The sequence below is a fragment of the Jannaschia rubra genome, assembly GCF_001403735.1.
In the GTDB taxonomy this organism is placed as follows: Bacteria; Pseudomonadota; Alphaproteobacteria; order Rhodobacterales; family Rhodobacteraceae; genus Jannaschia; species Jannaschia rubra.
Window position 1 is genome coordinate 52,847 of sequence record NZ_CXPG01000022.1, and the last position, 50,364, is coordinate 103,210.

Sequence of the window (50,364 nt, forward strand, 5' to 3'; positions counted from 1 at the left end):
AAGGCTTTGAACCATGGAACCATGTCACTCGAAGATCGCGCCGAAGAGGCCCGCGCATCCCCTAGGCCCCGCCCTGCGGCGAACGGGCAGGGGGGCGCTCCTGACGGGCGCCCTGCTGACGCTCGGAGCCTGTGCGGTTCCGCCCGGAACGGAGAGAGCGCCGGAGCAGGGCATCTCGCCCGAAGCAATGGAGCAGATCGCCGCCCTGGCGGCCCCGTATCAGGATCTGAGCACCGTCGAACGGCGACCCGGCGACGGGTGCTACTGGTACCGCCATGTCGGGCCGGTCGAGACGACGATGCTCCCGCTGCGAACGCCCGAGGGAAATCCGATCTGCTCCGGGACGTCGGCCGGATCATGAGGACGCGACGTCGTGGCCGTCCGACCGTCGCCATTCCGGCGGCCCGCTGGGCAGCGGCCCGGCAGGGCGGGATCACAAGACCGTCAGCTGTGCGCCACCGACGGCCCGTCGCCCGCAGGCTTGTAGAGGAAGGCCGTCACCCCGGTCTCGACCCGGTCGTAGAGGTCGTTGATGTGAGGCATGACCATCCTCACGCAGCCCGAGCTGGCGCGGGAGCCGATCGAGCCCGGCGACGGCGTGCCGTGGATGCGCAGATAGGTGTCGCGGCCGCCTTCGAAAAGGTAGAGCGCGCGCGAACCGAGCGCGTTCTCGGGGCCCGGCTCCATCCCGTCCTCGTACTGCGCGTAGGCCTCGGGCTCGCGCCGGATCATGTCCTGCGTGGGCGTCCAATGCGGCCACCGCACCTTGCGGCCGATCCGGTAGGTGCCCGGCTCGTAGAGGCCGTCCCGCCCGATGGCCACGCCGTAGCGCATGGCGGTGCCGCCCTCCTCGATGTGGTAGAGGTAGCGCGCGGTGGCGTCGACGTGGATGTCGCCGGGCACCAGGCCGGGCCGCGCCGCGACCCGCTGCGGCAGGAGGCGCGGGTGCAGGCCCCAGGGATTGGTCGCGGCCGGATCGTAGCCCGGCGGCGTGACCTGCGCATCCCAGGCTGCCTTCTGCGCGTCCGTGGGCCAGCTGCTCGCGAGGGCCGGGCCTGTGGCCGCGGTCGAGAGCAGGGCGGAGGCCGTCGCGATGAAATGGCGTCTGGTCAGCATGGGATCGGCCTTTTTCTTCAAGATTTCGCCTCCGCGCTACACGGTGGTGGCTCGTCTTTCAAACCGGCGGCGGCGGGCCAGGGTTCCGGCGCGGGCCGCCGGGGAGCGTCGGGGCTGGGGAAGTCGGCCCGCGATCTTTACCCGGCCTCGCATGGCCGGGCCGTGAGCGGCGCCGGGCCGTCCATCCCGGCATCGGTGGGGCGGCGATGACCGAACTGTCCCCCGTCATGCTGGGCCTTCTCGGCAGCCTCGCCGCCGGCTCCATGACGGCCGTCGGGGCGGTGCCGGTCCTGTTCGGCCGGCTCCCGTCGCGCGCCACGCGGGACATGGCGCTCGGCTTCGCGGCGGGCGTGATGCTGGCCGCGTCCTTCTTCTCGCTCATCATTCCCGCGCTCGATGCGGCCGAGCCGATGTTCGAGAACGGCGCGATGCCCGCCGCCGTGGTCTGCGTCTCGATCCTGCTGGGCATGGGCGCGGTCGCGCTGATGAACGAGCGCCTGCCGCACGAGCATTTCACCTCGGGGCGCGAGGGTCCCGAGGCCGCCTCGCTCAGGCGCGTCTGGCTCTTCATCATCGCCATCACCATCCACAACTTCCCCGAGGGCCTTGCCGTGGGCGTCGGCTTCGGAGCCGACGGGATGTCGGGCGGCCTGCCGCTCGCCATCGGCATCGGGTTGCAGAACGCCCCCGAGGGGCTGGCGGTGGCCGTCTCGCTGCTGGGCGAAGGGTACTCGAAGGTCCGGGCCTGGGGCATCGCAGCGCTGACCGGCATGGTCGAGCCCCTGGGCGGCCTTCTCGGCGCAGGCGTCGTCACGCTGTCCCAGCCGCTCCTGCCCTGGGGCCTCGCCTTCGCGGCGGGCGCGATGCTCTACGTCATCAGCCACGAGATCATCCCCGAGACGCACCGCAGCGGCCATCAGAACCGCGCGACGCTGGGGCTCGCCGTGGGCCTCGTCATCATGCTGTTCCTCGACGTGTGGCTGGGATGAGCGAGATGGCGATGCGACGTCGGAACCTTGCCCTGGGCGGCGGCGCGCTGCTGGCCGCCCTCATTGCCGATCGGGCGAGCAAGGCGCTGGTCGTCGCGGAGGCCGCGCGTCTCGCGGGCGGCGTGCCGGTCCTGCCCGGATTCGACCTCGTGTTCGGGCGCAACTCCGGCGTGACCTTCGGCCTCTTCGGCGAGGTGCCCTGGTGGGGGCTCGCCCTCGTCGCGGCCGCGATCTGCGCGTGGCTTCTGCGGATCATGGTCGCGGCTCCGACGCGCAGCGAGGCCGTCGCCGCCGGGATGATCGTGGGCGGCGCGCTCGGCAACGTCGTGGACCGCATCCGCTTCGGCGCGGTCACCGACTTCCTCGATTTCCATGCCGGGGCCTGGCACTGGCCGGCCTTCAACCTCGCCGACGTGGCGGTGGTGTGCGGCGCGGCGCTGCTGGTCCTGCGCCCGCTTATGGGCCGCCGCGCCGCATGACGGCCGCCGTCTCGGGCCTCGGCCGCGGCGTGCCGGTCTTGCCGCTGGTCTTCGCGGCGGGCGCCGCGGCGGCCCTCGTCCTGCCGCCCTTCTCGGTGCTGCCGGCCGCGCCGCTGGCCTTCGGGGCGCTGTTCCTTCTGGTGTCGGGGGCGGGGACATGGCGGGCCTTCGCGCTCGGCTGGGTCTTCGGGCTGGGGCATTTCGCCTTCGGGCTGTCCTGGATCGCGGAGAGCTTCGCCGTCGAGGCCGAGCGCTACGGCTGGATGGCCGTTCCCGCCATCTCGGGCCTGAGCGCGCTCCTCGCCCTGTTCCCGGCCTTGGCCTGCGCCGCCTTCGCGCGGCTGCGGATCGACGGCGCGATGGGCGCGGCGGCGTTCGCAGCCTGTTGGATGGCGGCCGAATGGCTGCGCGGCCATGTGCTGACCGGGTTTCCATGGAACCTCGCGGGATACGCCCTGGCGGAGTTCGACCCGCTCCGGCAACCCGCCGCCTGGATCGGCAGCTACGGCCTGGGCTTCGTGGTGATGCTCGTCTCCGCGCTCGCGGCGGTCGCGCTGCGCGCGCAGGGGCGGCGACGAGCGGGCGCGCTGGCCCTCGCCGGGCTTCTCTGTTTCGCGCTCGCGGGCGCCGGATGGCTGCGGCTGGCCGCGGCGCCGGTCGAGGAGACGGGGGTCCGCCTTCGGATCGTGCAGGGCAACGTCGCACAGGCCGACAAGTGGCGTCCCGAGCTGCGCGCGGAGACCTTCGCGCGCTACCTGCGCCTGTCGAGCCGGCCCGGCGCGTTCGACGTGCTGCTCTGGCCGGAGACGGCCTTTCCGGGCTATCTCGACGAGGACGCGGCGGCCGTGGATCGCATCGCGGGGATGCTCGGGCCGGACCGGGTCCTGCTGACGGGAGCGCCCACCCGCGTCGCGGACGGGCAGGGCGCGCGCTACTTCAACGCCGTGCAGGCCTATGATGCCGGCGGCCCGGTCGCCCGATACGCCAAGCACCACCTCGTTCCCTTCGGAGAGTACGTGCCGCGCTGGCTGCCCATCGAGCGCCTGGTGGAGACGCCGGGCGACTTCACGCCGGGGCCGGGGCCGCGCACCCTGGCGCTGCCGGGCCTGCCGCCGGTCGGCGTCGCCATCTGCTACGAGATCGTCTTCCCGGGTGCCGTGGTGGACGACGCCATCCGGCCGGACTGGATCTTCAACGCCACCAATGACGCGTGGTTCGGCACCTCGATCGGTCCCCGCCAGCACCTAGCCTCGGCGCGGATGCGCGCGGTCGAAGAGGGGCTGCCGGTCGTGCGGGCGGCGAACACGGGCATCTCGGCGGTGATCGATGCGGAGGGCCGCATCCGCAACCGTCTGGGGATGGAGCGGAGCGGCATCATCGACGCCGTGCTGCCCGCCTCCCGGCCCGCGACGCTCTACGCGCGGCTCGGCGATCTGGTGCTGCCGCCCCTCGTGTTAATTGGGCTGCTGCTGGCATGGCTGACGGATGGCGGGGCGGCCCGCCTGCGGCGGCGGACTTGAAGAGAAGGCATCGCCAAGCCGTTAGGCGTAGATGTCGATCGGCGTGCCGTCGCGGACCATGGCGTAGACCTCCTCGATCTGGCGATCGGTGACGGCGATGCAGCCCGCCGTCCAGTCGCGCACGTCCGTCGGGTCGATGCCGCGCCTGGGCCCGCCATGGATGAAGATGTCGCCGCCCGGCTCGCGGTCCTGGCCCGCCGCATAGGCGATGTCGGCTTCGTTCGGGTAGGAAATGCCGATGGACAGATGGAACTTGCTGTCGGGGTTGCGGCGGTCGATGACGTAAGACCCTTCCGGGGTGCGGCCGTCGCCCTCGAACCGCTTGTGGCCCACCGGCGCGAAGCCCAGCCCGATCGGATAGGTCCGCAGGACGCCTTCCGTACCCTCCAGGGCCAGCAGCCGTCGGCTCTTGAAGAGCCGCAGCCGCGTCACGGTCGGTCCGTCATAGGACCGGAACTTGCCGGCGCACCCGGAAAGGAGGGCGCCCGCGCCGCCCAGAAGCGCCGCGCGGCGCGTCAATATCGTGGTCATGCCTGCCCCTCGCGCCCCGTGTTCCGGTGGCCGCTGTTGTTGCGTCGAGACTACGGGGCGAGGCGCCGCCGATCAATGCCCGTGCGCCAGCGCCCCCTGCGCCATGCGCGTGGCCACCCGCTCGCCGCCTTCAGGCGGCGGCGCGTCGCCCCCGGCCCGCAGAAGGCGCATCGCATTGGCCACGACCAGGAGCGAAACGCCCACGTCGGCGGCGATGGCGCCCCACATGGAGGCCAGGCCGAACGCCGTCAGCCCGACGAACAGCGCCTTGGTGGCAAGCGCCAGCGCGATGTTCTGACGGATGACGCCCATGGTCCGGCGCGAGTGCCCGACGAGCCAGGGAACCTTGCCGATGTCGTCGGTCATCAGCGCGATGTCCGCCGTCTCGATGGCCGCATCCGAGCCGACGGCGCCCATGGCGATGGCGAAATGCGCCCGCGCCATGGCCGGCGCGTCGTTCACCCCGTCGCCGATCATGGCGACCACGTCATGGCGCGCGACCAGCTCCTCGATGGCCGCGACCTTGTCCTCCGGCAGCAGCTCTGCACGGACCTCGTCGATGCCGACCTCGGCGGCGACCGCACGCGCCGTGCGCTCATTGTCGCCCGTGAGCATGACGATGGTGGTCACGCCCTGCTCGTGGAGCCGCGCCACGATCTCCCTGGCATCGGGACGGATGCGGTCGCGCAGCGCGATGAGCCCCATCAGCCGGTCGCCCGACCCCACGGCCACGAGGGTGCTGCCCGCGCCCTCGATCCGCTCCGCCAGGTCGCGCGGGATCGCGTCCCCGAGCCCCTTCTCGGCGGCGAAGCGGTCGGAGCCCAGCCAGATCGGTCCGCCCCGCCACGTCCCCTCGACGCCGCGGCCGGGGACGGTGCGCGTGTCCTCGGCCGCCGCGCGCGCGATGCCGTCGCGCTCGCCACGGGCCAGGATCGCGCGCGCCAGCGGGTGAGAGGAGCGCGCCTCCAGCCCCACGGCCGCCTCCAGCAGGTCGCGCTCGGAGGCGTCGCCCAAGGGGTGCAGCCCCGCCACCTCCGGCTCGCCCATCGTGATCGTGCCGGTCTTGTCCATGGCCAGCGCGGTCATCCGGGCCGGCGCCTCGACATAGGCCCCGCCCTTGATCAGCACGCCGCTCCGCGCCGAGGAGGCCAGCGCCGCGACGATCGAGACGGGCGTGGAGATGACCAGCGCGCAGGGGCAGGCGATCACCAGTAGCACCAGCGCGTTGTAGATCCAGTAGTCCCAGGCTCCGCCCAGCAGGAGCGGCGGCAGCAGCGCGATCAGCACCGCCAGAGCCATGACGATGGGCGTGTAGATGCGAGCGAAGCGGGTCACCCACTGCTCGACCTCGGCGCGGCGCGAATGGGCGTCGCCCACCATGCGGATGATCTTGGACAGCACCGTGTCCGAGGCGGGCTTGGTCGCGCGCACCGTCAGCGTGCCCTCGCCGTTGATCGTGCCGGCATAGACTTCGTCGCCGGCCTCCTTGGGCACCAGCGCGCTTTCCCCGGTGATCGGCGCCTGGTCGACGGCGCCCGCGCCGTCCGTCACCTCGCCGTCGAGCGGGATGCGGTCGCCACCGCGCACCACGAAGCGCGTCCCGACCGCGACCTCCGCCGCGGGCACGTCCGCCTCCGAGCCGTCGTCCCGGATCACCCGCGCCGTGGGCGGCGCGAGATCCAGCAGCGCGGCGACCGCGTTCCTCGCACGCCCCACGCTCCAACTCTCCAGCGTCAAGGACAGGGCGAAGAAGAAAGCCACCGTCGCCGCCTCGAAATACTCGCCGAGCGCGATGGCCCCCGCGACGGCCACGACCATCAAGAGGTTCATGTCGGGCGCGAGCCGCCGCGCCGCCGACCACGCCTTGGGCGCGACGAGCCAGACGCCGAACACGATGGCGACGAGGAAGGCGACTACCTCGATCAACGGCATGGGCACCTCGCCATGACCCGAGAACAGCCCGACCGCGCCGATGGCGCCGGACTCGAAGACGTGCCAGCCGAAGCCGGCCGCCCAGAAGCCGCCCGATACCGCGGTGAACAGCCGCTGGCGGCGGAAATGCGCGGCCTGGTCGGCCTCCGCGGTTTCCGCGTCCCAGGGCTTGGCGCTCATCCCGGTGGAGCCGACGATCTTGACGATCTGGTCGTCGCGCAGGGGCTTCGCGCCCTCCAGCACGGTCATCCGGCCGTTGAGCACGTCGAAGGCCAGATGCTCGGCGCCGCCCACCTCGGGCCCGACCACGCGGTTGAGGATCGCCACCTCCTCGGCGCAATCGAGGCCGTTGACGCGGAAGCTACGCCCTGCCTCGGGGACCGGCGCGCTCGAGGCCTGCGGAGCTTGCGAGGCCTGCCCGCCGCAGCAGGTGTCGTTTGCCGCTCCTTGCTCGTCTTCGTGCTCTGCGCGCCGTTCCATGAAGGTCTCCTGCCGAACGTCTGGCCAGCAAGATGGGTGCTCTAGCCGCTAGAGGTTCAAGGGGTTTCGTGCACAGGTTTCAACCTTTCTCACGGGTCGCGAACCGATCGGGCGGCGTTCGCGTTCCTAGAAGGACTTGTCACGCGGAGGCCTGCCATGGCGGGGAAGAACGACCGGGACGCGAACCTCAAGCGCGGCATCCGCGTCGAGACCGCCAGCTTAATCTACAACGTGCTGGAAGTCGTCGTATCGGTGACGGCCGGCCTGCTGACTGGCAGCGCGGCGCTGGTGAGCTGGGGTCTGGACAGCACGGTCGAGGCCACTTCGGCGGGCACGCTCATTTGGCGGCTGCGCGGTGAGGCGAAGGGCGGGGACCGCCGCAAAGTGCTGCACCGCAAGAAGGTTGCGCTGGCGGTCGTGGCCTGCGCCTTCTGGATCGTGGTCGCGGCGATCCTCTACGAGGCGGTGAGCGCTTTCCTGTCGCAGGAGGCGCCGGGCTTTAACTGGTGGGGCATCTCGATCCTGTTCGTCTCGCTCGTGGTCAACCCGTTCCTGGCCTGGGGGAAATACCGCTACGGCAAGCGGCTGGAGTCGCCCGCGCTGAAATACGACGCCAAGGACACGATGATCTGCCAGTACCAGACGGTGGTCGTCCTGATCGGTATCGGCCTGACGCAGTGGCAGGGATGGTGGTGGGCCGACCCCGTGGCGGCGCTCCTGATCGTGCCCTACGTCGCCTGGGAAGGGATCGAGGCCACGAAGGACGCCTGGTCGGTCGATCCGGACGATGCCGAGGCCGCGGCGTGAAGCGTGCCGAATGGAGAACGGTCAATCACGGCTGGTAGAAGACCTTGTATCTGCCACGGTGGGACGGTTGCACATCGAGAATTCCACGTAACAAGCGGACGCTCGAAGGATCGCGACCAGCACGGAGAAGTTCCCCCTGGCGAACCTTGGGTCGTGAAAGATCCGCGTCTTCCGTGCAAAATGCAGGCGGACAAGACTCGACCGGCGGCGGGAACGGCATTGGGAATATAGCCCGTCTATGCCCCGCGATAGTTGGAACACGCGTCGACTCCTTCGGCCACCGCGTCGAGAAGCGTGTCCACATCGTCCAGGAGGCTCGCTATGCGCGGATCGCTGAGACGGTAGCGAACGAAGCGGCCATCGCGGTCGCTCGCGACGAGCCCACAGTCCAGCAGGCATCGCAGGTGGTTGGAGACGTTGGGCTGCGACAATCCCGTGCGTCCGACGATCTCGTGAACGACCAACGGCCCTTCGCACAGGGCACCCAGGATCGCCAGGCGGCTTGCGTCCGCAAAGCCGCGGAACAACTTCGTCCGCCGCTCGATGGTAGCGGCCGCGTTGTTGCGGTCGGCGACGATCTGCTCCATATCATTCCTTGCTGATATGTAGTTCCTCGACCTACCTTAGCAGGAGTATCGTGATCATGGCCAACGTCGAAAGCGCCGGATCAACGGCGGACGTTCCACCCTTCCGTTACCGGGTTTCCGGCATGGATTGCGCGAAGGACGCCGCTCAGATCGAGCGGGCGGCGCACTCGGCCGGAGTCGCACCTGACGATGTGAAGGTGTCGGCGGCGACCCACATCATGACACTGAACGCCCCCGAAGCGCGCCTTCCGGACATCGAAAAGGCCGTTGCGGTGACCGGCTACGGCTTCGACCGGATCGAGGGCGATGAAGACATTCCGCCGAATCCTGCGCACCAGGACCCGGCCTACCGCCGCGCCCTCTGGATCGTCGTGATCCTGAACGTTGGATACGGGGTCATCGAAATGATCGGCGGTTTCATTTCCGGATCGCAGGCCGTGAAGGCCGATGCGCTCGATTTCATCGGTGATGGCGCGATCACCTTCCTCGGTCTGCTGGCCATCGGCTGGAGTCTCGCCTGGCGGGCGCGGTCGGCCCTGATCCAAGGCATTTTCCTCGGGCTCCTCGGTCTTGGCGTTCTCGGCACGACCATCGTCCGGGTCTTCGAACAAACGACGCCGGATGCGGCTCTCATGGGCCTGCTCGGCATGATCGCCCTTGTCGTCAACGTCGTCTCCGTTCTGCCGCTTCTGCGGTTCCGCAAGGGCGACGCGAACATGCGGGCAGTCTGGCTCTTCTCGCGCAACGACGCCATCGGCAATGCGGCGGTTGTCGTTGCCGCCGGTCTGGTGGCTTGGCTGGGCAGCGCGTGGCCGGATCTCATCGTCGCTTTCGGTATCGCCGGACTGTTCCTGCATTCGTCATGGGCGATCATCCGCGATGCGCGAACCGATCTGAAGGCGGCGGCATGAACGCTCGCATTCTGGGTGGGCTCTGCGCCGTCGCGGCGTTCGTTATCGATCAGGGCACCAAGGCGCTTGCACTGAACACACCGGCGCTTGAGCGCGGCGTCGAGGTTCTACCCTTTCTCAATCTCGTGCGGGTTCTAAACGATGGGGTCAGCTTCGGTATGCTCGGCGGGGTCGTACCGTGGTGGGGTCTCATCGCGCTTGCTGGCGTGATCGTGGCATGGCTGCTGATCTGGCTGTGGAAGGCTCCGGACAGGCTGACGGGTGCGGCCCTAGGTCTGATCATCGGAGGCGCGCTTGGAAATGTCCTCGACCGGGTGCGCTATCAGGCCGTCCCGGACTTTCTGGATTTCCATTACGGAACATATCACTGGCCGTCCTTCAATCTTGCGGATGTGGCGATTTTCTGCGGTGCGGCCCTGCTGTGCTGGGACAGCTTTCGGTCGGCGAAAAACAAGCCCGAACGTAACCACCGCAAAGAAAGCGCCACGGGGAAATAATCGATGTCCAGCATTCCATCCTCAAAGGGCTTCGACAGCACGCTCGCCCTGCTGCGCAACCCATATGGGTTCATTCCGGACACATGCCGTGACCTTGACGCAGACCTGTTCGAGACCCGCATCCTCTTGCAGAAGACGATCTGCATGACCGGTGCCGCAGCAGCGGAGGTCTTCTATTCCGAGGATGGGCTCGTGCGCGCAGGCTCGATGCCGAAGCGTATCCAGAAAACCCTGCTCGGCGAAAAGGGCATCCAGGGGCTCGATGGCGAGGCCCACCGTCATCGGAAGCGGATGTTCATGTCGCTCATGGCGACCGAGCGAATCGAAGCTCTCGAAAACACGACGCGGGATTTGTTGGACCGCTACGCACGGGACTGGCAAGCGGCGGAGAAGGTCGTTCTCTACGACGAAGTGCGCGAAATCCTCACCAGAGCCGCCTGCGCCTGGTCGGGCGTGCCGCTTCCCGAAGCGGAGGTCCAGACGCGGACGGCGCAGATGACAGCGCTCTTTCAGCACGCCGGGGCGGTCGGCTGGAAGCATTGGGGCGCGCGTCTGGCACGGCATCGCGCAGAGCGTTGGGCGGCCGGGATTATCGAGCAGGTGCGCGACGGAAGCCTTCAGCCGGGACAGGAAAGCGCCGCCCATGTCGTCGCGATGTGGCGGGACCTGGACGGAGAGCCGCTGACCCCCCGGGTGGCCGCCGTGGAGTTGCTGAACGTCCTGCGCCCCACCGTCGCGGTCTCGGTGTTCATCGTTCAGGCCGCGCACGCCCTGCACCGGCAACCTACGTGGCGGCAGAGACTGAAGGACGACGAAAGGCACCTTGAGTCCTTCGTGCAGGAGGTCCGCCGTCTCTATCCGTTCTTTCCCGCGGTCGCGGCACGGGTGAAGCGCGATTTCGAGTGGCGGGGGTATCGTTTTGCGGAAGGCCGAAGAGTCCTGCTCGACCTCCACGGCACGAACACCGACCCTCGTTCATGGAGTGCGCCGGACGAGTTCCGCCCCGAGCGGTTTCAGGAGTGGGATGAGAATCCCTTCGACTTCATTCCGCAGGGAGGTGGCGACCATCTTACGAACCACCGCTGTCCGGGCGAATGGATCGCGATTGGCCTGATGAAGGCGTTCTGCGGATACTTCGTGAGTTCCATCGACTACGACGTGCCGGATCAGGAACTGGAGAGCGGTGCGGGCGATGTGCCTCCCTTGCCCAAAACCGGGTTCGTCATGCGCGGTGTCAAGCGTCGTCAGCAAGCACGATAGCCAACGTTCGACACCGAACCGCCACCGGGAACTTCCGCGTTCCATAGCAACACGAGAAAGGCGACGATCATGACCGACCACCAGCACCTGACCCGCCACTCCGCGTCGACCGGCGCGGGCAGCCCCGACGTCTGGGGCGTCTACGAGGCGGACACGGGCTCGATCCAGTACGTCGCCGCCTGCCCGCAGACCGGGAAGGCCGCCGTCGTCGACGCGGTGCTGAACTTCGACCCCGCTTGCGCCCGCACCTCGACCGAAAGCGCCGAGCGCGTCCTGGCGCTGATCGAGGAACGCGACCTGACGCTGGAGCGCGTCCTCGACACCCACCCGCATGCCGACCACCTGATGGCGTCGCACTGGCTGCGCGAGCGGACCGGCGCCCCCAATGCCATCGGCGAGAAGGTGCAGGACATCGCGGAGCTTTGGCGCGACTTCTACCACGAGCCGGACGGCTTCCACTCGGAGCGCCACTTCGACGCGCTGCTCGCGGACGGCGACACGTTCGAGGTAGGCGGCCTCACGTTCCGCGTCATGCTCTCGCCCGGCCACACGCTGGGCTCAATCACCTATGTCGCGGGCGACTCGGCGTTCGTGCACGATACGCTGATGTATCCCGACATGGGGTCAAGCCGTGCGGACTTCCCGGGTGGCAGCGCGGCCACGCTGTGGGACTCGATCCAGGCGATCCTGGCGCTTCCCGAAAATACGCGCCTGTTCGTCGGTCACGACTACGGAACCGAGGACCGCGGCGAGCCGATGTGGGAGGCGACCGTGGCCGAGCATCTGGCGCAGAACAAGCATGTGAGCCAGGGAACGACGAAGGATGCGTTCGTGAGGACCCGCGAGGAGCGCGATGCAACGCTCTCGCTGCCCGACCGGATGCTGCACGCGTTGCAGGTCAACTTGCGCGGCGGCGCGCTGCCCGCGCCCGAAGGGGACGCCAACAGCTACTTCAAGATCCCCGCCAACCGGTTCTGAACCGGGGCGCAAGCGAGAGGACGACGACATGAGCATGAGCATGAGCATGAAGGATCTGGTGGCCGAGGCACGCGGGCGAATCGCGGCGGTCTCGCCGCACGACGCGCATGAGGGCGGTGGGCTCGTGCTCGACGTGCGCGAGCCGGACGAGCTGAGCGAGAAGGGCCGAGTGCCGGGCGCTCTACATATTCCGCGCGGAATGTTGGAGGCGAACGCCGATCCCGACAGCCCTGTGGCGAATGAGACGCTGACCGCCGAGCGGGACGGCCGGACCGTCGACGTGCTGTGCGCTTCGGGCGCGCGCGCCGCGCTCGCCGCCGCCACCCTCGATCGCATGGGCTACCGCGCCCGCGTGATCGAGGGCGGCCTGGGGGCGTGGTCAAAGGCCGGCCTGCCGGTCGAGGACTGAGCCCGCCGGCGGGCGAACCGACTGCTGCCCGATGCACCGGAGGGAGCTACAGCCGCACTCCCCGCAGCCGCAGCGCGTTGCCGATCACCGAGACCGAGGACAGGCTCATCGCCGCCGCCGCGAAGATGGGCGAGATCAGCAGTCCGAAGAAGGGATACAGCACACCCGCAGCGACCGGCACGCCGGCCGTGTTGTAGATCATCGCGAAGAAGAGGTTCTGCCGGATGTTGCGCATCGTGGCGAGCGACAGGCGCCGCGCGCGCACGATGCCGTTCAGGTCGCCCTTGACCAGGGTGAAGCCGGCGCTCTCGATGGCGACGTCGGCGCCGGTGCCCATGGCGATGCCGACATCGGCCTGGGCCAGCGCCGGCGCGTCGTTCACGCCGTCGCCGGCCATAGCCACCTTGTGGCCCTCGGCTTGCAGGTCTCGAATGATCCGCGCCTTGTCCTCGGGCAGCACGTCGGCGCGCACCTCATCAAGACCCAGGCGACCGGCGACGGCGCGCGCCGTGCGCTCGTTGTCGCCCGTCGCCATTACGATCCGGAAGCCGAGCTCATGCAGCGCCTTGAGCGCGGCCGGCGTCGTTTCCTTGACCGGGTCCGCGACGCTCACGAGACCCGCAATCAGCCCGTCAACCACGACGAACATGACGGTTTCCCCCTCGTCGCGCCGGGCGTTCGCGGTCTCGGCCACGGACGGCGCCTCGACCCCGAGCTCCGCAAGCATCTTCGCGTTGCCCAAGGCGACCGCCTTGCCGTCGACCACGCCTTTCACGCCCATCCCGGTCACGGCTTCGAAGTCCTCGGCCTTGGCGAGCGTGAGGCCGCGCGCCTCGGCGCCGCGCACGATGGCCTCAGCCAGCGGATGCTCCGACCCGCGCTCCAGCGCGGCAGCGAGGCGCAGCAGCTCGTCCCCGGCCATGCCGCCCTCGGGCAGCACTCCCACCAGCTCAGGCTTGCCCATGGTCAGCGTGCCGGTCTTGTCGACGATCAGCGTATCCACCTTGGCAAAGCCTTCTAACGCTTCCGCGTTCTTGATCAGAACGCCCGCCTGCGCGCCGCGCCCCGTGGCGGTCATGATCGACATGGGCGTCGCCAGCCCGAGCGCGCAGGGGCAGGCGATGATGAGGACCGCGATGGCCGAGACCAGAGCGTAGGCCAGCGCCGGCGCCGGCCCCCAGATCGCCCAGGCCCCAAAGGACACGGCCGCAATGGCGATGACGGCGGGCACGAAGTAACCGGCCACCGCATCGGCCAGCTTCTGAATCGGCGCACGCGAGCGTTGCGCGTTCGCCACCATCTCGACGATCTGCGCGAGCATCGTGTCGGACCCGACGCGCCGGGCCTCGACGACCAGCGACCCGGTGCCGTTGATCGTGGCGCCCGTGACCGGGTCGCCCGCGACCTTCTCGACCGGGACGGGCTCGCCCGTCAGCATCGACTCGTCCACCGAGGACCGCCCCTCGACCACCTCGCCGTCGACGGGCACCTTCTCGCCCGGGCGGACGCGCAGCCGGTCGCCCACGGCGATCTCCTCCAGCGGCAGCTCGGCCTCGGTGCCGTCGGGGCGGATCACCCGCGCCGTCTTGGCCGCGAGGTCCAGCAGCGCCCGGATCGCCGAGCCGGTGCGCTCGCGCGCGCGCAGCTCGAGGATCTGGCCCAGCAAGACCAGCGTGACGATCACCGCGCCCGCCTCGAAATAGACGCCGACCTGCCCGCTCATGGGGTCGCGGAAGCCTGCCGGGAACAGGCCCGGCGCGATCACCGCCACCGCGCTGAAGACGTAGGCGGAGACCACCCCCATCGCGATCAGGCTGAACATGTTGAGGTTCCAGCTGCGGAACGACCGCCAGCCGCGCACGATGAACGGCCAGCCGGCATAGAGGATCGCGGGCGTGGCGATGATCAGCTCGAACCAGCGCACCGCGCGCGCGGCGATGAAGCTTTCCACGTGCAGCCCGACCATCGGCCCCATGGCGATGATGACCAGCGGCACCGACAGCATCGCGCCGACCCGGAAGCGGCGGGTGAAGTCCACGAGCTCCGGGTTCGGGCCCTCGTCGCCCGTCGGCACGCCCTTGGGCTCGAGCGCCATGCCGCAGATCGGGCACTCGCCTGGGCCGACCTGCTCGATCTCGGGGTGCATGGGGCAGGTGTAGGTGGTGCCCGCCGGCATCGGCTCGGGCGTCGGCTTGCCCTTCAGCCAGGTCTCGGGCGCGGCGTCGAACTTCTCCTTGCAGCGGGCGGAGCAGAAATAGAGCCGCTCGCCCGCATGCGAGGACAGATGCTCGGCCGCCGCGCGGTTCACCGCCATGCCGCAGACCGGGTCCGTCGCCTCGACGAAATCCTCCGGCGCGGCGGCGAAGCGGTCGCGGCAGCGCTCGGAGCAGAAATGGTAGAGATGGCCATCGTGGTCGTGGCTCGGCACGTCCGCCGAAGGGTCCACCTCCATGCCGCAAACGGGATCCCTGGGGTTTCTTTCGGTGACGTGCGACGTGTCCATGCCTGACCCTCCGGATGACGGATGCTTGCAGAGGTAGTGCTTCCAGTAGATGGAAGGTCAACGGGCTAATTTAACTTCGGAAGACAATTGACCTTCCAGCCGGTGGAACCCCTATCTGGTTGCTCAAGACGGAGCGAGAGGTGTCGCGATCATGAACATCGGAGAGGTGGCCGAACGCAGCGGGGTTCCCTCGAAGACCATCCGCTACTACGAGGAGATCGGTCTCGTCCGGCCCCTGCGAAGCGGGAATGGCTACCGCGATTTCGCGGCGGAGGAGCTGCACAGGCTGGCCTTCCTCGGACGCGCCCGGTCGCTCGGCTTCAGCCTCGAGGAGTGCCGGACGCTCCTGTCGCTCTACGGCGACCACGAGCGCTCCAGTTCCGACGTGAAGGCGATCACGCGCAGTCACCTAGCCCGGATCGACCGGAAGGTGTCGGAGCTGCAGGCGCTCAGCCGGACCTTGCGGGATCTGGTGGCCCGGTGTCATGGCGATGATCGTCCCGACTGTCCGATCATGGAAGATCTCGCCCATGCGGGAACCCGCGGATGCCCGGCTTCGCTCACGGCATCGTGCACAGACTGACTTGGGAACGCCGTCGGACGGCGTATAATTGAACACCATGCGACTGATCGCCAGCCTCATTCTTGCCACCGTCCTCGCCGCGTTCGCGGCAAGCTCGGTCGTGCATGCGGCTGGCTCGGCGGGAATGGCCGCAGAGATGGTCGCCTCCGGCGCCACGGTCGCGGAGATGGCCGATTGCGAGGCCTGCGGCGACGGGGAGTCCGGTGCCAATGGCATCGCGTGCGACTTCGTCTGCGGCGCGGGAGGCTTTGCGGCCGTACCTGCGCCGGCGCAAACCGGGAGCGTCTTCCAGGAGACGAGCGAGGCTTTGGGCCACACCCTGCCGCGCGACTTCCGCGGCCTCACCAGCCCGCCCGCCAAAGAGCCGCCGCGCATCCTCATCTGATCCGACGGCCCGCGCGCATGCGCGGGCTCCGTCCCGTGCCGCCTGCCGAAGCGTCAGCTCGGACAGGCGTCCAAGGCTCGCGCCGGACGTTCCGGCGAACGACCAAGACGATCAGAGAGACTTCACATGACCCGATCTTCCGATCCGGCGCGTCCGCGCCGCTCGACCTTCGCCTTTCCGGTGCGGCGGGAGAACGCCGCCCTGTCCCGCCGAAGCCTCCTTCATTCCGCGGTCGGTGCCCTCGGCCTGCTCGCGCTTCCGTTCGGAGTGCAGGCGGCCGAACCGGCGCCCCTATCGCCGACGGCGCTTGCCTTCGAGGGCGACGCGCTGCTGATCGCGGGCGAGACCTTCACGCGCAGCGGTGACGGTGGCGCCATCCAGACCTCGGATCCTGCGTCGAATGGCGGAGGGGTCCTGGCGCTGGCCACCCATCCCGATCGTCCCGGACGGGTCGTCGTCGGCCTCGCCACGGGCGGCCTCGCCATCTCGCAGGACGGTGGTCGCAGCTGGGAACGGCCGGGCGGGGGGCTGCCCGACGCGCCGGTGGCCGCGGTCGCCGTGGCCGCCGCCGAGCCGGACACCCTTTACGCTTCGGTCCAGGGCGACGGACTCTGGCAGAGCGAAGATGCCGGGCAATCCTGGACCTTCGTGATGGACCGCCCCTGGCTTGCGGAGGCCGAGCGCGATTCGCTGACGCTCGCCTCGGTCGATCTCGCGACCGGCATGGGGGGCATCTGGATCTATGCCGGCACGGAATCAGGCCTGACGCGCGTGCCCGACTGCTTCTGCCGCTGGCAGGACGTCCAGCCCGGCGACGCGATGGACGCCTTGGTGTCCGGCGATGCGCTGCCGCCCGAGGCCCCGTTGCCGGCGGGCGAGCCGATCCGCGCGCTGGCCAGCGCGCCGGCCGCGCCGGAGACGCTCTATGCCGCGCTGCCGTCGGGGATCTGGGCCTCCCGCGACGCCGGTGTCGTCTGGTCGCGCGCGGCGGAGGGGGATGCCGCCGCCGTGGCGGTCCACCCGGTCGATCCGAACCACGTCGTCGCAGCACTCGACGGCGACCTGCGACAGAGCCGCGACGGCGGCGCCACCTGGACCGCATACGCGGCCGAATGATGGAGTTCACCATGAACAAGACCTGCGTTCTCGCCTCGCTCGCGGCCGCCACGATCGCCGGCGGCATCGGCTTCGCCACCCTGTCCGCGGCGGAAGATCCGGGCCAGGCGCCTGCCGCCGCCGTGCAGACGGATCCTGCCAAGCAGGTCACGATCTGGCGCGATCCGGGCTGCGGCTGCTGCGACACCTATGCCGACTACCTCGAACGGCACGGCTATGAGGTGACGCGCATCGACGACCGCGACTTCGACAAGACCTCCGTCTCCGTCGGCGTCCCGCGCGAGGGCCTCGGCTGCCACCTCGCCAAGGTCGACGGCTATTTCGTCAGCGGGCTGGTGCCGGTCGAGATCATCGAGCGGCTCGTGACCGAACGCCCGGAGATCGCCGGCATCACGCTGCCCGGCATGCCCTCGAACGCCCCCGGCATGGCGCACGAGAAGTCCGGGACGCTGAAGACCTACGCGTTCGAAGAGGGCGGGATCGCCGTCTATGCCGATGAGTGAGTGCATGGGCATGATGAACGGGCCGATGATGGGCATGATGATGCTGGGCGGCGGGCTGGTCCTGCTGCTGGTCCTGGCGGTCCTGATCCTGAGCGTGGTCGCGCTGGTGAAATACCTCCGGGGGTCGGCATGAGGGGCGTCGCGATCGGCCTCGCCGGTGCCGGTGCGCTGGCTGTCGTGGCCTGGATGGCGACGGCCCAGCAGCCGGACGGCGCGGTGGAGGGTCTGACCTTCGCGGGCGAGCCGGTGACGGCCGCGGAGGTCGCGCTCGGGCAGGAGATCTACGCGCAGAGCTGCGCGTCCTGCCACGGCGCCGACCTCGAAGGGCAGCCCGACTGGCGGCGCCGGCTGGAGGACGGCCGGATGCCCGCGCCGCCGCATGACGAGACCGGCCATACCTGGCACCACGCGGACGGGCAGCTGTTCACGATCACCAAGCAGGGGGTCGGCGCGGTCGTGCCCGGCTACGAGAGCGACATGCCCGCCTTCGGGGACAGCCTGACGGATGCCGAGATCCGCGCGACGCTGGCCTACATCAAGAGCACCTGGCCCGAGCGCGAGCGCGCCTTCCAGGCTGAGGTGACGGCGAAGGCCGAGGCCGGGCGATGAGCGTCGAGGCCCGACCCGAGCGCCGGCGCCTCTCCTGGATCGCCCTTCTGCCGGTCGGCCTGTTCGCCGCGCTGGCGGGGGCATTCCTTTGGGGGCTCTTCAACAACGACGACCGCTTGCCTTCGGCGCTGGTGGGCCGGGCGGTGCCGGAGTTCGCGTTGCCGCCCATCGAAGGACGGCAGGACGGCCTGTCCTCGGCGGACCTGCGGGGCGAGGTCTCGATCGTCAACGTCTGGGCGTCGTGGTGCGTGCCCTGCCGGGCGGAGAACCCGCTCCTCGTCGAGCTGGCCGAAACGGGCACCGTCCCGATCTTCGGGATCAACTACAAGGACGAACCCGAGGGTGCGCTGGCCTTCCTCGACGAGCTCGGCGATCCCTTCACCCGCATCGGCGCGGACCGGTCGGGCCGCGTCTCCATCGACTGGGGCGTCTACGGCCTGCCCGAGACCTTCGTGATCGATGCCGAGGGCCGCATCGCCTACAAGCATGTCGGCCCCTTCGACCGGCAATCGCTGGAGGAGGACATCCTGCCGGTCGTGCGCCGGTTGCAGGCGGAGGGCGTGTCGTGAGGCGCCGCGGGTTCCTGGCAGGATCGCTCGCGCTCGCGGCGGCGCCCGCGGCGGCCCGGCCGCCGATCCCCCTGCTCGGGGAGCCGCGCGCCCTGCTGTCGCCGCCCTTCGTGGATGGCGACGGCCGGAACCTGACATTGGCGGATTTCAGGGGACGGGTCCTGCTGCTGAACGTCTGGGCCACCTGGTGCGTGCCCTGCCGCGAGGAGATGCCGACGCTCGACGCGCTCCAGGCGCGCCTGGGCGGACAGGACTTCCACGTCCTGCCGCTGTCGATCGACCAAGCCGGGCTCAAACCCGTGCGTCGCTTCTATGCGGAGATCGGCATTCGCCATCTCGACACCTACCTCGCCGAGAGCATCCGCGTCCTGGCCGCCTTCGCCGTGGTCGGCCTGCCCACGACGATCCTGATCGACCGCGAGGGGCGCGAACGCGGTCGCCTCGTCGGTCCCGCAGAATGGGACGGCCCCGGTGCCGTTACCCAGATCCAGTCCCTCATCGACGAAAGGAAGCCATAGGCCATGAACGAGACGACGAACGTGCCCGCGATGCCCGCGACCGCCCCATGGCGGATGCCGTTGGGCCGCCGGGGCCTGATCCTCGCGGCGATGGCGCTGATCGGTGCAGGCCTTTGGCTGAACTGGGGCTGGGTCGCAGCGATTGGCGCGGCGCCCCTGATCCTGAGCCTCGCCCCCTGTGCCGTCATGTGCGGGCTGGGGCTCTGCATGATGGGCGGCTCGAAATCTTGCGCGAGCAAGACCAATCCGGCCGGAGAGCCGGAAGCAACCAAAGACTGAACCCAAACCTGAAGGAGAAGATGATGACCAACACGAGCAAGCTCGGCTTCGCCGCGACCGCCTTGGCGGCGCTCCTGACCACGGCCGCCTTCGCGCAGGAGGCCGGGGACCAGCCATCCGGCCAGATGATGCAGAACCAGGACGGCATGTCCGGTGGCATGATGGGCGGAGACATGTCCGGTATGGAGGGCATGGAGGGCATGATGCCGATGATGGAGATGATGCAGAAGATGGGTCCGATGATGGAGGCCTGCACCGAGATGATGCAGGCCAAGACGGACCAGATGCAGGCGCCGGGCGCCGAGCCGCAGGACGGCTGACGCTCTTCCGCCCGGGCTACGGCCCGGGCGGACCAAACTGGATTCGAGACAATGACCTCAGAACAGACCACCCGCCGGCGCATCCGTCTGGCGCTTTGGACCGGCGCGGCCGCGATCCTGCTCGCCGCCGGCGCCGGCGCGCTGATCCTGCGGCCGGATCCCTTGCCGGCGGCGCCCTTGGCATCGACCATCGGCGAGGCCGACATCCGTTCGGAGTTTTCGCTGACCGATCACACCGGCCGCGCCGTGACCGAGGCCAATTTCGCCGGGCGCTGGCAGCTCGTCTTCTTCGGCTTCACCCACTGTCCCGACATCTGCCCGACGACCCTGGCCTACATGGCCAGCGTCCTTGACCTGCTCGGCCCCCGAGCCGACGCGGTGGCGCCGCTCTTCGTCACGGTCGATCCGGCCCGCGACACCGTTCCCGTGATGGCAGAATACGTCTCCGCCTTCCATCCGCGCCTGATCGGGCTGACAGGCACCGAGGCGCAGGTGGCCGATGCGGCGGCAAGCTTCCGGACCTGGTACGAACGGGCGGAGAACGAGACCGCGCCCGATGGCTACATGATGGCCCATGCCGGCCACATCTACCTGATGCGCCTGGACGGGGGATTCGAGGCGGTCTTCCAGGAACGCGACCAGCCGCCTGAGGCCGTCGCCGAACAGATCCTCACGCATATCCGAGAGCGAGAAGACCGATGAAGCTCCTCATTTTCATGGCGCTCGTTGCCGCGCTTCCATTCGCCGCGCATGCCGAGGTCACAGTCACGGAGGCGTGGGCTCGGGCCAGCATCCTCGCGTCCCGCCCCGGAGCGGCATACCTCACCCTGAAGAGCGATGTGGACGACCGCCTGATCGGCGTGACGACCCCTGTCGCCGACGAGGTCACGCTTCATGCAACGGAGACCAACTCGGCCGGCATCGGCCGAATGGTCCAGATCGAAGCCCTTGATCTTCCCGCCGAAGAGGCGGTGACGCTCACGCCTGGCCGTATGCATCTGATTCTGATGGGGCCTTCGGAAAAGTTTGCCGAGGGTACGACCTTTCCGCTGATCCTGCACTTCGAGACCGCCGGAAAGATTGTGGTCGATGTGCCCGTTCTCGGCGTGGCCGCCGCCGGGCCGGAGGGGCCTGCGAAATGAGGACGTTGTTGCTACTGGCCGTCCTGAGCGTGTCCACACCGGCGCTCGCCGACCACCCGGGCGACCGTCTCGACGAGGCGATGGCCGCCAAGGAGCCCGACTTCGAACAAGCCGAGCGGCATCCGCCCGCGATCAAGCTGCGAACGGTCGATGGCGCGGAGTTCGACCTGCGCGATCTCGAGGACAAGGTCGTCGTTCTAAGCTTCCTGCCCCAGGAGTGCGGGACCCCCTGCGCCGATCAGCAAGCGCTTCTAGCTGAAGTCCAGGAAGCCGTGAACGTCACGCCGATGCGCGAGATGGTTTCCTTCGTGACGGTGGCGTCGTCCGGCAGCCCGGTCGCTCCGGGTCGGGACGACGCCAACTGGCTCGGCCTTACGCCTCGAGAAGAAGGCGCTGTCGCCGAGCTCGGTGCGGAGTGGGCGGAGCTGTCGCGCCGCGGCGAGGAAGGGCCGATGGCCTATGTCCTTGGCCGCGGGGCCCGCAGCGCAGGCATCTTCCATGGCGCCGACTTCGATCGGATCAACATGGTTCTCTACGTCAACGGCCTGACCAACGCTCACCCGCCCGAGCCGGGGCTGTTTGACCGTATCCGGAGGCTGTTTCAGTGACCGACGCAACGTTTCTTGAAAGTGCGCGCCCCGACTGGGTGTCCGTGCTCCGCCGCTACGTCCTGTTCTCGGCCGGTGGCCATCTGCTGTGGGAGACCGCCCATATTCCCCTCTACACGATCTGGGTGGAGGGCACCTGGGGCGAGATCGTCTTCGCGATCGTGCATTGCACGGGCGGCGACCTGCTCATCGCCATGAGCGCCTTGTTTCTGGCGCTGTTCATCGTCGGCAACGCGTCCTGGCCCTTGGCACGCAGGGGCAGGGTCCTCGTCGTCGCGCTCGTCTTCGGCGTCGGCTACACGATCTTCAGCGAATGGCTGAACATCGTCATCCGGGCGGCCTGGGCCTACCGTGACATCATGCCGGTCGTGCCCGTCATCGACGCCGGCCTGACGCCCCTGTTGCAATGGATCGTGGTTCCGATGGCGGCCTACTTCGCCGCGATCGGCACCGCCTCGGAACGGCGCGGCGCGGGGGCAGGGCGGTGACCGATCTCTCCACCCTCGGGCTGGTCGCGGCGCTGCTGGCGGGCGCGATCTCGTTCCTGTCGCCCTGCGTCCTGCCGCTCGTGCCGGGCTACGTCTCCTACGTCGCCGGGCGTACCGTCTCCGGCGGCGCGTCGCCGTCGCGGGGGCGGGCGTTCGGGCTCAGCCTCTGCTTCGTACTCGGCTTTTCCACCATCTTCATCCTGCTCGGCGCTTCCGCCACTGCGCTCGGCCAAGCCCTGCTGCGATGGCGCTTCGAGCTCAACCTGATCGGCGGCGGGATCGTGATCCTGTTCGGCCTGTTCATGATCGGAGCGGCGCGCCTGTCGGCCATGGAACGCGACCTGCGCTTCCACCTCGACCTGCCGGGCGGGCAGCCTGTCGCCTCCTATGTGCTCGGGCTGGCCTTCGGCTTCGGCTGGACGCCCTGCATCGGCCCGATCCTCGGCGCCATCCTCACCGCCAGCGCCATGAGCGCAACGGTTGGAGACGGGGTGGCCCTGCTTGCCGTCTACTCGGCCGGCCTCGGCGTTCCGTTCCTGGTCGTCGCGGCGTTCACGGACAGCGTCACCGGCAGGCTGCGCGGCATCGGCCGCTGGGGCCGGCGCCTGCATCAGGCGGCCGGCGGCGTAATGGTCCTGATGGGCCTCGCGATGATGACGGGCCGCCTGAGCGCCTTGTCGTACTGGATGCTCGACGCCTTCCCGGTGCTCGGGCGGATCGGGTGAACGCATGCTGTCATACGAGAAACACGTCCTTCCCCGGCTCACGCATCTGGCCATGCGCCAGGATCAGTTGCTCCCCTACCGGCGCCGCGCCGTCGCCGGCCTGCACGGGCGCGTGCTCGAGATCGGGATCGGCTCGGGCCTGAACCTCCCGCTCTACCCCGGAGCCGTGGTCGAGGTCGTCGGGGTCGATCCCTCGCCCGAACTTCTTCGTCGGGCCGCGCGAAACTCCCATGGACCGATGCCTGCCACCGAGATGATCGAAGGCTTCGCCGAGGCCCTTCCGCTTGAGGATCGCAGCGTCGACTGTGCCTTGGCCACCTGGACGCTTTGCAGCGTGTCGGAGCCGGAGACGGCGCTGGCCGAGATCCGTCGCGTTCTCAAGCCGGGCGGCGTCTTCAGCTTCGTCGAGCACGGCCTGGCGCCGGAGCCCCGTGTCCGGCAGTGGCAACGCTGGCTGACGCCCGCCTGGCGGCGCTGCGCGGGGAACTGCCATCTCGACCGCCCGACGGCCGATCTTGTCGCGGAGAGCGGATTCCGGCTTGAACGGGTCGACACCGGCTATGCGAACGGTCCGAAGCCGATGGTCTTCATGTACGAAGGAATTGCCCGCGTCGAATGATCCACGCCCGGCTTACGGCTGGCGCGGCCAATCAACGTAGAGACGGACACCCCAGCGGGACCAGCCAGCGACGGCAGGCCATGCCACGGGCCTGCGCCGCGTCCGGTCGACCCGTCCGCCTGAGGGATCACGTCCATACCGCGCGGTGGCAGGCGTCGTTCGCCGGAGGAGGACTGCGTGGACCAGACTTCCTGACCGGCGGGGCCGACCCGGCGGCGCTCACTCGGCGGGCGCGGGCGGGGCTTCGATGCCCATGCGCTCGAGCATGGCGCGCATGGTGGCGATCTCGGCTTCTTGAGTCGCGATCACCGCCTGCGCCAAGGCCTCGACCTCGGCGTCGTCTGTCTCCTCCAGGAGCGCCCGGCTCATGTCCACGGCCGACTGGTGGTGGGGGATCATCATCAGCAGGAAGTCGGCGTCGGCGTCGCCGGTATAGGTCACGGCGCTCATGCCGGACATCATCACGTCCATGGCTTCCATGTAGGCCTGGGTCGCGGTCCCGGCTGGCATGTCCATCCCGGAGTGGTCCATGCCGGGCATGGCGCCGCCGTCAGCTTCCTGAGCCAGGGCCGGGACGGTGCTTGCGGCCAGCGCGGCGCCTGCGAGCAGGGTAATGAGCGTCTTCATGATCGTTCTCCTTAGGTTCTGGTCGGGGATTGGGACGCCTTCGCGGCCGTGCGCTTGGAAGGCGGGATGGATCACATGGCCCAGAGCACCATCCAGACGGCCATGCCGATCATGGTGAGGTTCTCGGTCAGCGACACGAAGCCCAGCGGCACGTTGGACTGGCCGCCCACGCAGGCGCATTTCAGGTCGCGGCGGTCGAGGTAGACCGCCTTGAACACCGACACGGCGCCGATGCCGCCGATGACGAGGGCTATGGGAGCCCATAGCCAGAGGAGCGCCCCGGCGACCATCAGAAGGCCCACCAGCGCCTCGGCCCAGGGGTAGACGTAGGCGTAGCGGGGGACGCGCTGCGCCAGTAGGTCATAGCCCAGAAAGCCGTTGGCGAAGCCCTCCACGTCGCGCAGCTTCTGGAGCGAGAGGAGCGCGGTGGCGAAACCCAGGAAGAGCTGGAGCGTATGGGCCGTGATGAGAGAAGAAGGCCCGCCCCCCATGCTCGTCGCCATGCCCCAAGCCACAGCGAGCGCGAGCGCCGCGGCCATGCCGAAGATCGCGATCACCGGCTTGTAGGTAAGCGCCTTGGGGTCGTGGACGGCCAGCCCGAGATGGCGACGCAGGTCGTCGTGTCCGCCGATCCGCTCGCCGTCGATCCACACCTGAGGCGTGGTCTTGACGCCGTGCTCGGCCTTGAAGGCGTCCGTCTCCGCGCGTGTCCGCAGCGGGTGGTCATCCACCGCAAAGCCGTGACGCTCGAGCAGGTCGAGCGCCTTGAGCCCCGAAGGGCAGACGTGCTCGGGCATGAACATGCGGTGGATGACCGCCTGGCGGGCCTGGCCCCCCAAGGCGTCCCGTGCGGGGCCCGCCGAAAGATCCGTCGTCGTCGTCGCCATGATGCGTCCTCCTGTCTTAGCGGCGCGAGCGGTCGAACAGACCGACCAGCTCGTCGAGCTTCATTTGCGTGGCTTGGGCATCGCCGGCCCGGATGGCTTCGTGCACGCAGGTCGCTGCGTGGTCGCGCAGGATCTCCGCCTCGGCCTTGGCCAGCGCTGCCTTCACCGCCTGGACCTGGTTGAGGATGTCCATGCAATAGCGGCCCTCGGCCACCATGCGCGCGACCCCTTGCACCTGTCCCGCAATGCGGTTCAGGCGGTGCACCTTGGCCTCGCGGCGATCGGCCTTGTCTGCTTGATCCATCAAAATCCCCTGATACCCCCTACGGGTATGTAGCAGCGCGGTTCGCACGGGCAAGATGCTCCTAAAGACGGACACTCGCTCGGACTTCTCGTCGATTGACCACACCGGCCGCGCCGTGACCGAGTCGGACTTTTTCGGGCGCCAGCATGGATACCGGATCGCCCTGAACCGGCTTGGCAGGATTCTCAAAGCGGCACGACTTGACCGGGCCTTGGCTGGCACGGCTGGCCTCCATGCGCAGCGGCGACGGCTGGCTCTGCCCTGCGGTGATCCTTGACCTGCCGCTGCGGCCACTCCGCCCGTGTCGAGACAAAGCGTGACCCGGTTGCGTGCACTGAGGAGCTAAATGTTTTGCGCCGGCCGTGTTCGACGCTGGATCACCATCCATTTGCCGCAAAGGAGCCCATGACGATCCGGACGCGATAATCGAACTACGACAGGACCCTCACTCTGCCTCGCACCCGTAGAAGCCGCGGTAGCCGACGGAGAAACCCTGATCGAGCGCGAAGACGAGTTCGGCGTTGGCGCGCCAGTCGGCCTCGTCACCGAGCGGTCGGACGGTGATCGTGGTGCCAGGCGCCGAGAACTCCACGCCGCCAGCGTCGGCCTCGCCCGAGCCTTCGAGAGTCACGAGGACCCCGTTGAGCTTCATGGCCGCCGCGCCGCCCTCCTGATCGCCCCACAGCACAGGGTCCGTCTCCGGGCTTCGGTTGAACGTGCAGCGGGTGCCCACCTCGAGCACGCGATCGGCCTCCGCCTCGGCCATCGGCGCAAGGTCAAGAGTCGAAATCAGCGTGTTCGTAAGCGCATCCTCGACGCTGCCCGGTTCGGCTGGCGGGTCTTGGTAGATGCTCTCGACCGCGTTGCCGGTTGAGGTTTCTGCGATGAGGTAACGCATCTCCGCTATTTCGCGCCGCTGTGCCGCAATGATTTCGTCGGCGAGCTTGCGGACGCGCGGGTCGCGGATCTGAGCGCGCTCCGATGTCATGATGGCGATCGAGTGGTGCGGGATCATCGCCCGCATGTAGCTCGGCCCGCTGACCGTCACCTGGCTGCGGACGAGCCACAGCGACAGCGCGAAGACGATCACCGAGCCCGCGAAGATCGCAATGTTCAGCCGCTTGTCGGAATACATCCCCAGCATGAACGCCAGCATGATGACCGCCATCGTGGCACCCATCAGGATCGCCATATAGGTGCGCGTCTCCGAGAAGAAGACGTGCTCCCAGGCGTAGGTGTTCAAGTACATCAGGATGAACATCACCACCGTGGAGGTGAGGATCATCAGGCTGAAGCGGATGTAGGACATGTTTCGTTTTCCTGCTTGTCTCGACTACTCTGCGGGGGCTTCGGGCTGCGGTTCCCCGTCCGCTTCGCCGCCGGCAGGCGGTGCCTGCGCCGCGCTTCCGTCGGCGGAACCGGTCAGCGACGCATAGTCGTCGGCAGTGAGCCCCGGTAGAGCGCTGACGAAGGCGGTGAGCGCGACCATCTCCTCGGACGAGTGGTGCCCGCCGAAAGCCGGCATTCCCGACATCTTGATGCCGTTGTCGACGATCCAGTAGATTTCCTCGGGTGTCCATTCGGTGGCGGCCTCGACCAGATGCGGCGGTTCGGGTCGCATGCCCCGCGACCATTCCGCCGGCTCGCCGCCTGGTGTTCCGTGGCAATGGGCGCAGTTTTCCGCGTAAAGCGCTGCGCCTTCGGTAACCAGATCCTCGGAGATATCGTCGGGGAACTCGACCCCGCCCGCCCGGCTGGTCACTGAACGGCGCATCGTGGTCTCAAATGTCCAACGAACCGGATCGGCATGCTGAGCCGACGCCGCGACGTTGTAAATGCCGGTATAGGCCACGGTCAGCCAGATCGCGATGGCGACGAGGAGGGTGCCGAGGACGCCAAGCGCGATGCCGGCTCCGAACTTCTTCGTCATTTGTCTCTCCCGGTGTTCCCACCTATCCGGCTGGTTGCTCCGGCTGCTGGGTTCACTTTGGTCGTGTGCCTATACCCCTAGGGGGGTATTGAACCCGAACGCGTTCGAACTTGGGATGTTCCCGGAAACCTTCGGAAGACATTGGTTGTTTTCGTGTGGTCACGATCTTCCCGCGAAGCTCCAAACTTGTTCTGATCGGACAGCTTGTGGTCCAATCGGGTATGCATCCGTCGTCGACGTTGCGTCCGCGTTACAGGTTCATGAGGATCGATCACCGGGCCAGCTCGACGAGCGGAGTGAGAATGCCGAGCAGCAGGGGCTGGTGGACGAGGTAGATCGGGAGGCTGTGCCGACCGAGCCACACCAGGAATCGGGCGCTACGTCCTTCGAGCGGCCGCACGCGATACGCCCAGCCACGAGCGAGCGCCAGCCGCGTTCCGGCCATGCCGAGCAGTGTCAATCCGAGCCACGGGAAGACGGGAACGAAGTCGTTGCTGAGCGGGGGCGAAGCCGCGAAGCCGGTCCATGCCAGCCATCGCGGATCAAAGGCCGACGAGGTCCACGAGAAGCCGAGAATGTAGATCGCGATGCCGAGCGCCGCGATGAGAGAGACATGCAGGCGCAGCACGAGAACGCCGACGACGCTCGCCAGAGCGATGGCATGCAGGATGCCGAAATAGACGAAGGTCTGCGGGAAGACGACGCGGGTCACGAGCGTGATCGCGAGAGCCGCCGCCGCCAGCACAGCTAGGCGCCGCATGAACGCGCGTCGTTGGAACCCACCCGCCGAGGCGAGGACAAGGCTCACCCCCACCAGCACCATGAAGGTGCCCGCGAGCGAGCGGCCGAATAGCAGCCACCATGGGTGGGTCGCGATCCCGGCCGGGATGACTCCGAGATAGGCGAGGTCCCACACGAGGTGGAACAGTACTACGCCCGCGATCGCGAGCCCTCGCACGACGTCGACGATGTCTAGTCGCGGGATCACGCTCGTTCGGGAACTCGGCTCCCGTGCCGACGATGTGCGCGCGACGGAGGAACGCTTATCGCATCGCTGGTTCATGTCGTGCCGATGTAGCCGGATCTGACGCGTCGCAACTCACCGGGACGCATCTGCTGCACCGACCCCCGCCGCCGCCCAGGCGACTGCGCCTTCACGCTCGTCCGGCGCGAAGCAGCGCAGCTCCGCGCGCGTGAGCAGGTCGCCCGCCTTCGTGACCCACTCGATCCACGGCTCGTCGGCGACGAGCGCGACACGGGCGAAGTCGTCCGCGTGCCGCGTGTCGATCTGCATGTCCGCCCACAGCGCGGACGGACTCGCATAGCCATCGAACGCGCCCATGAGAATGACGAGCGCGGGTCGGTCGTGACGGGCAAGCTGGCGGTCGATCCAGGCATGCATCTCCTCGAAGTCGCGCTCGGACAGTCGGCCGGCACATTCGAGCGCGAGGACTCCTGGAGCCTCGACAGCGATCTCATTCCACATGGTCCTTCTCCTTTTTTCAGCCGTGCCCGTAGAGGTCGGCATCCTCGTGCCTGCGGTCGGCTGGCTCGAACTCCAGCGTCGAGTGCTCGACGTCGAACTCGTCCTTCAGCCGCGATTTGATCGCCGCCTTGATGTCCTCAATCTCGCCCCAACGGTCGCGCGACACGACGACGTGAGTGTCGAGCGCGACGGCATGTTCTTCCATCTGCCAGAAATACGCGTGATGGAGCTCCTCGACGCCGTCGATCCCGGACACGGCGGCGATCACCGCATCGGTATCGATGTCGGGCGGGCTGCCCAGCATCAGCGTGCGGATCGGCCCGCCGATTTCGGTCAGGGCGAGGTAAAGAATGTAGGCTGCGATGCCGATGGTGATGGCCGGGTCCACCCAGTGGAGGTCATAAAGAAGGATCAGCGTACCGCCGACGATCACGGCGACCGAAGCCAACGCGTCCGACAGGTTGTGCAGGAAGAGCGCGCGGATATTCACGGAGCCCTTCTGCATCGAGTAGGTCAAAACCGCCGTAAGGGTGTCCACCGCCAAGGCCACGCCGCCTAGAATTACGACGGTCCAGCCGGCGACCTCCGAGGGCTCGATCCAGCGCATCACCCCCTCGTAGAGCAGGTAGACCCCGATCAGAATGAGCGACGTGTAGTTGATCAGCGCGGCCACGATCTCGACCCGGCCGTAGCCGAAGGTCATTTTCGCATCGGCCGGTCGCCGCGCGATCTTGCGCGCGCCAAAGGCGATCAACAGCGAGGCCATGTCCGAGAAATTGTGGATCGCGTCGGCGATCAGCGCGAGGCTGCCCGACAGGATGCCGCCCACGATCTGCGCGACCGTGAGCAGGCCGTTGGCCCAGATGGCGACGGCGACCCGGCGGTCGCCGGACTCGGGGTCGATATGAGTGTGGCCGTGGTCGTGGGGCATGGCATTCTCCTTACCTTTTCAGGCCGGACCGCGCGCGTGCGTGTGGCCGGGGATGGCCGGCACGCGGCCTGCGCGGATCCGGCGCACGCGGGCGTTCATCCAATGGCGGATCGCGTGCGCGTAGAGGAAGCCGCGCACGAGCCCGAAGCGCTGCCGGTGGGTGGTGTAGAAGGCATCGGGTGCATCGAAGAGGCCGAGATCCTCCTCGATTCCGGTGCGCTGGATGTAGGTGCCGCTCCCGGTCCAGTCGACCGGGGGACACGACAGGCGGTCCGTGCCCGCACCGTAGCCGCAGAGCGCGTCGCCTTGGCCCGCGAACCGCGCCTGCAGCGCCTTCAGGTACGCGTTATCGAGGATGAAGCCCTCAAGGTTTACCCACGCGCCGTCATGCGCGACCTCGATCCAGGAATGCAGGATGCGGTCTGGCGCGATCGGGTAGACGGCCTCGGGCACGACGCCACGCTGGAGCGCCTTGTGGATGGTGAAGCCGTGTAGCCTGCAGCGGATGCCCAGGGCCCGCAGCAGCGCCATGAGCAGCGTGCCCTTGGTGTTGCACTGGTCATAGCCGTCAGCAAGCACGCGACTGGCCGGGATGTCGTCGGCGCGGTTGTAGCCGAACGCGATCTCGTCGCGCACGAAAGCATATGCCGCGCCGATGCGGTCCGTCTCGGACATGGCCCGCCAGCGGCGCGCGTCGATCAGCGCGGCAATGGCCGGGTGGCCGTAGTCCAGAAGCGGAGTCTCTGCGAGCAGCAGGTCGGCGGGGGGCATGGAGCCTCTCCTCGAATCGTCTGTCGAAGAGCGTAACAGCTACAGCGACTATAGCTTCAAGCCCTGTTGATCATGCGCCGCGCGGTGCAGCCAGAATGATCGTCACGCCGATCAGGCAGATTGCCGTACCGATCACGTCCCACCTGTCCGGCCTCTGTCCCTCGGCCAACCACATCCAAAGAACCGACGCAGCGATGTAGACACCGCCATAGGCCGCGAAGGCACGTCCCGCCGTGACAGTCTCGACCTGAGCGAGCAGCCACCCGAAGATGGCGAGCGAAAGGATGCCAGGCAACAACCACAGCGGCGCGGCCCCGAGGCGCCACCACGCCCAGATCGCGAAGCAGCCGGCAATTTCGGCCAGCGCGGCCAACGGATATGCGATCGCTGCGGTCATGTCAGGCGTGGGTTCCGTCGCGGTTTCCTGTCCTATGCATCCAGGTCGTCATGAACCGCTTTATGGTGCTCGCCATGAGCGTCCCGCAGGATTCCGACGCCGCCCCAGGCCGCAATGGCCGCGACCGCAACTCCGACAACAAGGTCAGGCCAATTGCTGCCCAGCCAGGCCACCAATCCGCCTGCGATAAGGATGCCGAGATTGGCCACGAAGTCGTTGAGGCTGAACGTGTTGGCCGCGCGGACATTCACGTCGGGGTTCTGGATACGGCGCAGCAGGACGACGCAGGCGAAGTTCACCGCGGCCGCGATCATCGCCATCACGATCATCACGGGACCGAGAGGATCCGATCCTTCCAGATACCGGCGTCCCGCGTCGAACAGGATTCCGATGGCGAAGAGGATGAGGAGGCCGCCCGAGACGTTCGCGGCGCCGCGCTTCCACCGGCCGGAACGGGACAGGGCGAAGAGGCTCAGGGCGTAGACAAACGCGTCGGACGTGTTGTCGAGACCGTTGGCGATCAGGGCCGAGGAGTCGCCGAACGCGCCGGTGCCGAAGAAACCGACCGCAATGGCGACGTTCAGGGCAAGCACGATCCAGAGGATGCGACGCTGGCGCGCGTCCTGCGGCTTGATGGTCTCGCTCACGTCGGGTCCTCCGGCTCGGAGGGGAACAGACCCGAGATCAAGGCGGTTCCCGCCGCAAGCCTCATCCGCCGATCTCCTCGTGCTCCGTCAGGCATTCCGAATGGTCCCGCAGCACTTCGAGGACCCGGCACTCGGCCACGCTGTCGCCGTCGCAGTCGGCGACCATGCGCTTCAGTTCCTTGCGTAATACCTGAAGCCGCGCGAGGCGTAGCTCGACCTGTCGCAGCTGCCGCCGCGCAATCGCATCGGCCTCGGCGCAAGGCCGGGAGGGGCTGTCGGACAGGTCCAGCAACTCGCGGATCGCGTCGAGCGGGAAGCCGAGCTGGCGGGAATGGCGAATGAAGGCGAGCCGGTCGAGATCGGCCTCATGATAGCGACGCTGCCCACCTGACGACCGCCCCGGCTCGCGCATCAGGCCGATCTGTTCGTAGTACCGGATCGTCTGGACTTTGGTCCCGGTCCTGGCGGAAAGGGTTCCGATCGTGTGCATCGCTGTTGCCTCATCTCTATCGACTGTAGGGTCTAGATGATCGGACATCCTGCGGCGAGGGAGGCTTCACGGTCTCGTGACCCGATGCCGGATTGGGTCAATTCGTCTTGAACCTCTACCTGCTGCAGGTCCTATCTCCCGCCTCATGATGGTTTATACGCATTGCTCCGTCGCATGAGGACGGTCCGAACGGTGGCATGGGTCCTGGTCGGCATCGCCGCGTTCGCGCTCGTCTGGCTGCTGCTCTGGGCAGACTATCGCGCGGCACAGGTTGAAGACGGCAGCTTGGGGTTTCAGGCGGTTTTCGAGTTGACAGATCATCAGGGGATGATCCGCACGCAGGAGGATTTCGCGGGTCGCTGGATGCTGGTCTTCTTCGGCTTCGCGAACTGCCCTGACGTCTGTCCGACGACTTTGGCCGAGATCGCCGCCGTCATGGACGGCCTAGGAGAGGACGCCCCGATGGTCCAGCCGCTCTTCATCTCGGTCGATCCCGAGCGGGACACGCCCGCCGCAATGGCGGATTTCATGCAGGCCTTCGACGCGGGCATCGTCGGACTGACCGGGACGCCGGAGCAGACCGACCGCACCGGGGACAGCTTCCACATCTATTTCGAGAAGGTCGAGCAGGCCGCGGCGCCGGGGGGCTACACGATGAGCCATTCGTCGCAGTTGTTCCTGTTCGGCCCCGACGGTGCCTACGTCAAGTCTTGGACCTACGGCACGCCCGCCGAGGATATTCTTGCGGACTTGAAGCAGAAAATGTCCTCGTGAAGCGGCGCTTGTCTGGAGAGACCGCCCTCGCGGCTGCGTGGACCCTGGCGCTCGTCGCCTCGCTGGCCGTCCTGTTCATCGGCGAGGTGCTGGGACAAATGCCCTGCGTGCTCTGCTGGTATCAGCGCGCCTTCATGTTCCCGCTGGCGATCATCCTCGGGCTTGGGCTGTGGTGGGGGGATGCCCGCGTCGGCCGCTACGGCGTGGTCCTTGGCCTCGGCGGCGGTCTGTTTGCGCTCTGGCACCTGGGGCTCTACGCCGGCTTCATTCCCGAGCCGATCCAGCCCTGCACCGAGACCGGCCCTTCCTGCACTGACGAGAACCAGCTGATCCTCGGCATCCCGATCCCGCTTCTGTCGCTCATGGCCTTCGCGCTCGTCGCGGGCCTGTCGGCACTCTCCCTGAAGGAACCCCGTCCATGAACCGAAAGATCATCCTGTCCGTCCTCTTGCTGGGGCTCGCCGGATTTGCACTGGCCGCATGGTTCGTCACACAACCGGGCCCGGCGGTGCAGACGGCGGCTGTCCCGCCCGCGCAGGCAGAAGCGCTGCTTCGCCCCCATTCGCCGATCCTCGGGCCCGAAGAGGCGCCTGTCACCATCGTCGAGTTCTTCGATCCGGCCTGTGAGGCCTGCCGCGCATTCTATCCCATCGTGAAAAGCATCATGGCCGAGCATGGCGATGCGGTGCGCGTTGCCATCCGCTATACGGCGTTCCACGGTGAGGCCTCCGAGGAGGCGATCCGCGTGCTGGAGGCGGCGCGGATGCAGGGCGTCTACGAGCCGGTGCTGGAGGCGCTCCTGCGCGAGCAGCCCCGCTGGGCGTCGCACGGCGCGCCGAATGCCGGGTCGATCCTCGAGATTGCGGCCGAAGCCGGGCTGGACGCCGAGGCGGCGCGGACGCAGATGCTCGCACCCGACGTGGTGGCGATCCTCAACCAGGACCGCGCCGACGTGGAGACGGTCGGCATCCGCGGAACCCCGACCTTCTTCGTCAACGGCCGGCCTGTGGAGCCGTTCGGCGAGGCGGAATTGCGGGCACTGGTCGCCGAAGAGGTCGCAACCGCCGGAAGCTGACGGCTTCCAAGGAACGGGGAAAACAGTCAGGAGAACAGAATGAGACATGCCGCCCGATCCATGCTTGCGGCCCTGCTGCTGGCGCCTGCGCTCGCGACCGGCGCCTGGGCGGGGTCCGACGATGTCGTCGTCGAGAACGCCTGGTCGCGCGCCTCCATCGGCACGTCCCGGCCGGGCGCGGCCTACATGGAGGTCCGTAACGCGGGCGAAGAGGCCGTCACGCTGACGGGGTTGCAAAGCGACCTCGCAATGGTGTCCGAGATCCATCGGGTCACCACCGACGACCGAGGCGTCAGCTCGATGGCTCCGGCCGGTGCGATCGTCATCGCACCGGGAGAGACGGTCGCGATTGCACCCGGAGTGATGCACGTCATGCTGATGCAGCTTCAGCGCCCGATGCGGGAAGGCGAGAGCTTTCCGCTGACGCTGAACTTCTCGGACGGCGGCGAGGTGCCGGTGCCGGTGCCGGTCCTGGGCATCGCCGCGCGTGGACCTGAGGGTTGATGCGGCGCAGATCAGTTCTCGGCCTGGGCGGCGGCATCGCCGCGCTCGGGCTGACGTTGCTGGCGGGCTGGTGGCAGGTGGATGGCCCCGGTGCGTCCGGGCGTACGGATGAAGCCCGGCCCCTGCCGCTTACGGAGATGGATTTCGCTCTCATCGACCACGAGGGGCAGCCCGTCGGCCCCGAGACGCTGGTCGGTCGGGCGAGCCTGGTGTTCTTCGGCTTCACCTTCTGCCCGGCCGTCTGCCCGACGACGCTGGCCGACGTTTCCGGCTGGCTGGCGGATCTGGGCGAGGATGCCGCTCGCCTGAACGTCGTCTTCGTTACCGTCGACCCCGCACGGGACGATGTGAAGGCGATGGCCGAATATGTCGGCTACTTCGATCCGGCGATCCGCGGCTGGACCGGGCCGGAGGAGCAGATCGCGCGCGCCGTCGAAGGGTTTCGGGCGACATACGAGCGTGTTACGACCGACGACAGCTATACAATGAACCATACATCGAGCGTTTTCCTGTTCGACGCGGAGGGACGCTTCGTGAGCACGGTCGATTATCACGAGCCCAGGGAGTTCGCAGTGCCGAAGATACGGCGCGCAATGGGGCTGGAAACGAAGAGGGCGACATGAGGGCGAGGTACTGGACGGCGGCTTTGGCCGTTATGGGAGGCATTTCGGCGGCAGTGGGTCTTCCGGCCACAGCGATGAAGGAGTTGGTTCCGCCAGAAATGACCGCAGCCGCTGCCAGAACGCCCGAGGCTCCCGCCCTCCCTGTCACAAAGGCGGCGGCGCCGGCCCTCATGCCCCTGCGACAAGGTCCCAAGCCGACACTGCAACAGCCGGCCCTTCTGTTCGCGGCGACCATTGGCGACGCTCCGTTGCCGGCGGTCGATCCTCCGCGCGCCAGCTGGTCGCGCGAGATCGCATCGGGCGAGACGCTCGACGCGGTACTCGCGGAGGCCGGTATCGCCGCCGCTGACCGGGCAGAGGCGGCGCTTGCCCTCGGCGCGGAATACGACCTGCGGCGGCTCCGGCCCGGCCATACAATCAGCGTGGTCTCGGCACCGGACGGCGCGCCGCGCACCATCTCCCTCGATGTGGATGACGGCGTCCGCATCGAGGCGCTGTTCGGCGCCCGGGTGGAGACGCGCGTCACGACGCCCGACCCGGAAATCCTGTCCCTGGCGGGAGAAGCCCGCATCACGAGCTCGCTTTTCGCGGCGCTGGACGACGCCGGAATGCCCGCCCGCTTCGCCGTCGACCTGGCGCAGTTGCTGGGCGGCGCGGTGGACTTCCGCCGGGACCTCGATGGCGACGAGACGCTGCGTTTGATGTGGCGCGAGGCGCGGGTCGAAGGCGAACTCGTGGGCCAGCCGGAACTGGCTTTCGCGGCGCTCGATCTCGGCGACGCGCTCTACGAGATCGCCTGGCCCGAGGACGGCACAGGCCGCGCGACGATCTACCTTGACGGCGAGGTGGAGCGCGTTTTCGCCCAGCCGGTTGACGGCGCGCGTCTCAGTTCGGTTTTTGGGCGCCGGGTCCACCCCGTCTTCGGCAACGTGCGGATGCACACGGGCGTCGATTTCGCCGCGGCGCAGGGCACGCCGGTGCGCGCCACGGCGCCGGGGCGTGTCACATTCATCGGCTGGCGTGGCGGCTATGGGCGCGTCGTCGAAATCTCGCACGGCACTGATACCATGACACGCTACGCGCACCTGAGCGCGGTTCCCGATGGCTTGAGCGAAGGTCAGCGCGTGGCGGCTGGCGACGTGATCGGTTCGGTCGGCGCGACCGGAACGGCTACGGGGCCGAACCTGCATTACGAGGTGCTGGTGGAGGGCCGGCCGACCGATCCGCTTTCCGACGAGAGACTGGCGGAGGCCGCCGAACGAGACGAACAGGATGGCGGCGCGCTGGAGCGGCTTGCGGAGGCGCGCGCGGCGCTCGTGGATGCGCTGGCCATTGCGGCGCCGGATATTTCACACGGGAGGCTATGACCGATGGAACCACAAAAACCGAAGGTGGCAGGGCGGGCAACTTCGCAATCCGGCGCAGCCAGGCAAGCGAACCGTAACGGAAGAGCGGCCCTGCTGGTCGGGACCTTGCTGACGCTTGGAGCCTGCGCGGTTCCGGTCGGCGGAGGGGGGCAGGAGGGACAGGGCATTTCCGAGGATGTCAGGGCGCAACTGGTCGCCATGGCCGCCCCTTATCAGGACCTTCAATCCGTCGAGCTGCGAGCGGAGGATGGATGCTATTGGTACAGCCATGCCGGGCCGGTTGAGACGACGATGTTGCCGCTGCGCACATCCAACGGCAACAAGATCTGCGGTGGGTCTGCCTCGTCAGTCGCGGGCTGACAGGTCGAAGGTGAGAGCGGGTTCTTTCAGGTCCGGTCGCCGATTTCCCGACCGTGGCGGACGGGGGCGGAGCATATTCGCAAGACGCGCGCCGCCAGCTCGGACGAAACCGTCAGCTGTGCGCCATCGACGGGCCGTCTCCCGCGGGCTTGTAGAGGTAGGCCGTCACCCCCGTCTCGACCCGCGCGTAAAGCTCGTTGATGTGGGGCATGACCATCCGTACGCAGCCCGAGCTGGCGCGGCTGCCGATCGAACTCGGGGACGGCGTGCCGTGAATCCGCAGATAGGTGTCGCGGCCTCCCTTGAAGAGATAGAGCGCGCGCGAGCCGAGCGCGTTCTCGGGGCCGGGCTCCATCCCGTCCTCGTATTGCGCATAGGCTTCCGGCTCCCGGCGGATCATCGCCTGCGTCGGCGTCCAGTGCGGCCATTCGACCTTGCGCCCGATCCTGTAGGTGCCGGGCTCGTAGAGGCCATCGCGTCCGATCGCCACGCCGTACCGCATGGCCGTCCCGCCCTGCTCAATGTGGTAGAGATACCGCGCCGTGGCGTCGACGTGGATGTCGCCCGGCACGAGGCCGGGCCGCGCCGCAACCCTCTGCGGCAGCAGGCGCGGGTGCAGACCCCAAGGGTTCGTCATCGCCGGATCGTAACCGGGCGGCGTGACCTGCGCATCCCATGCCGCCTTCTGGGCCGCCGTCGGCCAGCTGCTGGAAAGCGCGGGTCCGGCGACGGTTGCGGAGAACAAGGCGGAAGTCGTTGCGATGAAATGGCGTCTGGTCAGCATTGTGCGGCTTCGCTCCTCGTTGATAGGCTCTTCGCACTACAACAAGCAGCGCCATCTATCAAACCACGCGGGGCAATGCAGGGTTCCGCGGGCTTCCGAGACCGGCACCTGAAGGACTGGCGCGGGCGAGCTGTTGATGGTCTGCGGCGCCCCGAGCGCCGGATCGAAGAACCACCCAATACAGAGAAAATATGACCGGCTTGTCTCCCGTCATGCTCGGCTTCCTCGGCAGCCTCGCCGCCGGCTCCATGACGGCCATCGGGGCGGTGCCGGTCTTGTTCGGCCGGCTCCCGTCGCGCGCCACGCGGGACATGGCGCTCGGCTTCGCGGCCGGCGTGATGCTGGCGGCCTCCTTCTTCTCCCTGATCATCCCCGCGCTCGATGCCGCCGAGCCGATGTTCGAGAACGGCGCGATGCCCGCCGCCATCGTCTGCGTCTCGATCCTGCTCGGGATGGGCACGGTCGCGCTGATGAACGAACGCCTGCCGCACGAGCATTTCGCGAGCGGGCGCGAGGGGCCGGAGGCCGCGTCGCTCCGGCGCGTCTGGCTCTTCATCATCGCGATCACCATCCACAACTTTCCCGAGGGCCTCGCCGTCGGCGTCGGCTTCGGAGCGGACGGGATGTCCGGCGGCCTGCCGCTCGCGATCGGGATCGGACTGCAAAACGCGCCCGAGGGTCTGGCGGTCGCGATCTCGCTTCTGGGCGAGGGCTACGCCAAGCGCCGCGCCTGGGGCATCGCCGCCCTGACCGGCATGGTCGAGCCCGTAGGCGGCCTCATCGGCGCCGGGATCATCACACTGTCCCAGCCGCTCCTGCCCTGGGGCCTCGCCTTCGCGGCGGGGGCGATGCTCTACGTCATCAGCCACGAGATCATCCCCGAAACCCATCGGAGCGGCCACCAGAACCGGGCGACGCTGGGCCTCGCCGTCGGGCTGGTCATTATGCTGTTCCTCGACGTATGGCTGGGGTGAGCGGGACGGCGATGCGGCATCGGAACCTGACCTTGGGCGGCGGCGCGTTGCTGGCAGCCTTCGCAGCGGATCAGGCGAGCGAGGCGCTGGTCGTCGCCAAGGCTCCGCGCCTCGCGCGCGGCGTCCCCGTCCTGCCCGCCTTCAACCTCGCCGAAGTGGCGGTCGTCTGCGGAACGGCCCTGCTGGTCTTGCGTCCGCTTTTTGCCGAGCGCGTTCCCGCCTCGTGACCGTCGTCACAGTCGCATGATCCGCCCGCCGAGGCGTGGCCTTCCCGCTCGCCTTCGCGGCGGGCGCGGCGGCCGTCCTCGCCCTGCCGCCCTTCTCGGTGCTGCCGGCTGCACTGCTGGCATACTCGGCGCTGTTCCTTCTGGTCGCGGACGCGGGCCCGCGGCGCGGGCTCGCCCTCGGCTGGGCGTTCGGGCTCGCGTACTTCGCCTTCGGGCTCTCCTGGATTGCCGAGAGCTTCGCGGTGGACGCCGAGCGCTTCGGCTGGATGGCCGTTCCGGCCGTGGCGGGCCTGAGCGCGCTCCTCGCCCTCTTTCCCGCCCTTGCCTGTGCCGCCTTCACGCGGGTGCACACCAGCGGCGCGACGGGTGCGGTGCTCTTCGCGACCTGCTGGACGGCGGCGGAGTGGCTTCGTGGCCACGTGCTGACCGGCTTCCCGTGGAACCTGACGGGCTACGCTCTGGCGGAGTTCGACATGCTCCGCCAGTCCGCGGCCTGGACCGGCAGCTATGGGCTGAGCTTCCTCGTGGTGCTCGCCTCTGTGCTACCGGCGGCTGCCCTGCGTGCGGAAGGGGTGCGGCGGACGGGCTGCCTTGTCCTCTTCGGGGTTCTCTGCCTTGCGGTCCTCGCCGCCGGATGGCTGCGGCTGGCCGCGACTCCCCCCGAGGGGACGGGGGTCCGTCTGCGGATCGTGCAGGGCAACATCGCCCAGGCCAAAAAGTGGCTCCCGGACCAGCGGGAGGCGATCTTCGCGCGCTATCTGCGCCTGTCGGCGGCACCCGGAGCGTTCGACGTGCTGCTCTGGCCGGAGACCGCCTTTCCCGGCGACCTCGATGAGGACCCGGCGGCCGTGGCCCGCATCGCCCGAATGCTCGCGCCGGACCGCATTTTGCTGACCGGGGTGCCCGAGCGCGTCGCGGACGCGGAGGGGACCCGCTACTTCAACACGATCCAGGCCTACGACGCCGAAGGCGGCCCGGTCGCCGACTACGCCAAGCACCACCTGGTCCCGTTCGGCGAGTACGTGCCGCGGTGGCTGCCCATCGGCCGGCTCGTCGAGACACCGGGCGACTTCACGCCGGGACCCGGGCCGCGCACGCTGGCGCTGCCGGGCCTGCCGCTTGTCGGCGCCGCGATGTGCTACGAGATCATCTTTCCGGGCCACGTCGCAGACGACGCGATCCGGCCCGACTGGATCTTCAACGCCACCAACGACGCCTGGTTCGGCACCTCGATCGGGCCGCGCCAGCACCTCGCCTCGGCCCGGATGCGCGCGGTCGAGGAGGGGCTGCCGGTCGTGCGGGCGGCGAATACCGGTATCTCCGCGGTGATCGACGCGGAGGGGCGGATCCGCGACCGTCTGGGAATGGAGCGGACCGGCATCATCGACGCCGAGTTGCCCGCCGCACGGCCCCCGACGCTCTACGCGCGGCTCGGCGATCTGGTGCTGCCGCCCCTCGTTCTGGCGGCGCTCTTGCTGGCATGGCTCACGGATGGCGGAGCGGCCCGTCTGTGGCGGCGGACCTGACGCGCAGGGATCGAGCCTTCAGGCGTAGATTTCGATGGGCGTGCCGTCGCGGACCATGGCGTAGATCGCCTCGATCTGGCGGTCGGTGACGGCGATACAGCCCGCCGTCCAGTCTCGCACGTCCGTCGGGTCGACGCCACGCCGGGGCCCTCCATGGATGAAAATGTCGCTGCCCGGATGCCGCCCTGCCGCCGCCGCGTAGGCGACGTCCGCCGTGTTCGGATAGGAGATACCGATGGACAGGTGAAACTTGCTGTCGGGGTTGCGACGGTCGATGACGTAGGACCCTTCGGGCGTGCGTCCGTCGCCCTCGAACTGCTTGTGACCCACCGGCGCAAAGCCCAGGCCGATCGGGTAGGTCCGCAGGGTACGCTCCCGGCCCTCCACGACCAGCAGCCGACGCTTTTTGAAAAGCCGCAGCCGCGTGACGGCGGGGCCGTCATAAGACCGGAACTTGCCCGCGCAGCCGGAAAGAAAGGCGCACGCGCCCCCCAGGAGCGCCGTACGGCGCGTCAGTCTTGAAATCATGCCTGCCCCTCGCGCCCCGTGGTTCGGTGGCCATTGTTCTTCCGCCCTGAGTAGAGGGCGAGGGGCCGCCGATCAATGCCCGTGCGCCAGCGCGCCTTGCGTCATGCGCGTGCCGACCCGCTCGCCGCCTTCGGGCGGCGGCGCGTCGGCGTGCGCCCGCAACAGCCGCAGAGCGTTGGCCACCACCAGGAGCGACACGCCCACGTCGGCGGCGATGGCGCCCCACATGGTGGCCAGGCCGAACGCCGTCAGGGCGACGAAAGCGGCCTTGGTGGCGAGCGCGAGCGCGATGTTCTGCCGGATGACGCCCATGGTGCGGCGGGAATGGCCGATGAGCCACGGCACCTTGGCGATGTCGTCGGTCATCAGCGCAATATCGGCCGTCTCGATGGCCGCATCCGAACCGACGGCGCCCATGGCGATGGCGAAATGCGCCCGCGCCATCGCCGGCGCGTCATTCACCCCGTCGCCGATCATGGCGACCACGTCGTGCCGCGCGACCAGCTCCTCGATCGCCGCGACCTTGTCTTCGGGCAGGAGCTCCGCGCGAACCTCGTCGATCCCGACCTCGGCGGCGACGGCGCGCGCCGTGCGCTCGTTGTCGCCCGTCAGCATGACGATAGTCCCCACCCCCATCTCGTGCAGCCGGGCGACAACGGCACGCGCATCGGGCCGGATGCGGTCGCGAAGGGCGATCAGGCCCATCAGCTTGTCGCCCGCGCCAATGGCGACGAGCGTGCTGCCTGCGCCTTCGATCCGCTCCGCCAAATCGCGTGGGATCGCGCCCTCCAGCCCCTTCTCGGCGGCGAAGCGGTCGGAGCCGAGCCAGACCGGTTGGCCCTGCCACGTCCCTTCGACACCCCGGCCGGGGACCGTCCGCGTGTCCTCGGCGGCCGTGCGGGCGATGCCCTCGCGCTCGCCACGGGCCAGGATGGCGCGCGCGAGCGGGTGCGAAGAGCGCGCCTCCAGCGCCACGGCGGCTTCAAGCAGCTCCCGCTCGGAGGCGTCGCCCAAGGGGTACAGGCCTGCCACCTCCGGCTCGCCCATCGTGATCGTGCCGGTCTTGTCCATGGCCAGCGCGGTCAGCCGCGCCGGCGCCTCGACATAGGCCCCGCCCTTGATCAGCACGCCGCTGCGGGCCGAGGAGGCCAGCGCCGCGACGATGGAGACGGGCGTAGAGATGACCAGCGCGCAGGGGCAGGCGATGACCAGCAGCACCAGCGCGTTGTAGATCCAGTAGTCCCAGGCCCCGCTGGCCAGAAGGGGCGGCACCAGCGCGATCAGCACCGCCAGCGCCATGACGATGGGCGTGTAGACGCGGGCGAAGCGCGTGACCCACTGCTCGACCTCGGCGCGGCGCGAATGCGCGTCGCCCACCATGCGGATGATTTTCGACAGCACCGTGTCCGAGGCCGCTTTGGTCGCGCGCACCGTCAGCGTGCCCTCGCCGTTGATCGTGCCGGCATAGACCTCGTCGCCGGCCTCCTTGGGCACCAGCGCGCTTTCTCCGGTGATCGGCGCCTGGTCGACGGCACCCGCGCCGTCCGTCACCTCGCCATCGAGCGGGATACGGTCACCGCCGCGCACGATGAAGCGCGTCCCGACCGCCACTTCCGCCGCAGGCACGTCCGCCTCCGAGCCGTCGGGCCGGATCACCCGCGCCGTGGGCGGGGCGAGGTTCAGAAGCGCCGAGACCGCGTTGCGCGCACGCCCGACGCTCCAGCTCTCCATCGTCAGCGACAGGGCGAAGAAGAAGGCCACCGTCGCCGCCTCGAAATATTCGCCGAGCGCGATCGCCCCCGCGACGGCCACGACCATGAGCAGGTTCATGTCGGGCGAGATCCGCCGCGCCGAGGACCACGCCTTGGGCGCGACGAGCCAGACACCGAACACGACGGCGATCAGGAAGGCCACGATTTCCAGCAGCGGCATGGGGATCTCGCCATGCCCCGAGAACAACCCGACCGCCCCGACCGCGCCGGATTCGACGATATGCCAGAGGAACCCCGCTGCCCAGAAGCCGCCGGACAGCGCGGTGAACAGGCGCTGGCGGCTGAAATGTGCGGCCTGGTCGGCCTCGGCCGCCTCCGCGTCCCAGGGCTTGGCGGTCATGCCGGTTGAGCCCACGATCTTGACGATCTGGTCGTCGCGCAGCGGCTTTGCACCCCCCAGCACCGTCATCCGCCCGTTGAGCACGTCGAAGGCCAAGTGCTCCGCTCCGCCGACCTCGGGTCCGACGACGCGGTTCAGGATCGCCACTTCCTCCGCGCAATCGAGGCCGTTCACGCGGAAGCTGCGGCCAGCCTCGGGTGGCGGCGCGCTTGAGGCCTGGACGGCCTGCCCGCCGCAGCAGGCGTCACATGCCTTCTCGGGCTCGTCGCGTTGTTCCATGATGATCTCCTGCCGGTATCTACGACCGGAGAGATGGGGCCTCTAGCGGCTAGAGGTTCAAGACCTTTCTTGCGCCGGCGCCGAGTTTTCGCCGAAGTCGAACCTGTCGGGCATTTGTCACGTTATTCTGGCGGGTTGCCGCACGGGAGATGTGAGATGCCGGAGAAGCAGAAGGACCGGGACGCTGATCTCAGGCGCGGCATCCGGGTCGAGATCGCGAGCCTCGTCTACAATGTCCTCGAGGTCGTCGTGTCGGTGACGGCCGGTCTGCTCACCGGCAGCGCGGCGCTGGTAAGCTGGGGGCTCGACAGCACCGTCGAGGCTACCTCGGCGGGGACGCTGATCTGGCGCCTGCGTGGCGAGAAGAAGGGCGCGGACCGGCGCACGATCCTGAAGCGCAAGAAGATCGCCCTTTCGGTCGTGGCCGCGGCGTTCTGGATCGTGGTCGCGGCGATCCTTTACGAGGCGGTCTCCGCGTTCCTGTCGCAGGAGGCGCCGGGCTTCAACTGGTGGGGGATCGCGATCCTGTTTGTCTCGCTCGTGGTCAATCCGTTCCTGGCCTGGGGCAAGCACCGCTACGGCAAGCGGCTGGACTCGCCCGCGCTGAAGTACGACGCGAAGGACACGCTGATCTGCGAGTATCAGACGGTGGTAGTGCTGATCGGGATCGGCCTGACGCAGTGGCTAGGCTGGTGGTGGGCCGACCCGGTGGCGGCGCTGCTGATCGTGCCCTACGTCGCTTGGGAAGGGTTCGAGGCCACGAAGGACGCTTGGTCGGTCGATCCGGACGACGTCGGGGCTGCGGCCTGAGATCCGATGTCTGAGCCGCTGCATGATGTCGTGCGGCGTGAGCCGTACGAAGAATTTCACGTAGTTCGTACCACACGGACATTGATTCCCTTGCCTTCCCGCGGGGGAGGGATCCCATCTGCATGCGGATCGAAACGTCACCGGAGACCCCAACATGTCCGCCCGCCGCTTCCTTTTCGCCCTGACCGCCGCCCTCCTGCCCGCGACCGCGATGGCGGAGGCGGTGCATACGGCCAAGTCGCCGACCTGCGGCTGCTGCGGCGCTTGGGTCGAGCACATGGCGATGGCCGGCCACGACGTCAGCGTCGAGGACATGGGCGACGATGCGCTGGCCGAGCTCAAGGTCTCGCTCGGCATCCCGGACGAGATGGTCTCCTGCCACACGGCCATGGTGGACGGCTACGTCGTCGAGGGCCACGTGCCGGCCACCGACGTCGAACGGCTGCTCTCGGAGCGACCCGACGCGATCGGGCTCTCGGTGCCCGGCATGGTCATGGGGACGCCGGGCATGGGCCCGCGCGAGGACGGCGAGGCGTTCGACGTCTGGCTGATGAAGCGGGACTGGACGGCCGAGGTCTTCGCCGCCTACCCTGAAGGCTGAGGCTCAGACGCAGGCGGGGACCGGCTCGTCCGCGCGCTCGCGGGCGAGGAGGCGGTCGAGGGTGACGTCGCCCAGGGCGCCCACCACCGCCGTCCGGCCGACCACCATCGAGGGCGTCGCGTAGAAGCCGAACGTCGCGGCGGCGGCGCGGGTTCGCTCGAGCTTCCGCTCCACGGCCGCGCCATTCATGTCCGCCCATAGGTGCGCGGCGTCGAGGCCGAGGTCGGCGGCGATGCGGGCGATGGCATTGGGCGAGGGACGGGGCGTTCGCATCAGCGCCTCGTGGAACGCGACATGCGCGTCCTGCAAGCCCGCGGCGAGGGCCGCACGGGCCATCACCGTCGAGCTTTCGCCGAGGAGCGGCAGTTCGTGCCACGTGACCTGCGCGCCCTTCAGGGCGGCGAGGCGGGGGCTCAGCACCCGGCAATACGCGCAGTTGAAGTCGGAGAAATAGGCGATCGGAACGATGCCGCGGTCTGGGCCGGACGTGTCATCGAACAGACCGGCGCAGGACGGGTCGGCCCGCTCCGCCGTCACGTCGAGCCCGATGAACGGATCGAATGCCGTGCCGCCGCTGACGCTTCCGGTCACAGTCAGCCTGCGGAACCCCGCCGGGCGGTCCAGAGGCTCGAAGTCGAGTTCGCGCAGCCGCTCGGACAGCGCCGGCAGACCCAGGCGCAGGCCCGCATAGGCGCCTGCGAGCCCTAGCCCCGCGACGAGCAGCCCCCGCCGCGACGGGTCGCTCCGGGGGGCGGGGCCATCCGTCACATCAGCGCTATCCACCCCATGACGAGCGCCATGCCGACCATCATGAGGTTTTCCGTGAGAGAGACGAAACCGAGCGGAACGGTACTGTCGCCGCCGACGCAGGCGCATTTGAGTTCCCTCTTGCCGACGTAGACCGCCTTGAAAACCGACACCTCACCGACCGTCCCGATGAACAGCGCGCATGCCGGAGTTCGCATCGGCCGATAGCATGGATGACAGGACGAGTCCTCCCGAAACGATGGCCACCACCGTCGCGAGGACTATCGAAGCTTTCATCTGAACCCTCCATGCAGTCGTATGGTGACGCTTTCCAAATTCTCCTGGTCATCAGTTCGTGAGTTGCGTCGGACTGGCCTGCAGTGGACGGTGTCGTCTGCCGGACATCTAGCGCTGGATGTCAAGCAAGGTAGGTTCACGGCCGAAGGTGATTGTCGGGGAATGGCCAAAAGTTCGTCCTCCGGCAGACGAGACCCTATTGAATTACATAATACAGACTATCGGATTTGACTTAGGGCCGCTTCGATGACACTGTATGACATCGTCGTCTTCCCTAGCCCAGGTTCGCCGCCATGCCTACCGCCATGTTCACTACCCGCTTGGACGCGGAGTTGAAGGCCGAGCTCGAGCGCATCGCGCAAGCCGAGGATCGCTCCGCCTCCTGGGTGGCAAACCAAGCCATCCGCGCCTTCGTCGAGGAGCGTCGAGCGGTGCGCGACCTGTTGGATACGGGGTTGGAGATGGTGACGCGCGAGAGCCCCGGCGTGGCGCCCGGGGAGGTTCACGACTGGATGCTGGCCGACGACGACCGGCCGTTTCCCGCCGCCCGCTGACCGCGGCCGGGTGCCGGCATGTCGGACGTCGGATTGCGCTACCTCGCAACAGCCGAGCCGGGGCTGCGTTGGATGCGAACCTACTACCGGCGCAATCCGCAGCTCGCCGTGGCCCGCGCCGCGGAGGCGCTGCGCCAAGCCGAGGCTATCCTGCGGGCTCACCCGGAGGCCGGGCACCGCTACGAGGGTCATGCGGACGTGCGCGAATGGAAGATCGCGGGAACAGCCTTCTCGCTGCTCTACGCGGAAGCGCGCGGCACCGTCTGGGTGATCGACGTACGCGACCAGCGCGGGCTGCGCAGCGCCGAGGCATTGCGCACCTTCGTGGCGGAGCTGCGGAGGCGGATGATGGAATGAGGGGCCTCCCTGTCCTCGCAAGCGACCCGCTTCGGTCGATGGAGGCTCGGGCGGGTCGTGACGTTGCTGCCGATCTATCCGAAGCGACCTCCACGGCCCCCTGAAGGTCGGTCGCGGCAGTCCAGAGTTGTCAAACCGGCCGCTTTGCCCCTATAGAATATCTATACCCTAGTGGCACCCATTATAAATCTGTTCGTTGGAAAGGGAACGACATGCGTGCATTTCCACAATCCACCGCCCTCGCGGCCATCGCCGCCATGTCGGCCTTGGCCGCAACGCCCCAGCAGGGGCAGGCCCAGACCTATCCCATAGACTGCGCTATCCTGCTTTGCCTGTCCGGCGGCTGGCCCGCATCGGTGCCCTGCGCCCGCGCTCGCGCCGAGTTCATCCGCAGGATTACGCCCTGGCCGGCCGAGCCGCCGCTGCAAATCTGGCGCTGCCCGATGGGGGCATCCTTCGAGGTCGATCCCGATGCCATGTCCACCACGCGCATCTGGGACGCGCTACTGGCGGACATGGAGATCCCGCTGCAATCCTACCCGAGCGCACCACTCCCGGACGACGGGCTTGCGCTCGCGCCGCAACCCGCCGTCCTTCGCCACGAGAGCGGGGGGGCTGCGATGCCCCTTCCCGAGGGGTTCAGCCTTCAGCTCGCCCAGGACTACATCAACCAAGAGGGCCAAGCTGACATCGACATCAGCGCCCCGGAGTTCAACTTCGTCCGCTCGATCCGCGTCTACATGATTCGAGGAAGCCAGCGCGAGCGCGGCCGCGAAGGGGACGAATACTGCGACCGCAGCTCCAGCGTCCGGCTCGGAAGTTACGGCATCCAAGGCGACTATCGGTGGCGAAGCAGTTCCATCGAGGCGGTGCCGGCCGCCTACGGCCTTCACAGCCGATGGGGCGATCACTGCCCCGGCGTTTCGATGCGCTCCGTCTTCGTGGACTGGCGGGACTACGAGGGCAACTACGGCTGGGAGCGCGTGGACTACTGATGTGGACAAGTTGTGGACCGTTTACGGCGGTCCACATCATCCTGTAGGCTTACCGAAACAAAAAATCAGAATCGAACAGGAGGCAGAGCAGACCCCCAAAAAGAGAAACCCCCCGCAAGGCGGCAACCAAGCGAGGGGGGCTTCGGATGAACAGGAATTGGCGTTCCTATAGGTCCAACCAGCTATGTTGACCTCGTTCTACCAGCCTCCCGACAGACCTGGCAAGCAAAAACCGCATCCGTGCGACCGGATGTCCTGTGCCTGCCGCGCCGTCTTGCTCCACCCCAAGAGCAAGGACCAACCATGTCACAGACCGCGACCTTCCCGGCCCTCCCACAGGGCCACAAACGCTTCACCGTCGAACAGCTCATCCGCGAGGTGGGTCCGACGATCGGCCTCGGGGCACCTGCCCAAGTGGCGCTCATCCACATGATGGGCCACACGGCGCCGGATGACTGGACGTCCCCAAATCGCGAGCCGATCTACTTCGCGCCCCAGGACGTCACCGCGGCCGCCCTCGGGAAGACCCGCCGGGCGCTCTACAACACCGAAAAGCAGCTCGAACGCCTTGGGCTCATCGAACGCCGGATCAAGGCCAACGGCCACCGCTCGCCCTATGGCGGATGCGGCATCGTCTTCAGCCGCCTCATCGCCCTCGTCCCCGACCTCCTCAATCTTCTCGACCGGCTCCGCCGGGAGAAGGCCGAGCGCAGGATGCTTCGCAACCTCCGCAGCACGTTCAAAGGGATCGTGCTGAAGCACGTCCGCGAAGCCGGCGATGCGCCTCACCCCCGCATCGAGGCCGCCGCCGAGGCATTGGCCTCATGGCCCGACGCCCGCCGTCTCGAAACCATGGCGATCGACGCCCTCCGCGCGCATGTCGAGGAGGTCAAGAACGTGACCGATGCACTTGCCGCGGGCGATGATGAAGGTCGTGATTCTTCCGCCATGGGAGAAGAAAACGACACCCCCTATCTACAAGAGAACAACCAAGAGCATCCTTCTGTAATCTGTAATGCCGGCATGGATGAACGGAGCGCGGGCAAGCCCGCGCACGATGAATCCTTTCTGACGGGGCCTATCGGCCCCGAAAGAGGCCGAGAAATAAAGTGTGCGGCGGCCAGCGGAGCACGCAAGGCCCAATTCGTGTCCAGGCTGACACCGGAGCGCCTTTTCGGTCTCGCCAGCGAGGACATGAAGACGCTCATCGCCGACAGCCAGGGCAAGTCCCGTCAGCTTCGCACTGTCGATCTAATCGACGCCGCCGTCAGGATCCTTCCCTCCCTCGGGATCAACTACGACGCCTGGGAGAAGGCCGTCGAGACGATGGGCGAAGAGCAGGCCACGCTCGCCGTGTTCCTGATCGACGCGAACCGCGACCATCCGAGGACGCCCGTGCGGAATCCGGGGGGGGCGTTGCGCGCGATGACAGGGCGGCACCGGAAGGGCGCGTTGAACCTCGTGGGCGGCCTCATTGGCCTTGCGCGGCGCAAAAATGCCTAATTGGCGAACGATAATCTTAACGAAATCGAATTGAGAGGTGTGCCGATGGCGGACGAGATCGAGGAACGCGAGGTCCATTTGGTCCGCGTCGGGGCGGGCGAGCTGCTGGCGGCGCTGCAAGCCGAGGACGGGGCGGGGGCAACATCCCGTTCAGTCGGCCGACGTGCATCTTGAGGGACTGGACGGGGCGGAGAAGCGTGGTCAGGGGGCGTCCGGCGAAGCCGGACCGGCTCTAGTCGGCTGAAGCCTCCCGGAGCCGCGAACCCACGACCTCCCCGTCCCGGCGGCACGGCCCCTGCGTCGCCGTCCTTCCACCGTGGACCGTCTCCTGCGGAGCCATTCCGCGGCGGGCGGGCCATGGTCGGCCGAGGGCGCGCGTCTCCGCCCTTCGGGTGGCGATCCTCGCCCGAGTGTCCCGCGGATGCGGCGTTCCGCGATTTCGGACGTCCCGCTCAGTAGGCCCAATCGTCGGGCGTCCACGAGTGGAGGAGGCAGCGCGGTTCGAGATCCGGCGGTGGCGGCTTGCCTGCCTCGGGGGCGTAACAAATCTCCTGGCACGACACGTCGATGCCGGCCGGGTTCAGGAGGAAGCCGAACGGGATCGCGCGTTCGTGGATAGCGAAGCGCCGCTCGCAGAGGTTCAGGCATGGCGCGTCGCGCCAGACCGAGCATGTCGGTCCATGGGGAAGGCCCGAGATCGCAAAAGCCATTCCGGTAGCCGGCACGGCGCCGAGGGCCAGCAACAGGACCACAAGCCGCCTCAAACCTCTGACCTTATTCCAAACGTCGAGGCCAAAGGACCAGCCTCAAGAGCCGCCCTTGCCGTCATCCTCGACCACCGGACGCGCGGAGCGGGCTGCAACTGAACATCCCAAGATCGGTGCCGTCCTGGCCGCGCACGATCATCGTCTCCTCGATCACGTCAGACCCGGCCGTCAGCTCGAACGGAGCGACCACGGGGGCATCGTCCACCTCCTCGAACATCGCCAGCGCCCCGGCCTCGCATGCGGCCATCGTGGCGAACTCGGCCGTCACAGGCTCCAATCCCTCGCCAAAGGTGAAGAGGACCAGGATCAGGATGACTTTCATGCGGCCCTCCGGGAGAGAGGAACCGAGGCCGCGAGGCCCCGGCTCCACCTGGGAAGTAAGCTCGCGCCCTTCACCTTCCACGGCCATCGGCATCCCTGCCTGTTCCGCATCCCGCGAATATCATAACAATGTGGCACATCCAATAACGATGCTAGGTCGCCGGCTCCCTCATCTTCCCTGAAATATCCTCGGGGGAGGCGCGTCAGCGCCGGGGGCGGACAGCCCCCTTGCCCATGCCAGAAGAGGCTTAGGAGACCCCCGCTCGCGGGGGTCGCGACGGCAGGGGGATTCGGACAAGCCGAACGCCCCTGCCCTTGCTGGTCCTCGCCTGCGGCTCGTCCGTCC

At 68.2% G+C, this 50,364-nt stretch carries 65 protein-coding genes and 1 pseudogene (1 of these 66 running past the window's edge); 42 read left to right on the plus strand and 24 right to left on the minus strand.

Features of this window, described 5'->3' with window-relative positions; translation table 11 throughout:
- Both JAN5088_RS16160 and JAN5088_RS16165 read left to right on the plus strand, forming a co-directional pair.
- Window positions 1–10: the 3' portion of a M23 family metallopeptidase gene (locus JAN5088_RS16160; RefSeq protein WP_055683870.1), read on the plus strand. 1,358 nt of this gene lie to the left of the window's left edge; the window shows 10 of its 1,368 coding nt (coding positions 1,359–1,368); the start codon falls outside the window, past its left edge; it ends in the stop codon at window positions 8–10.
- A 177-nt stretch (window positions 11–187) separates the two neighbouring features.
- Window positions 188–361 carry an RNA-binding protein gene (locus JAN5088_RS16165; protein WP_306455516.1) on the plus strand — a complete coding sequence of 58 codons (174 nt, stop codon included), beginning with the start codon at window positions 188–190 and terminating at the stop codon, window positions 359–361.
- Between the two features lie 83 nt (window positions 362–444).
- On the opposite strand, the gene JAN5088_RS16170 is transcribed toward JAN5088_RS16165, so the two are convergent.
- On the minus strand, window positions 445–1,116 hold the full coding sequence (locus tag JAN5088_RS16170; protein WP_055683924.1) for a L,D-transpeptidase: 672 nt from the start codon (window positions 1,114–1,116) through the stop codon (window positions 445–447).
- 206 nt (window positions 1,117–1,322) lie between these two features.
- Between JAN5088_RS16170 and JAN5088_RS16175 the strand changes: the two genes are divergently transcribed.
- Genes JAN5088_RS16175 through lnt (JAN5088_RS16185) form a run of 3 tightly spaced genes read left to right on the plus strand, consistent with a single transcriptional unit; the run spans window position 1,323 to window position 4,104 of the window.
- On the plus strand, window positions 1,323–2,105 hold the full coding sequence (locus JAN5088_RS16175; protein WP_055683871.1) for a ZIP family metal transporter: 783 nt from the start codon (window positions 1,323–1,325) through the stop codon (window positions 2,103–2,105).
- Between the two features lie 5 nt (window positions 2,106–2,110).
- On the plus strand, window positions 2,111–2,584 hold the full coding sequence (lspA, locus tag JAN5088_RS16180) for a signal peptidase II (RefSeq protein ID WP_082430065.1): 474 nt from the start codon (window positions 2,111–2,113) through the stop codon (window positions 2,582–2,584).
- A complete protein-coding gene (gene lnt, locus JAN5088_RS16185; RefSeq protein WP_055683872.1) occupies window positions 2,581–4,104 on the plus strand; it encodes an apolipoprotein N-acyltransferase in 1,524 nt (507 codons plus the stop codon). Before lspA (JAN5088_RS16180) ends, lnt (JAN5088_RS16185) begins: the two co-directional genes overlap by 4 nt.
- 21 nt (window positions 4,105–4,125) lie before the next feature.
- On the opposite strand, the gene JAN5088_RS16190 is transcribed toward lnt (JAN5088_RS16185), so the two are convergent.
- Both JAN5088_RS16190 and JAN5088_RS16195 read right to left on the minus strand, forming a co-directional pair.
- The gene (locus JAN5088_RS16190) at window positions 4,126–4,635 is read right to left on the minus strand and encodes a L,D-transpeptidase family protein (protein ID WP_055683873.1); all 510 of its coding nucleotides are present in this window, start codon (window positions 4,633–4,635) and stop codon (window positions 4,126–4,128) included.
- Window positions 4,636–4,707: 72 nt separating this feature from the next.
- Window positions 4,708–7,047, minus strand: coding sequence for a heavy metal translocating P-type ATPase (locus JAN5088_RS16195; RefSeq protein ID WP_199502170.1), 2,340 nt, complete (start codon window positions 7,045–7,047; stop codon window positions 4,708–4,710).
- A 156-nt stretch (window positions 7,048–7,203) separates the two neighbouring features.
- Here JAN5088_RS16195 and JAN5088_RS16200 point away from each other — a divergent pair, with 156 nt between their 5' ends.
- Window positions 7,204–7,854, plus strand: coding sequence for a cation diffusion facilitator family transporter (locus tag JAN5088_RS16200; protein ID WP_082430066.1), 651 nt, complete (start codon window positions 7,204–7,206; stop codon window positions 7,852–7,854).
- A 236-nt stretch (window positions 7,855–8,090) separates the two neighbouring features.
- On the opposite strand, the gene JAN5088_RS16205 is transcribed toward JAN5088_RS16200, so the two are convergent.
- Window positions 8,091–8,441, minus strand: a complete 351-nt coding sequence (locus tag JAN5088_RS16205) for an ArsR/SmtB family transcription factor (RefSeq protein WP_055683874.1) — start codon at window positions 8,439–8,441, stop codon at window positions 8,091–8,093.
- A gap of 56 nt (window positions 8,442–8,497) precedes the next feature.
- Here JAN5088_RS16205 and JAN5088_RS16210 point away from each other — a divergent pair, with 56 nt between their 5' ends.
- The 5 genes from JAN5088_RS16210 to JAN5088_RS16230 all read left to right on the plus strand — a co-directional run bounded on the left by JAN5088_RS16210 (window position 8,498) and on the right by JAN5088_RS16230 (window position 12,496).
- Window positions 8,498–9,352, plus strand: a complete 855-nt coding sequence (locus JAN5088_RS16210) for a cation efflux transmembrane domain-containing protein (protein ID WP_055683875.1) — start codon at window positions 8,498–8,500, stop codon at window positions 9,350–9,352.
- Window positions 9,349–9,849 (plus strand): signal peptidase II, encoded by a 501-nt coding sequence (gene lspA, locus JAN5088_RS16215; RefSeq protein WP_144431868.1) that lies wholly within the window; start codon window positions 9,349–9,351, stop codon window positions 9,847–9,849. The genes JAN5088_RS16210 and lspA (JAN5088_RS16215) overlap by 4 nt, the downstream gene beginning before the upstream one ends.
- Before the next feature lie 3 nt (window positions 9,850–9,852).
- Window positions 9,853–11,109 (plus strand): cytochrome P450, encoded by a 1,257-nt coding sequence (locus tag JAN5088_RS16220; RefSeq protein WP_055683876.1) that lies wholly within the window; start codon window positions 9,853–9,855, stop codon window positions 11,107–11,109.
- 69 nt (window positions 11,110–11,178) lie between these two features.
- The gene (locus JAN5088_RS16225; protein WP_055683877.1) at window positions 11,179–12,087 is read left to right on the plus strand and encodes an MBL fold metallo-hydrolase; all 909 of its coding nucleotides are present in this window, start codon (window positions 11,179–11,181) and stop codon (window positions 12,085–12,087) included.
- 28 nt (window positions 12,088–12,115) lie between these two features.
- Window positions 12,116–12,496 (plus strand): rhodanese-like domain-containing protein, encoded by a 381-nt coding sequence (locus tag JAN5088_RS16230; protein ID WP_199502171.1) that lies wholly within the window; start codon window positions 12,116–12,118, stop codon window positions 12,494–12,496.
- A 46-nt stretch (window positions 12,497–12,542) separates the two neighbouring features.
- On the opposite strand, the gene JAN5088_RS16235 is transcribed toward JAN5088_RS16230, so the two are convergent.
- Window positions 12,543–14,999 carry a heavy metal translocating P-type ATPase gene (locus JAN5088_RS16235; RefSeq protein WP_082430067.1) on the minus strand — a complete coding sequence of 819 codons (2,457 nt, stop codon included), beginning with the start codon at window positions 14,997–14,999 and terminating at the stop codon, window positions 12,543–12,545.
- A gap of 151 nt (window positions 15,000–15,150) precedes the next feature.
- Here JAN5088_RS16235 and cueR point away from each other — a divergent pair, with 151 nt between their 5' ends.
- The 16 genes from cueR to JAN5088_RS16310 all read left to right on the plus strand — a co-directional run bounded on the left by cueR (window position 15,151) and on the right by JAN5088_RS16310 (window position 23,463).
- Window positions 15,151–15,582: a Cu(I)-responsive transcriptional regulator gene (gene cueR, locus JAN5088_RS16240; RefSeq protein WP_055683878.1), complete on the plus strand. Its 432-nt coding sequence runs from the start codon at window positions 15,151–15,153 to the stop codon at window positions 15,580–15,582.
- A gap of 37 nt (window positions 15,583–15,619) precedes the next feature.
- Window positions 15,620–15,967, plus strand: a complete 348-nt coding sequence (locus JAN5088_RS16245) for a hypothetical protein (RefSeq protein WP_055683879.1) — start codon at window positions 15,620–15,622, stop codon at window positions 15,965–15,967.
- Between the two features lie 126 nt (window positions 15,968–16,093).
- Window positions 16,094–17,083 carry a WD40/YVTN/BNR-like repeat-containing protein gene (locus JAN5088_RS16250; RefSeq protein ID WP_233489826.1) on the plus strand — a complete coding sequence of 330 codons (990 nt, stop codon included), beginning with the start codon at window positions 16,094–16,096 and terminating at the stop codon, window positions 17,081–17,083.
- 11 nt (window positions 17,084–17,094) lie between these two features.
- Complete coding sequence (locus tag JAN5088_RS16255) at window positions 17,095–17,586, plus strand: DUF411 domain-containing protein (protein WP_082430076.1); 492 nt, start codon at window positions 17,095–17,097, stop codon at window positions 17,584–17,586.
- 4 nt (window positions 17,587–17,590) lie between these two features.
- On the plus strand, window positions 17,591–17,719 hold the full coding sequence (locus JAN5088_RS19480) for a hypothetical protein (protein ID WP_267885394.1): 129 nt from the start codon (window positions 17,591–17,593) through the stop codon (window positions 17,717–17,719).
- The gene (locus JAN5088_RS16260; protein WP_055683881.1) at window positions 17,716–18,195 is read left to right on the plus strand and encodes a c-type cytochrome; all 480 of its coding nucleotides are present in this window, start codon (window positions 17,716–17,718) and stop codon (window positions 18,193–18,195) included. Before JAN5088_RS19480 ends, JAN5088_RS16260 begins: the two co-directional genes overlap by 4 nt.
- On the plus strand, window positions 18,192–18,764 hold the full coding sequence (locus JAN5088_RS16265) for a DsbE family thiol:disulfide interchange protein (RefSeq protein WP_055683882.1): 573 nt from the start codon (window positions 18,192–18,194) through the stop codon (window positions 18,762–18,764). The genes JAN5088_RS16260 and JAN5088_RS16265 overlap by 4 nt, the downstream gene beginning before the upstream one ends.
- Window positions 18,761–19,282 (plus strand): TlpA family protein disulfide reductase, encoded by a 522-nt coding sequence (locus JAN5088_RS16270; protein WP_055683883.1) that lies wholly within the window; start codon window positions 18,761–18,763, stop codon window positions 19,280–19,282. Before JAN5088_RS16265 ends, JAN5088_RS16270 begins: the two co-directional genes overlap by 4 nt.
- 3 nt (window positions 19,283–19,285) lie before the next feature.
- On the plus strand, window positions 19,286–19,561 hold the full coding sequence (locus tag JAN5088_RS16275) for a hypothetical protein (protein ID WP_055683884.1): 276 nt from the start codon (window positions 19,286–19,288) through the stop codon (window positions 19,559–19,561).
- Window positions 19,562–19,584: 23 nt separating this feature from the next.
- Window positions 19,585–19,881 carry a hypothetical protein gene (locus tag JAN5088_RS16280; RefSeq protein ID WP_055683932.1) on the plus strand — a complete coding sequence of 99 codons (297 nt, stop codon included), beginning with the start codon at window positions 19,585–19,587 and terminating at the stop codon, window positions 19,879–19,881.
- A gap of 51 nt (window positions 19,882–19,932) precedes the next feature.
- Entirely contained in the window at window positions 19,933–20,583 is a 651-nt protein-coding gene (locus tag JAN5088_RS16285; RefSeq protein WP_055683885.1) for an SCO family protein, read from the plus strand.
- Window positions 20,580–21,023 carry a copper chaperone PCu(A)C gene (locus JAN5088_RS16290; protein WP_055683886.1) on the plus strand — a complete coding sequence of 148 codons (444 nt, stop codon included), beginning with the start codon at window positions 20,580–20,582 and terminating at the stop codon, window positions 21,021–21,023. The genes JAN5088_RS16285 and JAN5088_RS16290 overlap by 4 nt, the downstream gene beginning before the upstream one ends.
- A gap of 8 nt (window positions 21,024–21,031) precedes the next feature.
- Entirely contained in the window at window positions 21,032–21,631 is a 600-nt protein-coding gene (locus JAN5088_RS16295; RefSeq protein WP_144431869.1) for a thioredoxin domain-containing protein, read from the plus strand.
- Window positions 21,628–22,119, plus strand: coding sequence for a hypothetical protein (locus JAN5088_RS16300; protein ID WP_055683888.1), 492 nt, complete (start codon window positions 21,628–21,630; stop codon window positions 22,117–22,119). The genes JAN5088_RS16295 and JAN5088_RS16300 overlap by 4 nt, the downstream gene beginning before the upstream one ends.
- Entirely contained in the window at window positions 22,116–22,844 is a 729-nt protein-coding gene (locus JAN5088_RS16305; RefSeq protein ID WP_055683889.1) for a cytochrome c biogenesis CcdA family protein, read from the plus strand. Before JAN5088_RS16300 ends, JAN5088_RS16305 begins: the two co-directional genes overlap by 4 nt.
- Before the next feature lie 4 nt (window positions 22,845–22,848).
- Window positions 22,849–23,463, plus strand: coding sequence for a class I SAM-dependent methyltransferase (locus tag JAN5088_RS16310; protein WP_055683890.1), 615 nt, complete (start codon window positions 22,849–22,851; stop codon window positions 23,461–23,463).
- A gap of 219 nt (window positions 23,464–23,682) precedes the next feature.
- On the opposite strand, the gene JAN5088_RS16315 is transcribed toward JAN5088_RS16310, so the two are convergent.
- From JAN5088_RS16315 to JAN5088_RS16370, 12 genes are all read right to left on the minus strand, one after another.
- Complete coding sequence (locus JAN5088_RS16315; protein ID WP_055683891.1) at window positions 23,683–24,090, minus strand: DUF305 domain-containing protein; 408 nt, start codon at window positions 24,088–24,090, stop codon at window positions 23,683–23,685.
- Window positions 24,091–24,161: 71 nt separating this feature from the next.
- Entirely contained in the window at window positions 24,162–24,977 is an 816-nt protein-coding gene (locus JAN5088_RS16320) for a MauE/DoxX family redox-associated membrane protein (RefSeq protein ID WP_055683892.1), read from the minus strand.
- Between the two features lie 16 nt (window positions 24,978–24,993).
- Window positions 24,994–25,281, minus strand: a complete 288-nt coding sequence (locus JAN5088_RS16325) for a metal-sensitive transcriptional regulator (protein WP_055683893.1) — start codon at window positions 25,279–25,281, stop codon at window positions 24,994–24,996.
- Between the two features lie 445 nt (window positions 25,282–25,726).
- Window positions 25,727–26,590, minus strand: coding sequence for a DUF6692 family protein (locus tag JAN5088_RS16330; protein WP_055683894.1), 864 nt, complete (start codon window positions 26,588–26,590; stop codon window positions 25,727–25,729).
- A gap of 24 nt (window positions 26,591–26,614) precedes the next feature.
- Complete coding sequence (locus JAN5088_RS16335) at window positions 26,615–27,211, minus strand: c-type cytochrome (RefSeq protein WP_082430068.1); 597 nt, start codon at window positions 27,209–27,211, stop codon at window positions 26,615–26,617.
- Between the two features lie 271 nt (window positions 27,212–27,482).
- Window positions 27,483–28,199, minus strand: coding sequence for a heparan-alpha-glucosaminide N-acetyltransferase (locus tag JAN5088_RS16340; protein WP_233489827.1), 717 nt, complete (start codon window positions 28,197–28,199; stop codon window positions 27,483–27,485).
- A 111-nt stretch (window positions 28,200–28,310) separates the two neighbouring features.
- Complete coding sequence (locus tag JAN5088_RS16345; RefSeq protein WP_055683895.1) at window positions 28,311–28,697, minus strand: SpoIIAA family protein; 387 nt, start codon at window positions 28,695–28,697, stop codon at window positions 28,311–28,313.
- A gap of 16 nt (window positions 28,698–28,713) precedes the next feature.
- The gene (locus JAN5088_RS16350) at window positions 28,714–29,628 is read right to left on the minus strand and encodes a cation diffusion facilitator family transporter (RefSeq protein ID WP_055683896.1); all 915 of its coding nucleotides are present in this window, start codon (window positions 29,626–29,628) and stop codon (window positions 28,714–28,716) included.
- Window positions 29,629–29,646: 18 nt separating this feature from the next.
- On the minus strand, window positions 29,647–30,399 hold the full coding sequence (locus tag JAN5088_RS16355) for a transglutaminase-like domain-containing protein (protein ID WP_055683897.1): 753 nt from the start codon (window positions 30,397–30,399) through the stop codon (window positions 29,647–29,649).
- A gap of 70 nt (window positions 30,400–30,469) precedes the next feature.
- Window positions 30,470–30,796, minus strand: coding sequence for a YnfA family protein (locus JAN5088_RS16360; protein WP_055683898.1), 327 nt, complete (start codon window positions 30,794–30,796; stop codon window positions 30,470–30,472).
- A gap of 32 nt (window positions 30,797–30,828) precedes the next feature.
- The gene (locus tag JAN5088_RS16365; RefSeq protein ID WP_233489828.1) at window positions 30,829–31,443 is read right to left on the minus strand and encodes a cation efflux transmembrane domain-containing protein; all 615 of its coding nucleotides are present in this window, start codon (window positions 31,441–31,443) and stop codon (window positions 30,829–30,831) included.
- Between the two features lie 61 nt (window positions 31,444–31,504).
- Window positions 31,505–31,933, minus strand: a complete 429-nt coding sequence (locus JAN5088_RS16370; protein ID WP_055683899.1) for a MerR family transcriptional regulator — start codon at window positions 31,931–31,933, stop codon at window positions 31,505–31,507.
- A gap of 174 nt (window positions 31,934–32,107) precedes the next feature.
- Here JAN5088_RS16370 and JAN5088_RS16375 point away from each other — a divergent pair, with 174 nt between their 5' ends.
- The 6 genes from JAN5088_RS16375 to JAN5088_RS16400 are packed head-to-tail and all read left to right on the plus strand — an operon-like array spanning window position 32,108 to window position 36,276.
- On the plus strand, window positions 32,108–32,707 hold the full coding sequence (locus JAN5088_RS16375) for an SCO family protein (RefSeq protein ID WP_199502172.1): 600 nt from the start codon (window positions 32,108–32,110) through the stop codon (window positions 32,705–32,707).
- A gap of 8 nt (window positions 32,708–32,715) precedes the next feature.
- The gene (locus tag JAN5088_RS16380; protein WP_233489829.1) at window positions 32,716–33,129 is read left to right on the plus strand and encodes a disulfide bond formation protein B; all 414 of its coding nucleotides are present in this window, start codon (window positions 32,716–32,718) and stop codon (window positions 33,127–33,129) included.
- A complete protein-coding gene (locus tag JAN5088_RS16385; protein WP_055683901.1) occupies window positions 33,126–33,782 on the plus strand; it encodes a DsbA family protein in 657 nt (218 codons plus the stop codon). The genes JAN5088_RS16380 and JAN5088_RS16385 overlap by 4 nt, the downstream gene beginning before the upstream one ends.
- A 39-nt stretch (window positions 33,783–33,821) precedes the next feature.
- On the plus strand, window positions 33,822–34,286 hold the full coding sequence (locus tag JAN5088_RS16390) for a copper chaperone PCu(A)C (protein WP_055683902.1): 465 nt from the start codon (window positions 33,822–33,824) through the stop codon (window positions 34,284–34,286).
- Window positions 34,286–34,909 carry an SCO family protein gene (locus tag JAN5088_RS16395; RefSeq protein WP_055683903.1) on the plus strand — a complete coding sequence of 208 codons (624 nt, stop codon included), beginning with the start codon at window positions 34,286–34,288 and terminating at the stop codon, window positions 34,907–34,909. Before JAN5088_RS16390 ends, JAN5088_RS16395 begins: the two co-directional genes overlap by 1 nt.
- A complete protein-coding gene (locus tag JAN5088_RS16400) occupies window positions 34,906–36,276 on the plus strand; it encodes a M23 family metallopeptidase (protein ID WP_055683904.1) in 1,371 nt (456 codons plus the stop codon). Before JAN5088_RS16395 ends, JAN5088_RS16400 begins: the two co-directional genes overlap by 4 nt.
- 472 nt (window positions 36,277–36,748) lie before the next feature.
- Here JAN5088_RS16400 and JAN5088_RS16405 read toward each other — a convergent pair whose 3' ends face one another.
- Entirely contained in the window at window positions 36,749–37,420 is a 672-nt protein-coding gene (locus JAN5088_RS16405; protein ID WP_055683905.1) for a L,D-transpeptidase, read from the minus strand.
- Window positions 37,421–37,611: 191 nt separating this feature from the next.
- Here JAN5088_RS16405 and JAN5088_RS16410 point away from each other — a divergent pair, with 191 nt between their 5' ends.
- From JAN5088_RS16410 to lnt (JAN5088_RS16420), 3 genes are read left to right on the plus strand one after another with little or no spacing between them, the layout of a single operon-like run.
- Complete coding sequence (locus JAN5088_RS16410; protein ID WP_055683906.1) at window positions 37,612–38,394, plus strand: ZIP family metal transporter; 783 nt, start codon at window positions 37,612–37,614, stop codon at window positions 38,392–38,394.
- Between the two features lie 11 nt (window positions 38,395–38,405).
- On the plus strand, window positions 38,406–38,621 hold the full coding sequence (locus JAN5088_RS16415; protein ID WP_055683907.1) for a hypothetical protein: 216 nt from the start codon (window positions 38,406–38,408) through the stop codon (window positions 38,619–38,621).
- A 35-nt stretch (window positions 38,622–38,656) separates the two neighbouring features.
- Window positions 38,657–40,147 carry an apolipoprotein N-acyltransferase gene (gene lnt, locus JAN5088_RS16420; RefSeq protein WP_082430071.1) on the plus strand — a complete coding sequence of 497 codons (1,491 nt, stop codon included), beginning with the start codon at window positions 38,657–38,659 and terminating at the stop codon, window positions 40,145–40,147.
- Window positions 40,148–40,165: 18 nt separating this feature from the next.
- Here the strand turns inward: lnt (JAN5088_RS16420) and JAN5088_RS16425 are convergent, their stop codons facing one another.
- Window positions 40,166–40,675 (minus strand): L,D-transpeptidase family protein, encoded by a 510-nt coding sequence (locus tag JAN5088_RS16425; RefSeq protein WP_055683908.1) that lies wholly within the window; start codon window positions 40,673–40,675, stop codon window positions 40,166–40,168.
- A 72-nt stretch (window positions 40,676–40,747) separates the two neighbouring features.
- Window positions 40,748–43,066 (minus strand): heavy metal translocating P-type ATPase, encoded by a 2,319-nt coding sequence (locus JAN5088_RS16430; RefSeq protein WP_199502173.1) that lies wholly within the window; start codon window positions 43,064–43,066, stop codon window positions 40,748–40,750.
- A 156-nt stretch (window positions 43,067–43,222) separates the two neighbouring features.
- Between JAN5088_RS16430 and JAN5088_RS16435 the strand changes: the two genes are divergently transcribed.
- Both JAN5088_RS16435 and JAN5088_RS16440 read left to right on the plus strand, forming a co-directional pair.
- On the plus strand, window positions 43,223–43,876 hold the full coding sequence (locus JAN5088_RS16435) for a cation diffusion facilitator family transporter (protein WP_082430072.1): 654 nt from the start codon (window positions 43,223–43,225) through the stop codon (window positions 43,874–43,876).
- A 154-nt stretch (window positions 43,877–44,030) separates the two neighbouring features.
- Window positions 44,031–44,477: a DUF411 domain-containing protein gene (locus tag JAN5088_RS16440; protein ID WP_055683909.1), complete on the plus strand. Its 447-nt coding sequence runs from the start codon at window positions 44,031–44,033 to the stop codon at window positions 44,475–44,477.
- Window positions 44,478–44,480: 3 nt separating this feature from the next.
- Here the strand turns inward: JAN5088_RS16440 and JAN5088_RS16445 are convergent, their stop codons facing one another.
- The gene (locus JAN5088_RS16445) at window positions 44,481–45,245 is read right to left on the minus strand and encodes a DsbA family protein (RefSeq protein WP_055683910.1); all 765 of its coding nucleotides are present in this window, start codon (window positions 45,243–45,245) and stop codon (window positions 44,481–44,483) included.
- Window positions 45,242–45,424, minus strand: a pseudogene (locus JAN5088_RS16450) (glutaredoxin); the annotation flags it as partial. The pseudogene JAN5088_RS16450 and the gene JAN5088_RS16445, both read right to left, overlap by 4 nt.
- A 390-nt stretch (window positions 45,425–45,814) precedes the next feature.
- On the opposite strand from JAN5088_RS16450, the gene JAN5088_RS16455 reads away from it, so the two are divergent.
- The 4 genes from JAN5088_RS16455 to repC all read left to right on the plus strand — a co-directional run bounded on the left by JAN5088_RS16455 (window position 45,815) and on the right by repC (window position 48,930).
- The gene (locus tag JAN5088_RS16455) at window positions 45,815–46,075 is read left to right on the plus strand and encodes a CopG family ribbon-helix-helix protein (protein WP_055683912.1); all 261 of its coding nucleotides are present in this window, start codon (window positions 45,815–45,817) and stop codon (window positions 46,073–46,075) included.
- An 18-nt stretch (window positions 46,076–46,093) separates the two neighbouring features.
- Window positions 46,094–46,432: a type II toxin-antitoxin system RelE/ParE family toxin gene (locus JAN5088_RS16460; RefSeq protein ID WP_055683913.1), complete on the plus strand. Its 339-nt coding sequence runs from the start codon at window positions 46,094–46,096 to the stop codon at window positions 46,430–46,432.
- A 212-nt stretch (window positions 46,433–46,644) separates the two neighbouring features.
- Window positions 46,645–47,427 carry a hypothetical protein gene (locus tag JAN5088_RS16465; RefSeq protein ID WP_055683914.1) on the plus strand — a complete coding sequence of 261 codons (783 nt, stop codon included), beginning with the start codon at window positions 46,645–46,647 and terminating at the stop codon, window positions 47,425–47,427.
- 240 nt (window positions 47,428–47,667) lie between these two features.
- Window positions 47,668–48,930: a replication initiation protein RepC gene (gene repC / locus JAN5088_RS16470; RefSeq protein WP_144431870.1), complete on the plus strand. Its 1,263-nt coding sequence runs from the start codon at window positions 47,668–47,670 to the stop codon at window positions 48,928–48,930.
- A gap of 452 nt (window positions 48,931–49,382) precedes the next feature.
- On the opposite strand, the gene JAN5088_RS16475 is transcribed toward repC, so the two are convergent.
- Together JAN5088_RS16475 and JAN5088_RS16480 are read right to left on the minus strand one after the other, a co-directional pair.
- On the minus strand, window positions 49,383–49,640 hold the full coding sequence (locus JAN5088_RS16475) for a hypothetical protein (protein ID WP_055683916.1): 258 nt from the start codon (window positions 49,638–49,640) through the stop codon (window positions 49,383–49,385).
- 115 nt (window positions 49,641–49,755) lie between these two features.
- Window positions 49,756–50,019: a hypothetical protein gene (locus JAN5088_RS16480; RefSeq protein WP_144431871.1), complete on the minus strand. Its 264-nt coding sequence runs from the start codon at window positions 50,017–50,019 to the stop codon at window positions 49,756–49,758.
- Window positions 50,020–50,364 lie beyond the last annotated feature (345 nt).

Bases quoted from the DNA above. Each gene is read 5' to 3' on its own strand.
- JAN5088_RS16245 (WP_055683879.1), top strand. From the start codon at position 15,620: ATGCGACTGATCGCCAGCCTCATTCTTGCCACCGTCCTCGCCGCGTTC.
- JAN5088_RS16230 (WP_199502171.1), top strand. From the start codon at position 12,116: ATGAGCATGAGCATGAGCATGAAGGATCTGGTGGCCGAGGCACGCGGG.
- JAN5088_RS16195 (WP_199502170.1), bottom strand. From the start codon at position 7,047: ATGGAACGGCGCGCAGAGCACGAAGACGAGCAAGGAGCGGCAAACGAC.
- JAN5088_RS16310 (WP_055683890.1), top strand. From the start codon at position 22,849: ATGCTGTCATACGAGAAACACGTCCTTCCCCGGCTCACGCATCTGGCC.
- JAN5088_RS16190 (WP_055683873.1), bottom strand. From the start codon at position 4,635: ATGACCACGATATTGACGCGCCGCGCGGCGCTTCTGGGCGGCGCGGGC.
- JAN5088_RS16290 (WP_055683886.1), top strand. From the start codon at position 20,580: ATGAAGCTCCTCATTTTCATGGCGCTCGTTGCCGCGCTTCCATTCGCC.
- JAN5088_RS16210 (WP_055683875.1), top strand. From the start codon at position 8,498: ATGGCCAACGTCGAAAGCGCCGGATCAACGGCGGACGTTCCACCCTTC.
- JAN5088_RS16325 (WP_055683893.1), bottom strand. From the start codon at position 25,281: ATGGATCAAGCAGACAAGGCCGATCGCCGCGAGGCCAAGGTGCACCGC.
- lspA (WP_082430065.1), top strand. From the start codon at position 2,111: ATGGCGATGCGACGTCGGAACCTTGCCCTGGGCGGCGGCGCGCTGCTG.
- JAN5088_RS16375 (WP_199502172.1), top strand. From the start codon at position 32,108: ATGAGGACGGTCCGAACGGTGGCATGGGTCCTGGTCGGCATCGCCGCG.
- JAN5088_RS16275 (WP_055683884.1), top strand. From the start codon at position 19,286: ATGAACGAGACGACGAACGTGCCCGCGATGCCCGCGACCGCCCCATGG.
- JAN5088_RS16480 (WP_144431871.1), bottom strand. From the start codon at position 50,019: ATGAAAGTCATCCTGATCCTGGTCCTCTTCACCTTTGGCGAGGGATTG.
- JAN5088_RS16465 (WP_055683914.1), top strand. From the start codon at position 46,645: ATGCGTGCATTTCCACAATCCACCGCCCTCGCGGCCATCGCCGCCATG.
- JAN5088_RS16410 (WP_055683906.1), top strand. From the start codon at position 37,612: ATGACCGGCTTGTCTCCCGTCATGCTCGGCTTCCTCGGCAGCCTCGCC.
- JAN5088_RS16260 (WP_055683881.1), top strand. From the start codon at position 17,716: ATGAGGGGCGTCGCGATCGGCCTCGCCGGTGCCGGTGCGCTGGCTGTC.
- JAN5088_RS16350 (WP_055683896.1), bottom strand. From the start codon at position 29,628: ATGCCCCACGACCACGGCCACACTCATATCGACCCCGAGTCCGGCGAC.
- JAN5088_RS16435 (WP_082430072.1), top strand. From the start codon at position 43,223: ATGCCGGAGAAGCAGAAGGACCGGGACGCTGATCTCAGGCGCGGCATC.
- lspA (WP_144431868.1), top strand. From the start codon at position 9,349: ATGAACGCTCGCATTCTGGGTGGGCTCTGCGCCGTCGCGGCGTTCGTT.
- JAN5088_RS16415 (WP_055683907.1), top strand. From the start codon at position 38,406: ATGCGGCATCGGAACCTGACCTTGGGCGGCGGCGCGTTGCTGGCAGCC.
- cueR (WP_055683878.1), top strand. From the start codon at position 15,151: ATGAACATCGGAGAGGTGGCCGAACGCAGCGGGGTTCCCTCGAAGACC.
- JAN5088_RS16460 (WP_055683913.1), top strand. From the start codon at position 46,094: ATGTCGGACGTCGGATTGCGCTACCTCGCAACAGCCGAGCCGGGGCTG.
- JAN5088_RS16165 (WP_306455516.1), top strand. From the start codon at position 188: ATGGAGCAGATCGCCGCCCTGGCGGCCCCGTATCAGGATCTGAGCACC.
- JAN5088_RS16330 (WP_055683894.1), bottom strand. From the start codon at position 26,590: ATGTCCTACATCCGCTTCAGCCTGATGATCCTCACCTCCACGGTGGTG.
- JAN5088_RS16345 (WP_055683895.1), bottom strand. From the start codon at position 28,697: ATGTGGAATGAGATCGCTGTCGAGGCTCCAGGAGTCCTCGCGCTCGAA.
- JAN5088_RS16370 (WP_055683899.1), bottom strand. From the start codon at position 31,933: ATGCACACGATCGGAACCCTTTCCGCCAGGACCGGGACCAAAGTCCAG.
- JAN5088_RS16400 (WP_055683904.1), top strand. From the start codon at position 34,906: ATGAGGGCGAGGTACTGGACGGCGGCTTTGGCCGTTATGGGAGGCATT.
- JAN5088_RS16395 (WP_055683903.1), top strand. From the start codon at position 34,286: ATGCGGCGCAGATCAGTTCTCGGCCTGGGCGGCGGCATCGCCGCGCTC.
- JAN5088_RS16285 (WP_055683885.1), top strand. From the start codon at position 19,933: ATGACCTCAGAACAGACCACCCGCCGGCGCATCCGTCTGGCGCTTTGG.
- lnt (WP_055683872.1), top strand. From the start codon at position 2,581: ATGACGGCCGCCGTCTCGGGCCTCGGCCGCGGCGTGCCGGTCTTGCCG.
- JAN5088_RS16385 (WP_055683901.1), top strand. From the start codon at position 33,126: ATGAACCGAAAGATCATCCTGTCCGTCCTCTTGCTGGGGCTCGCCGGA.
- JAN5088_RS16425 (WP_055683908.1), bottom strand. From the start codon at position 40,675: ATGATTTCAAGACTGACGCGCCGTACGGCGCTCCTGGGGGGCGCGTGC.
- JAN5088_RS16455 (WP_055683912.1), top strand. From the start codon at position 45,815: ATGCCTACCGCCATGTTCACTACCCGCTTGGACGCGGAGTTGAAGGCC.
- JAN5088_RS16315 (WP_055683891.1), bottom strand. From the start codon at position 24,090: ATGAAGACGCTCATTACCCTGCTCGCAGGCGCCGCGCTGGCCGCAAGC.
- JAN5088_RS16205 (WP_055683874.1), bottom strand. From the start codon at position 8,441: ATGGAGCAGATCGTCGCCGACCGCAACAACGCGGCCGCTACCATCGAG.
- JAN5088_RS16280 (WP_055683932.1), top strand. From the start codon at position 19,585: ATGACCAACACGAGCAAGCTCGGCTTCGCCGCGACCGCCTTGGCGGCG.
- JAN5088_RS16225 (WP_055683877.1), top strand. From the start codon at position 11,179: ATGACCGACCACCAGCACCTGACCCGCCACTCCGCGTCGACCGGCGCG.
- JAN5088_RS16235 (WP_082430067.1), bottom strand. From the start codon at position 14,999: ATGGACACGTCGCACGTCACCGAAAGAAACCCCAGGGATCCCGTTTGC.
- JAN5088_RS16405 (WP_055683905.1), bottom strand. From the start codon at position 37,420: ATGCTGACCAGACGCCATTTCATCGCAACGACTTCCGCCTTGTTCTCC.
- JAN5088_RS16475 (WP_055683916.1), bottom strand. From the start codon at position 49,640: ATGGCTTTTGCGATCTCGGGCCTTCCCCATGGACCGACATGCTCGGTC.
- JAN5088_RS16390 (WP_055683902.1), top strand. From the start codon at position 33,822: ATGAGACATGCCGCCCGATCCATGCTTGCGGCCCTGCTGCTGGCGCCT.
- JAN5088_RS19480 (WP_267885394.1), top strand. From the start codon at position 17,591: ATGGGCATGATGAACGGGCCGATGATGGGCATGATGATGCTGGGCGGC.
- JAN5088_RS16355 (WP_055683897.1), bottom strand. From the start codon at position 30,399: ATGCCCCCCGCCGACCTGCTGCTCGCAGAGACTCCGCTTCTGGACTAC.
- JAN5088_RS16335 (WP_082430068.1), bottom strand. From the start codon at position 27,211: ATGACGAAGAAGTTCGGAGCCGGCATCGCGCTTGGCGTCCTCGGCACC.
- JAN5088_RS16255 (WP_082430076.1), top strand. From the start codon at position 17,095: ATGAACAAGACCTGCGTTCTCGCCTCGCTCGCGGCCGCCACGATCGCC.
- JAN5088_RS16250 (WP_233489826.1), top strand. From the start codon at position 16,094: ATGACCCGATCTTCCGATCCGGCGCGTCCGCGCCGCTCGACCTTCGCC.
- JAN5088_RS16265 (WP_055683882.1), top strand. From the start codon at position 18,192: ATGAGCGTCGAGGCCCGACCCGAGCGCCGGCGCCTCTCCTGGATCGCC.
- JAN5088_RS16200 (WP_082430066.1), top strand. From the start codon at position 7,204: ATGGCGGGGAAGAACGACCGGGACGCGAACCTCAAGCGCGGCATCCGC.
- JAN5088_RS16430 (WP_199502173.1), bottom strand. From the start codon at position 43,066: ATGGAACAACGCGACGAGCCCGAGAAGGCATGTGACGCCTGCTGCGGC.
- JAN5088_RS16175 (WP_055683871.1), top strand. From the start codon at position 1,323: ATGACCGAACTGTCCCCCGTCATGCTGGGCCTTCTCGGCAGCCTCGCC.
- JAN5088_RS16320 (WP_055683892.1), bottom strand. From the start codon at position 24,977: ATGGCGACGACGACGACGGATCTTTCGGCGGGCCCCGCACGGGACGCC.
- JAN5088_RS16170 (WP_055683924.1), bottom strand. From the start codon at position 1,116: ATGCTGACCAGACGCCATTTCATCGCGACGGCCTCCGCCCTGCTCTCG.
- JAN5088_RS16440 (WP_055683909.1), top strand. From the start codon at position 44,031: ATGTCCGCCCGCCGCTTCCTTTTCGCCCTGACCGCCGCCCTCCTGCCC.
- JAN5088_RS16220 (WP_055683876.1), top strand. From the start codon at position 9,853: ATGTCCAGCATTCCATCCTCAAAGGGCTTCGACAGCACGCTCGCCCTG.
- JAN5088_RS16360 (WP_055683898.1), bottom strand. From the start codon at position 30,796: ATGACCGCAGCGATCGCATATCCGTTGGCCGCGCTGGCCGAAATTGCC.